Source organism: Sedimentibacter sp. B4 (genome assembly GCF_000309315.1).
Taxonomy (GTDB): domain Bacteria; phylum Bacillota; class Clostridia; order Tissierellales; family Sedimentibacteraceae; genus Sedimentibacter; species Sedimentibacter saalensis.
In genome coordinates this window covers 1-47447 of record NZ_CANG01000925.1, presented here as the reverse complement: position 1 = coordinate 47447, position 47447 = coordinate 1, and the positions used below count along the sequence as shown (strand labels likewise).

The following is a 47447-nucleotide window of genomic DNA, read 5'->3' as shown; positions in this document are numbered from 1 at the left end:
TAAGAATTACAGTTTTGTAGGGGAGAACCTTGTGTTCTCCCGCATTTAATAAATCAATGACCCCGGGCGGACACAAGATCCGCCCCTACATAATGTATTAGTCAATCAAAATAAAATTATGTTGAAAAATAACACAAAAGTGTTATAATCTAATGACATAGTAATGCATAAATCATATTAGTTTGTGCATTTTATGATATATGAGGTAAAATCAAATGAAAAAAATATACAATGTTGTATGCGGCGTTAAAAGAAACCCTTACATGGTTTTCTTTCTTGGGTTTACAACAATCATTTTAATAGGAGCGATTCTCCTTACATTGCCTGTAGCTTCACAAAACAACAGAAGTGTAGGCTTTGTTAATGCCCTTTTTACGGCTACATCAGCAGTTTGCGTAACAGGGCTTGTTGTAGTTAATACAGCTTCTCACTGGACTGTCTTTGGCAAAACAATTATTGTTGTGCTCATACAGGTAGGCGGACTTGGAGTAATGACAATGACAGCTTTAATTTCTTTTTTCATTGGAAAAAGAATGTCCTTAAAAACAAGGGTATTTATTATGGAAGAACGAAATGTGGATGAACTCCAGGGCGTTGTAAGGCTTACAAAGAATATACTGATTTTCACATTTGCAATTGAACTTATTGGAGCAATATTGTTTTCCTTTGTTTTTATAAGAGATTATGGAGTTTCAAAAGGTATTGGATATTCTGTATTTCATGCAGTTTCATCCTTTTGTAACGCTGGTTTTGACCTTATAGGTAACAGCATGATCAACTATGTAGACAATCCGATTATAACTCTTGCTGTCTGCGGGCTTATTATAATAGGCGGTATCGGATACTATGTATTCTGGGATGTATATGAAACAAAGAAATTCCACATGCTGCAACTGCATTCAAAACTTGTTATAGTTATTACAGCAATACTTTTAATAGGTGGAACAATAATGATGTTCGCACTTGAACACAACAATCCCGAAACAATGGGCAGCTTAAGCCTCTCAGGTAAAATTCAGGCAGCAATATTTCAGGCCGTAAATCCCAGGACTGCTGGTTTTAATTCTATTCCAACAGAAAAAATCAGAATGTCAACTGCAGTTTTCACGATATTTTTAATGTTTATCGGAGGTTCTCCGGCGTCTACAGCAGGAGGTATTAAAACAACAACTTTTGGAGTGCTGATTGTATCTTTTTATAATCTTGTAAAGGGTAAGAGAGATTTTGAGGTTTTCGAAAGAAGAATAACACCTGATACAACCATAAGGGCTGCTGCCATTTTAATGATTTCATTGCTGCTTGTAATAGTTGTATCATTTGTTCTTGCCATTACAGAAGAAGCCACAGGTTATGATTTTCTGGATATGTTGTTTGAAACTGTATCAGCCTTTGCAACGGTTGGTCTTTCTAAAGGATTAACTCCATATTTGAGCGATGCCGGGAAGCTTATACTTTCACTGGTAATGCTTATCGGAAGAGTTGGACCAATGACAGTTGCATATGCGTTTTTAAAACAAAATAAGAATATTGGTAATTATACTTATCCTGAAGGAAAAGTAATAATCGGTTAAGGAGAATAACATGAAACAGATAATAGTAGTAGGATGCGGAAGATTCGGTTCTTCCGTTGCAAAGACACTTTCTAAACTTGGACATGACGTAATGGTTGTCGATCAGAACCCTGACATAATAAAGGATATTTCTGAGTATGTGGCTCATGCTGTTCAAATGGACGCACTGGATGAACCTTCATTCAGGACCATGGGAATCAGAAATTTTGATGTTGCAGTAATAGCAATAGGTTCTGATTTGGAAGCTTCCATAATGGCTACACTCATAGCAAAAGAAGCAGGGGTTCCCACAGTTATAGCCAAAGCCATGAGCGAAATTCACGGAAAGCTTTTAATGAAAATAGGAGCAGACAAGGTTATTTATCCTGAAAGGGACATGGGCATGCGTGTTGCTTTTGGCCTCGTGACTCCAAACATACTGGATGTAATAGAGTTTTCTCAGGATTACAGCATTATTGAAACTGTAGCTCTTGAAGAATGGGAACAAAAGTCATTGAAGGAACTGAATCTATCAGACATGACAATTATTGCAATCAAGACTGGCGAACGCATAAACATTGTTCCTTCATCAGATGCGGTAATCAAAAAAGATGACATTGTAGTAATACTTGGAAATAACGACAACCTGAAAAAAATAAGTGAAAAAAGGTAGCCATGGATTTAATAACAAGCAAGGATAACTTAAAAATTAAGTATGTGCGTTCATTAAGCTCAAAAAAATCCCGTGACCAGGAAAATTCATATGTGGTGGAAGGAATTAAGTTTGTGAGGGAAGCAATAACTGAAAAAGCAAATATAAAATTTGTTTTATTCAGTGAAAGTGCTTTGGATAAAAATGAAGCAAAGGCTATGGAAAATGAGCTTAAAAAAGTTGATTCTGAAGTGATTGCATGCACAGACAATGTATTTGATTCTGTCTCAGATACCATTAATGCTCAGGGAGTTCTTGCAGTAATAAAAAAGAATGACACAGATGATATAAAATTGCTGAAAGACTTTAAATTTGCTGTTATGTGCGACCGCATTCAGGATCCGGGGAATCTGGGAACAATCATAAGGACAGCTGATGCATTCGGTCCTGCTGCCGTTATAATGAACAAGGGCTGTGTGGACCAGTACAATCCAAAGGTTGTGAGAGCTTCTGCAGGAGCCATATTCAGAGGAAATTTCATTCATGGTGATGATGAAGAAATAATAAGAGGATTATATGAGCAGGGGTTTAAAATTTACTCAACAGTAGTGGAGTCTGATTTTACATTTGATGACATTGAAAAATCTGATAAAATCTGTGTTGTCATTGGAAATGAAGGACAGGGAGTTTCCCGGGAAATAATAGATGCTTCCCATATGAATATTACAATTAAAATGTCAGGAAGAGCAGAATCCTTAAATGCTTCAATTGCAGCAGGAATCAGCATTTATGAAATAAGAAAAAAACTGTTGTAAAATAAATATTTATTTGATATAATCGGATTATTAAAGCTTTGAAGCTTTAAATAGAATTGAATATCAGGCAATGAAAAAGACGTAGGTATAAAATAAAGTTTTTACAGAGAATAATCATCTAGGCTGGAAATGATTTAAAACATTTATGCTGAACATTCGCTTTGGAGCTTGTGGGATGAAACAAAGTAGTCCTGCACGGTCATACCGTTATATAAATGAGGCTTTTATGAAGATTTTCTTCATAAGAGCAAATTAGAGTGGTATCGCGGACTCCGCCTCTTACAGAGGCGGAGTTTATTTTGTATAAATATGTGATTATGGAATATGAAAGGAGAATTCATGAAAGAGCAACTTTTAAAATTAAAGACAGAAGCATTGGAACAATTGAAACAATGCAATGATAATGCCGATATTGAAAAAGTAAGAGTTCAGTACTTGGGTAAAAAAGGAGAGTTGACGTTAATATTAAGGTCAATGGGTTCTTTATCCGAAGAAGAAAGACCCGAAATGGGAAAACTGGCAAATGAAGTAAGAGCAATAATAGAGGAAGAAATTAAACAAATCAAGGAAAAGGCATCACATCACGAATCAGCTGCAAAGCTTAAAACAGAAACACTTGATATAACTATGCCTGGAAGAATTCCTGAAATAGGCAGAAGACATCCTCTCATAAAAGTAAAGGAAGAACTTGAGAGCGTGTTTATGCGTATGGGATACGATGTTATAAGCGGACCTGAAATTGAAACAGTGGCCAACAACTTTGACGATCTTAATGCACCATATGACCATCCTTCAAGAGACTGGTCAGACACATTCTACATAGCAGATGACTTGATTTTAAGAACACACACTTCACCAATGGAAATAAGAGTAATGAAGGAAGGCAAACTTCCCATAAGAATGGTTTCCACGGGAAGAACATTCCGTTTTGACGATGTGGATGACACACATTCACCAATGTTCCACCAGATGGAATGCCTTGTTGTTGACAAGGGAGTTACAATGGCAAACCTTAAGGATTCCATTGACCAGTTTGTAAAGGAATTGTTCGGCAGCGACATGAAGACACGTTTCAGACCTCACAACTTCCCATTTACAGAACCAAGCGCCGAAGTTGACGTTTCATGCCCAATATGCATGGGCAAGGGCTGCCCTTCATGCCATGGAACGGGATGGAGCATGGAGCTTTTAGGATGCGGAATGACTCATCCAAATGTGCTTAGAAACTGTGGAATAGACCCTGAAGTATATTCCGGTTATGCATTTGGAATGGGAATAGACCGCGTTGCAATGGTTAAGTACGGAATTCCAAACATAAGACTTTTGTTTGAAAATGATGTAAGATTCTTAAAACAATTCTAGGAGGTTAAAATGTTAGTACCTATTAAATGGATGAGCCAGTATGTTGACATTAACACGGATGACAAGACATTGGCTGACAAATTGACACTTACAGGATCACACGTTGATGCTGTTATTGATTATAATAAAGAAGTAATAAATGTTAAAACCGGAAAAATTCTTGAAATAAAACAACATCCAAATGCTGATAAGCTTGTTGTAACTCAAATAGACATAAACGAAGCAGAACCTGTACAGATAATAACCGGAGCTAAAAATATTAGCGAAGGAGACATTGTTCCTGTATCACTTGAAGGAGCTGTGCTTCCTAACGGACTTAAAATAAAGAAAACAAACTTCAGAGGACTTCCTTCATACGGTATGATGGTTTCCTACGAAGAACTTGGATTCGAAGATAAAATAATACCAAAGGAATCAAGGGACGGAATAATAATTCTTCCAAAAGACACTCCTCTTGGAAAAGACATAAAGGAAGTTCTGGAACTAAACGGAAGTGCTCTGGAAGTTGAAGTTACATTCAACAGACCGGATTGCCTGAACATCGTTGGAATGGCGAGAGAAACAGCAGCAACTTTGGGAACAAAGTTTAAATTCCCTGAAATTTCTGTTAAAAATGAACAAGGTGACATAAAAGATTATTTAAATGCTGTTGAAATCGAAGATGAAGATCTGTGCAGCCGTTTCTATGCAAAAGTAATCAAAGACATAAAAATAGGACCTTCACCATTATGGATGCAAAGAACTCTGATGGATGCAGGAATGAGACCTATCAGCAACATAGTTGACGTTACAAATTACGTAATGCTTGAACTTGGTCAGCCTCTTCACGCATACAACCTTGAAGCACTGGAAGGAAAAAAACTTGTTGCAAGAAGAGCAAAAAAAGATGAAAAAATAGTTACCATAGACCAGACTGAAAGAACATTAAAAGAAAACATGCTTGTTATTGCTGATGGTGAAAAACCTGCCTGCATTGCAGGAGTTATGGGCGGATTTAATTCAGAAATTAGCGACGATACAAAAGTAATGGTACTTGAAAGTGCAAACTTCAACCCTAAATCCATAAGAGAAACCTCCAAGAAACTTGGAATGCGTTCTGAAGCTTCAGCAAGAAATGAAAAACCAATGGGACACATGATGGTTGAACTTGCCAGCCTCAGAGCTTGCCAGCTCATAGAGATGATCGGAGCAGGAACTGTTGTTGGAGGATATCTTGAAGCAGGTAAAAATGATTATGATGCTCCTATAGTGACATTGAGACCATACAGAAGCGAAATGCTTCTTGGAGTTGACATTCCTGTGGAAGATATGCTTAAATCTCTGAACACTCTTGAAATAGAAAGCACATTTGACGGCGAAAAAATAATTAGTAAAATTCCATATTTCAGAACTGACATTGAACAGGAAGCAGACCTCATCGAAGAAGTGGGAAGACTTTATGGTTTTGAAAACATTGAGTCAAAACCTCTTACAGGAAGCACAAGAGTAGGAAGAAAATCCGAAATCCGTCTTCTTGAAGATGACATGAAGACAATTGCATGCGGCATGGGACTTTATGAAATAACAACATATTCATTCATAAGCCCTAAAACTTATGACAACATATGTGCTCCTATGGACAGCCCTCTTAGGAATTACGTTAAAATACTTAATCCTCTGGGAGAAGATTTCAGTTCCATGAGAACAACGTTGATTCCAAACATGATGGAAGTAATTCAGAGAAACTCAAACAGAGGAGTTGATGATGCGAAACTGTTTGAAATCGGAAGCATATTCATTCCGAAGTCTCAGCCTGTTACAGAAGAGCCTTATGAAAAGCAAAAGCTTTGTATTGGAATGTATGGCAATTACGACTTCTATGACCTTAAGGGAATTGTTGAAGGAATACTTTCAAGATTTGGAATAAAACCATCATTAAAAGCTGTTAAAGATAATTCTACATTCCACCCCGGAAGAACAGCAGGCCTTTATATTAATGAAGAGCTTGTTGGAATTTACGGAGAAGCAAGCCATCAGACAATTGAAAATTATGGACTTGACCACAAAGTCTACATTGCTGAAATTGATGTTGAAAAAATCCTTGAAAACAAAAACACAGAATGGAAGTATGAAGCTCTTCCTAAATATCCATCAATGGTGAGAGACATTGCTGTAATAGTGAAGGACGAAGTTCTTGCAGGTGAAATGGAAGAAGAAATAAAAAATGTAAATCCTCATCTCATTGAATCAGTTAAACTGTTTGACGTATACAAGGGAGAACACATTGAGGAAGGCTACAAGAGCACTGCATTCTCTGTTACTTACAGAAACAAGGAACGCACTCTGAAAGATAAGGAAGTGGAAAACATCCACAACAAAATTCTTCAGGTTCTTAATAAGAAATTTGAAGCAACATTAAGATAAATAAGAGGCATTTATTTGAGATCCCTCATGGCGTTCATCGCGTGAAGGATCTCATCTTTTGTTGACTAATGATGAATATAATTATATAATGGTTAATGTTGAATTTGGAAATACTAAAGAAAGATAAGGAGGCAATATGAATCCGGTAGCGTTTACGATTTTTGGCGTTGATATAATGTGGTACGGGGTGCTCATATCTACAGGAGTACTTTTAGGAGTTGTTTTTGCTTTAAGAGAATGCAAAAGAATTGGATTTAAGGAAGATAACCTTCTGGACTTTTTATTGTATGCCATTCCTGCAGCTATAATTGGTGCCAGAGCATATTATGTAATATTTTCATGGGATTTTTACAGCAAAAATCCTGATCAGATAATCAACATAAGAAACGGCGGACTTGCCATTCATGGAGCGCTCATAGCTGGCGTGATTGTGGGGGTGTTGTTCTGCAAAAAAAGAAAAATAAAAGTACTGGAGCTCCTTGACATAGTTATGCCAAGCGTTGCTTTAGGTCAGGCCATAGGAAGATGGGGAAACTTCATAAACCAGGAGGCTCACGGAGGCCCTACAGATTTGCCTTGGGGTATTATTGTAAACGGCCAGAAGGTACACCCCACATTCTTGTATGAGTCAATCATAGATTTATGCATATTCCTGTTTTTAATGTGGTTCAGAAAAAACAAGAAAACAACAGACGGTCAGGTTCTGGGACTTTACCTGATATTATATTCTGCAGGAAGATTCTTTGTTGAAGGACTGAGAACAGACAGCCTCATGTTTTTAGGAATGCGTGTTGCACAGCTCATAAGCCTGGGCTCAATACTGTTAGGTGTGCTTCTGCTGGTTTATTTAAATAAAAGGAAAAACAATTCAATTAAGAATTAAGAGTGAAGAATTAAGAATTATTAGTTATAAAAAGACGGGTGATTGACTGAAAATGTTAATTGCTCGTCTTTTTTTATGTTTTGTAGAGGACAAGTTCAGAAATTTCTACACAGCCTTGTGGAGTAATAAAAATTTTTTTATGTTTTTTAAAATAATTGTGGTAAATAATACCCACAATGTGGTATAATGTGCCCAGTAGGTGGTAGAAAATGTTTACTGGTGAATACATACATTCATTTGATGAAAAGGGAAGAGTAATAATACCTTCCAAGTTTAGAAATGAGTTAGGCGAAACGTTTTATATTGGTAAAGGATTGGATAAATGTTTATTTGTTTATCCTATTGAAACATGGAACGAATTCGTCGGTAAACTTAGAAACCTGTCAACATTCAATAAACAGGAAAGATTTTTTTTAAGACAGTTTGTTTCTGGATTTTCTGAATGTTCTTTCGATAAACAGGGAAGAATACTGGTACCACCACAGCTGAGAGAATTCAGCGCATTAAACACCGAGGCTGCTATAATAGGGGTTATAGACAGAATCGAAATATGGAACAAAGAAAGTTGGAATGATTACTCCAACAATGACGAATTTGATTTTGACAGCATAGCAGAAAAGATGTCAGATTTGGGGATAGGATTATAAAGGAGGAGTCACATGGATTATATACACAAGTCAGTATTGTTGGACGAATCGATTGAAGGGCTTAACATTAAGACAAATGGAATTTATGTGGATGCTACCTTAGGAGGGGGAGGGCATACTCAGGAAATACTAAAAAGAGCTGCTGATGGAAAAGTAATCGGCATTGACCAGGATGATTATGCCATCGAAAGAGCAAAAGATAAATTAAAGGAATTTAAGAATTTCATACCTGTTAAAAATAACTTCAGCAACATTAAAGAAGTTTTAGAGGATTTAAATATAGAGAAAGTTGACGGAATTATTTTTGATTTGGGAGTTTCGTCATTTCAATTGGATATACCTGAAAGAGGGTTCAGCTACAATTACGATATGCCTCTTGACATGAGGATGGACAAAAACCAGACAACCACAGCAAGGCACATTGTAAATGGATACGAAGAACACGAGCTGTCACGGATTCTCTGGGAATACGGGGAAGAAAAGTGGGCAGCAAGAATAGCCAAGTTCATTGTACAGGAAAGAGAACATGAGTTCATTGAAACAACAGGACAGCTTGTTTCAATAGTAAAGAAGGCTATTCCAAAGCAAGTGAGGCAGGAAGGTTCGCATCCTGCTAAAAGAACATTTCAGGCCATAAGAATTGAAGTGAACAGAGAATTGGAGATACTTGAAAACACAATGAAGGATGCTGTTGACTGCCTGAACGTGGGCGGAAGGATTTGTGTCATAACATTTCATTCATTGGAAGACAGGATAATAAAAAATGCATTTAATGATCTTAACAAGGACTGCATATGTCCTCCTGAATTTCCAAAATGTATGTGCGATCACAGGCGCAAATTAAAAATCATAACAAGAAAACCAGTGCTGCCATCTGAAGAAGAATTGGTCGAAAATCGCAGAGCACACAGTGCAAAATTAAGAATAGGCGAGAGGGTGTAATTATGTCGGCTTTGAGGAAAGAAGCAATTGAATTTGATTATGGACAAGATACTGAGCAATATTCTCCAAATAAAAGAAGAATAAAAAGAAAAAAGAATAATAATGTTATAGAAAGCTTTAAAAACACAGTCATGCTTGCTGTAACATTCATACTCGGAATTTTAATAGTTTATAATTATGCTGTCATTACAGATAAGCAAATGGAGCTCAATACATTGAATAAAGAAATTGTTGACCTTAATGACGACATAGATCAATACAATATTGCTCTGGAGAGTATTAAAAACACTAACAGTATTGAAGAAATGGCAAAGGCTTATCTGGGAATGAATTACCCTACAAGAAAACAAACTGTATTTGTTGACTTTGCATATGGAAATGCAGAAACTACCGAAGATGAAACTGAAGTACTTGCAGAAGATGAAAATTTATTTGTTGGATTGCTTGACAAGGTAGTAAGTTTCATTAGATAGGGGGTTTCCATATGAAAAAACGTATAAAAAGCAATACTAACCTTCAAAATAAAAAAAGAATGTTGGTATTTTTGCTTTGCTTTTTTTTAGTTACAATTGCTTTGGTCATAAGGCTTGGATTCATTCAGATCATAAACGGTGAAGAATACAAGAAACAGGCTATGGAAAACTGGTCCAGAGATATTACCATAAGTGCAAAAAGAGGAACAATTTATGATGCCAAAGGTAAAAAACTGGCTGTCAGTGTTAATTCAAACACTGTAACTTGTTTTCCTGCTGATGTGAAAAAGGGAGTACAGACTCCTGAAGAAAAAGGCGAGGAATCCCAGGAAACAGAGGAAAACACAGATAGCTTTTTTACAGGGCTTCTCAAAAGACTAAACAAATCAATGTTTTCTGAAAAAGCGGCAGTAGAAAATATTCCGGTCAATACAAACACTCCTGAAGAAACTGCTGCAATTCTTTCGGAAATTCTTCAGATGGACTATGAGGAAGTTCTTAAAAAAATAACTTCCAACTATTCATACGTGGTGCTTAAGAAATGGATTACGGATGAGCAGGCTCAAGCCATAAGGGACAGAGGTTTAAGCGGAATAAACATAATTGAAGATAACAAAAGAATATATCCTTACGGAAATTTTGCACCTTATGTAATAGGATTTACAAATGTTGACCAGGACGGACTTTACGGTGTGGAAGCAACATACAACAATTACTTGACGGGTATTCCGGGACGTACTGTTGTAAATACCGATGCATACGGAAGAGAGCTTCCTTTTGGTTACAATGAATACTATGAATCTCAGGACGGTCTTGGAGTTGTTCTTACAATAGATGAGGTTATACAGCACTATGCTGAGTCAAGTGCTGAAAAAGTTCTTGCAGACTACAATGCGAAAAGAGCTACAATTGTAGTAATGGATCCAAACAATGGAGATATTTTGGCATTGGCTTCAAAGCCCGATTACGACCCCAACGAGCCAAAGGAACCTGTTGATGAGAAAACAAGCGCAGAATGGGCAGCTTTATCTGATGAAGAGCTTCAAAAAGCATGGTTCAATATGTGGAGAAATCCTGCAGTAAATGATATTTATGAGCCGGGATCTACTTTCAAGCTTATAACAACTGCGATTTCCCTTGAGGAAAATACAGCTTCACTTGAATCAACATATTTCTGCGATGGATTTGTAAGACAGATACCGGGGGAGAACATTAAATGTTGGAGATATTACAGGCCCCATGGACAGCAGACATTGTCCGAAGCAATTCAAAACTCCTGCAATGATGCATTGGCTCAAATGGGTCTTGACATTGGCAAGGATTTATTCTACAAGTATATAAAATCATTCGGTTTTGAGGAAAAATCAGGTATAATGCTTAACGGTGAGGCTCTTGGTCTCATTAAAGAGCCCATAAACATGAAGGATGTGGACGTTGTTACGCAGGCTTTCGGCCAGGGTGTTGCAGTAACACCCATACAGCTTGTGGGTGCTGTTTCAGCCATATCAAACGGCGGAAATCTCATGGAGCCAAGGATAGTGAAACAGCTCATAGATGAAGAAGGAAATGTTGTTAAAAATTTTGACACTGTTGTAAGAAGAAAAGTAATCTCTAATGAAACATCAAAAATGATGCTTCAGATAATGAAAGAAGTAGCTGAATCCGGTACAAAGCAAGCTTATAGGGCTGGTTACAGAATAGGTGGAAAGTCCGGAACAGCTCAGAAGGTTATAGATGGACGTTATGAAGACGGAAAATTCATATCTTCATTTGTAGGGGTTGCACCTGTTGATAATCCTAAAGCTGTTGCACTTGTAATGGTTGATGAGCCGGACAGAAACATAGGATACTATGGAAGTATTGTAGCCGGACCTGCTGCTGCAGATTTGCTTGAAAATATAATGAAATATTATGATGTAGAACCTGTTTACACTGAAGAAGAACTTGGCAAGGTTGAAGCTCAGACTGTAGAAGTTCCGGATCTTTTGGGACTTACAATCGCAGAAGCAACTGATAAAATAATCAAGGCGGGCTTGGAAAGCAATATCACCATTGAAGTCGAAGCTGAAAGAATTGTTAAATCTCAATTCCCTAAAGCCGGCGAAAAGGTTGTGAAGGGTTCTGTGGTCACATTGATATTGAACTAGACGGAACGCTTCGCGTTTTGTCAGGTTGATGACAAAGTAACATTTGACGTTGCCATTCTGAAGGCGACACGTAAGAATCTCATATTTTCAATAAGGATGAGATTCTTCACTATCGTTCAGGATGACAGCGTCTCGGTTTGTCAATGGTCTGACGGAACTTCTGCGTTCCGTCTTTTTGTTAAATCAATTTTACAAATTCATAAGTAATGATTTAGAAATTTGCTACATTTTTTTACCACATTTTTCAGCAAGGGTACTTTGAAAAATGGTAATGGGACATACAGTATTTATTGTATTTGAATTTTAAATATGATAAAATTGCATATAATAACATACACTTTAATAAGGGAGCAATATTATGAAAATTAAAAATTTGCTTGAAGAAATTGAATATGAAAGTTTTGTCGGAGATGAAAATATTAATATAGACGGCATTACAAATGACTCTCGAAAAGCAAAAATAGGCGATATTTTTGTTGCTATAAAAGGATACACCTCAGACGGACACAAGTTCATTGAAAGCGCTGTAAAAAACGGTGCTTCTGCCATAATGTGTGATCACATCCCAGAAGATGTTAAAGATAAAAGTAATTTTATTGTTGTCAAATCACCGAGAGAAACCATGGCGCCAGCTGCCCACGTAATTTACGGCCGCCCGTCAGAAAAAATAAATATAACCGGCGTAACCGGAACAAACGGAAAGACCAGCACTACATATCTATTAAAAGGAATTTACGACCATCTGGGAGATAAATCAGGAATAATAGGCACAATGGGCGTATTGATAGATGAAGATAAAATAAAAATTGACAATACAACTCCTGAAGCGGCCGATATACAAAATTACCTGTCCAGAATGGCTGAAAAAAATGTTACTCACTGTTTTATGGAAGTTTCTTCACATGCTCTTGAACTGAACAGAGTTGACAATGTGAACATTGATGTGGGAATTTTCACCAACCTTACAAGAGATCACCTTGATTTTCACAAAACAATGGAAAATTACTATCTAGCAAAGAAAAAATTGTTTTATATAACAAAGGTAAACAACATAATAAATGTTGATGACCCTTACGGTGCAAGGCTTTACAAAGAGTTAAAGACTGATGGAGTAAAAGCACTTTCAACAGGAATAGAAAATGATGCTGACATAAAGGCTTCAAATTTAGTTACTACTATGAAGGGTACATCATTTGATTTGAATATTTTGGGAGTTGAAAAGAAGGTTCATGTTAACACTCCTGGAAAGTTCAGTGTTCTTAATTCACTGGGAGCCCTTGGAGCAGCATATTGCCTGGGAGTTGATATTGATGACATAATTTTATCGCTGGCCGAAATAAAAGGTGTAAAGGGAAGGTTTGAAATACTTGAAAATCAGCTTGACTGCACAATAATACTTGATTTTGCCCACACTCCCGACGGACTTTTGAAGGTTATGGATACAATAGTTGAATTTGCAGAAGGCAGAAAAATTGTGATGTTTGGGGCAGGAGGAGAAAGGGATTTATCAAGAAGAGCACCAATGGGTGAAATTGCTGGAAAGTATTGCGACTTAAGCATACTTACTTCCGACAATCCACGTTTTGAAGATCCTTACGACATATGTGTTGAAATTTCTAAAGGTGTTGAAAAAGCAGGCGGAAAATACGAAATTATAGTTGAGAGAGACAAAGCAATTTATTATGCTATTGACAATTCCAAATCTAAGGATGTAATATTGTTGGCGGGAAAATCAACGGAGCCTTACCAGGATATGGGCACAGAAAAAGTTCCATATGATGAAGGATACATTGCGAAAATGGCAATAATAGATGTAGAGAAAAAACGAGGATTAAGGAATTAGTCACAAAGGAGTTTAACATGCAAGGCAGCGGACAAATAATAAGAGTAATAATTGTATCATTTTTAATAGCACTGTTTCTTGGACCGGTTGTAATACCGGTGTTGAAGCGCCTGAAAGTAGGACAAAGCATCAGAGAGGAAGGCCCTAAGTCTCACTACAGCAAGTCAGGCACTCCTACCATGGGAGGAATAATAATTTTATTAGCAACACTCATTGCAATAGCTACCAGCGGCTACTACACTCAGGAAATATGGGCAGTGATGTTTTTCATATTTGGATTTGGATTTATTGGATTTTTAGACGATTATATAAAAGTGGTACTAAAGAGAAATCTGGGACTAAGGGCCTATCAGAAAATTTTAGCCCAGGTGGTGTTTGCTGTACTTCTGGCACTGTATGGGTCAAAGTACAGCGCAGACGGCACGAAACTTGTAATACCATTTGCCAATGCTGTAATAGATCTTGGCGTATTGTATATTCCATTTGTTGTGTTTGTAATTTTGGGAACTGTAAATGCCGTAAATTTAACTGACGGCCTTGACGGACTTAACACGGGAGTAACTTTGATTGTTATGGCAACATTCAGCCTTATAACAAACAGCCTGAGAGATATAAATGCAATTTATGGCGGAATTGCCATAGTGAGCGCTGCAGTCACAGGAGCATGTCTTGGATTTTTAAGGCACAATGCAAATCCTGCAAAAGTGTTCATGGGAGACACGGGATCTTTGGCACTTGGAGGAGCAGTTTCTGCTGTTGCAGTTCTTTCAAACATGGTTTTACTAATACCAATCATAGGCGGCATTTATTTTGCAGAGGCTCTGTCTGTTATAATACAGGTGTTACATTACAAGAGAACAAAGAGAAGAATTTTCAAAATGGCTCCCCTGCACCATCACTTTGAAATGTGCGGCTGGAAGGAAACAAAAGTAGTGGGAGTATTTTGGATTGTAACTGTTATATTGGCATTTATAGGCATTTATTCTATATAGTCACATAAAATAATAGTGGACTAAAGAGAGGTTAAAATGAAAAATAAAAAAATACTTGTTATCGGGCTTGGAGTTTCGGGAATATCATGCATTAAAGCCCTTCATAAACTGGGAGCAGTTATATATGCATATGATGAATCACCAAAGGAAAAATTATATGAAAAGCTTCAGGAGCTCAGTTCAATTGATGCTGAGTATTTCTTTGGAAGCAGCGAAATAGATAATATCCCTATGAATGAGCTGGATTTTGCAATAAAAAGTCCCGGAATAAAGTATGAGGTGCCAATTGTTGTTAAGTTAATAGAAAAAAGCATTAAAATAATAAGCGACGTTGAAGCTGCCTACATGGTTACAGAAGCTTCATTCATATCAATTACGGGAACAAACGGCAAGACAACCACAACAACTCTCATAGGTGAAATTGTAAAGGAAAGTGGCAGAAACTGCAAGCTTACAGGAAACATAGGCTTTGGCATTTTTGACGATGCCATGAATTCTAAAAAAGGTGATGTGCTAATTGCAGAAGTAAGCAGTTTTCAGCTTGCGGGAACATATGACTACAAGCCTCAAATAAGCGTCATTACAAACATAACTCCTGACCACATGGATTATCACCACACAATGGAAAATTATGTTGAAGCTAAATTTAAGAACGTAATAAATCAAGATGAAAATGATTATGCAATATTAAATTATGAAGATGAAATTATAAGAGATTATTCCCACAACATAAGAGCAAAGAAAATATTTTTCAGTTCTGAAAGAGTACTTGATAAAGGAATTTTTGTCCTTGATGGAAAGATGGTATATAAAAATGAAAATGATACATTTGTTATCATAAACACAAGGGACATATTCATTCCTGGCAAACATAACCTGGAAAATGCAATGGCTGCAGCCGGAGCAGCCATAGCGCTTGGAACTGATGTTGAAACAATAGCTAAAGTATTAAAAGAATTCAAAGGCGTTGAACACAGGCTTGAATTTTGCGGTGAATATAACAATGTGAAGTTTTACAATGATTCAAAGGGAACAAATCCCGACGCTTCCATCAAGGCTGTTCAAGGAATAGAAAAACCAATTGTGCTCATTGCAGGAGGCTACGACAAAAAATCACAGTATGATGATTTTATACAATCATTTGACAACAAGGTAAAGGCCTTGGTGCTTCTTGGCCAGACTGCCAATGACATAGAAAAATGTGCACGCAGTTATGGATTCACAAACATTTATAAAGTTCAAAGTATGGATGAGGCAGTGAAGAAATGCTTCGAATTAAGCGAAGAAGGCGACAATGTTGTTCTTTCTCCCGCATGCGCAAGCTGGGGAATGTACCCTAACTACGAGGTGAGAGGAAGAGACTTTAAGGAAAGGGTTAAATATTATGGAGGAAGCAGTACACAAAGCAGGTAAAAAGACTGTAGACTGGGTTTTGGTTTTTATTATTGTAGTATTGGTTCTCTTTGGTTTTTTGATGGTTTATAGTTCCAGCTATCCTGACGGATACTATAAGTTTAACGGAGATCCGTTTTATTTTCTGAAAAAGCAGGTTATAGCAGCTGTAATAGGAATGACCGGAATGATATTTTTTGCAAATATTCCTTATAAAATATATTCCAGATTCAATAAGGTAATTCTTGTTGCATGCGTGGGATTTGCCCTTTTGACGGTGATTATGGGAATTGCTTCTAACGGAGCACAAAGGTGGATAAATATAGGCGGTATAACATTTCAGCCTTCAGAAATAATTAAAATAGGCGGAGTTTTATACATGGCTGACTACTTTGATCGAAACCGCAAAAATATGAGTTCCTTTACAAAAGGTTTTATTCCTTCAATGGTTTTCATAGGGGTTTTCTGCGGTCTGATTGCTATGCAGGATGACCTGAGCACAGCCATAATTCTAGGCGGAACTCTCATGGTTATGTTTTTCTGCGCAGGAGCAAGGCTCAGCCACCTGTTCCTTCTTGTGGGAGCTGCTGTAGCAGGTGTTGTTGTTATGATTGCAATGCAGCCATACAGAATTACAAGAATAATAGTCTTCTTTGACCCGTTTAAATATAAGCAGGACCAGGGATGGCAGATAATACAGTCACTATATGCCCTCGGAACAGGAGGACTGTTCGGAATGGGAATTGGGAAAAGCAGACAAAAGTTTTTTTATCTCCCTGAAGCATACAACGATTTTATATTTTCAATAATTGGTGAAGAGTTAGGATTCATTGGGTGTGTGTTTATAATGCTTGGTTTTGTAGTCTTTGCCTGGAGAGGGTTACGAATATCAATGAACACTGAAGATTTTTTCGGAAGCCAGACGGCATTAGGACTTACAACACTGGTACTTGTTCAGTTCATGATACATGTTGCCGTAGCAACCTCATCAATGCCTCCCACAGGTAGAGCCCTGCCTTTTATAAGTGCAGGGGGGTCATCTCTGATGTTTCTACTTTGTTCCATGGGAATATTATTAAATATTTCAAAATATTCAAATACATACAGAAGTTAAGAAGTAGCAGGCAATAATTCATTGCCTAGGAAATACAATGACAATAAATTGATCTAAAATAAAAAAGGAAAGTGATTAATAAATGAGAGTGCTTATAACCGGCGGAGGAACAGGGGGACACATAAACCCTGCTTTGGCCATTGCTCAAAAGGTGAGACTTGCGGATCCATCCAATGAAATATTATATGTAGGTACAAAAAAAGGAATGGAGAGCGAACTCGTTCCAAAAGAAGGCTTTGAATTCAAATATGTTACTGCAAAATATCTCAGAAGAAGTCTAAGCTTTGAAAACATAAAAACAATTTTGGCCTCAATCAAGGGAGTTATGGAGGCCTCAAAAATAATTAAGGATTTTAAACCTGACATAGTTGTTGGAACCGGAGGGTATGTGTGCGGACCGGTAGTTCTTGCAGCAAGCCTTAAAAAAATACCAACTATGATACATGAGCAGAATGTTTTTCCCGGAATCACAAACAAACTGCTTTCAAAGGTTGTTGATGTAATCATAATAAGTTTCAAGGATGCTGAAAATTATTTCCCCAAGGAGTCTGCAAACAAGCTGGTGCTTGTGGGAAATCCTGTGAGAAAAGATATACTTACAGCAGACAGGAGAAAATCCAGGGCTAACTTTAAATTAAATAGTGACGATATATTTATATATTCCTTTGGAGGCAGCGGGGGACAAATAAGTTTAAATGAAGCAATAATAGAAACAATAGAAAAATACAACGGTAATAATAGTATTAAAATTCTTCATATAACAGGCAAGAAGCACTATGAAAAGTTTATGGGAGAGCTTAACAAAAAAGTAAAACCACAGAGCAACATTGAAATCAGGGACTACATGTATGATGCGGCATCTGCACTTTCAGCTTCTGACATAGTCATAGGAAGTGCCGGGGCTATAACCATTGCTGAAATTACAGCCATAGGAGTGCCTTCCATACTTATACCCAAGACTTATACTGCAGAAAACCACCAGGAGTACAATGCCCGTGCCCTTGAAAAGGAAGGGGCAGCAAAGGTGATTCTTGAAAAGGACTTAAACGGAAGTGAACTTAGTAATGCCATTGATGATATAATAAAGAACAAAAATGTTCTTAAGGCAATGAGCTTGAATTCAAAGAGAATGGGAAGCACTGACGTTGAAGGGAAAATATATGATATTATGTTGAATTTGACCAACTTAAAAACCAAAAGTAACAAGTAATATGAAATTGCATAACATATTATATGATTATCTGAATCAGTACAAAAATCAAAGCAAGTTATATTTATATAACTTGCATTGCATTCTCAGGAACTGATAGTCATATTGAGGTTTCCGGAATGTTATTCCGGTTAATCGATTATGTTACTTGTTGCGGAGGGATAAAGATGGGAAGCTTTATAATTGAAGGAAGAAACAGCTTAGAAGGAATAGTTGACATAGGCGGGTCAAAAAATGCTGCTCTTCCTATTTTAGCTAGTACGGTTATCAGCGGAAGAGAATATCTTCTTGAAAATATACCAGACATCGAAGATGTAAAAGATATGCTGGAAATATTGCAAGACATGGGATGCACGGTTCAACACGATAACGGTGTTGCTCTCATTGACACAAGAGGACTTAATACTTCTCAGGTACCGGAAAAACTTGTAAGAAAAATAAGGTCATCAATAATATTGATGGGAGCTGTTCTTCAAAGGACAGGAAATGTTGAAATTGCATATCCCGGGGGATGTGAAATAGGACTTCGTCCAATAGATTTGCATCTGAAGGGTTTAAGAAAACTTGGAGTTGAGATCATTGAAAAAAGTGGACTTTTAGTCGGCAAGGTCACAGAGCCATCAGGTTGTGAAATTCAGCTTGACTACCCAAGTGTGGGCGCAACAGAAAATATTATGTTGTTTGCCGTTGGAATACCAGGAAAGACAGTGATATATAACCCTGCGAAAGAACCGGAAATAGTTGACTTGCAGAACTTTTTGAACACATGTGGATACAGTGTGAGCGGTGCAGGAACAGGATCAATAATAATAGAAGGAAAAAAACCGGAAAATACAGACACTGTAGAATATAAGATTATTTCCGACCGTATTGAGGCAGGAACTTATTTGAGTGCAGCATCATCGATGAAGAGCAAAATTTACATAAGAAATATAGAAAAATCTCATTTCAAGTCAATTACTTCAATATATGAAGATGCCGGATGTGAAATAAGGGAAACTCATGGAACAATTGTAATTTCAAACAAAGGAAGAATAAAAGCAGTAGAGAAAGTTACAACTCAGCCGTATCCGGGATTTCCAACAGATATGCAGGCGCAGTTTATGGCCAGCATGGCAACAGCCGACGGCATTTCAATTATAGAAGAAACGGTATTTGATTCACGTTACAAACACGTACCTGAGCTTCAGAAAATGGGAGCAAACATCACAACAATCGGAAGAGTGGCAGTTGTTGAGGGAGTCCACAAGCTTTATAGTGCCGAGGTTGAGGCAAAAGATCTTCGGGGAGGGGCTGCTCTTGTAATAGCAGCATTAGGAGCTGAAGGAACTTCAAAAATAAACAACATCTACCATATAAACAGAGGCTATGAAAAATTTGTGCAAAAACTGCAAAATATAGGAGCCGTAATAACAGAAACATAAAATTAAATTCACATAAAAAAACTCATACTAAAGATACCAGGTAAAAAAATAGGCTGAAAAAAGAAACAACAAACAAAAGAAAAAGAAAAAGAAGAAAAAATTCAGAAAGCTATTCGTAAGTACAGCAGCTTTTATTACGGCTGCTGTAGTTGTTGTTTTTTGCCTTTATTACGTATATTTTAAAACACCTTATTTTGAAATTACGCAGGTCGATGTTGCAGGAAACGTATTGTACAAAAAAGATTACATCATAGAACAATCACATGTTGATGAGGGAGAAAGATTATTTTCAGTAGATAGAGCAAAAGTAAAGGAAAATCTTGAAAAAGAAATTTACGTGGAAAGCGCCCGTGTAGTTTACGAGCTGCCCAACAAAATATATATTGAAATAAAAGAAAGGGTAGAGAATTATCAGATACATTATAACAATGAATATATTGTTACTGACAAGAGTGGCATAGCCCTTCGCACATCAGCAGAAAAAAACGACCTTTTGACTATTGAAAGTTTGACTGATGTATTATACAATATAGGAAACACAGCAGAATTTGCGGGCATTGACAATATTAACAACATTTTTGACACTATAGAATACCTGAAAGGTGAATTCGGCAGCGAAACAATAAAGGGCATAACAGCCTGCAAGGACAACAGCGTTATGATAAACACGGAATATGGCACTGTGATTAGAATAAAGCTGGGTGAGGACATAAAATATCAGATTGTGTTTGCCATGAAAATAATAAACGAAAGACTCAATAATAACTTGACAGTTGCTTCAGGGTTAATAGATTTTACAAAGGGGGACAGTCCTGTGTACATAGAGGACTATAAAATGGAGGATTACAATGAGTAAGTTGTGGCAAAAGGTAATGCTGTTTGCTATAAGTTTGGTTCTAGGGGTTGTTTGCATGACGCAAATAAGAACAACAAACAATGTTCTTGGGAATGAAGATCCTCAGAACATTGCAAGCCAGCTTGACAATGAGCTGGCAGAGCTGACTCTTCAGAAAAATGAATTGAGAGAAGAGCTTGATGCCTTAAAACAAACAGCAAAGGAAAATGAAGAGATTTATGATGCAAAAGAGGCGGAACTTGAGAGATTAAAGGAAGAACTTGCAAATCAGCAAATATTATCCGGTTATTATGAAGTTAAAGGACCTGGAACAATAATCACCATTGATTCCGAACCTAATTCTTATGTGAGCCTGGCTTCAAGCCACCAGTATATTCTGGCGCTCATCAGTTATTTAAACAATGCAGGTGTTGAGGCGATATCCATTAACGGACAGAGATACACAAACTATACTGAAATAGTGCCTGTATTGGATCACATCAATGTTAACGGTGTTGCATTGGTGCTTCCGCTGGAAATAAAGGCAATAGGCAATTCCAGAACAATAGATGCATCACTTAATTTTGTGGGAGGAATAGTGTCTCAGCTGAGCCAGATAGGATATACAATCGAAACAGAAAATTCTTCCGAAATATTCATCAACAAGTACGATGGAGAAAAAGAATTCAAGTATGCTGTTCCAATTACCATAGAGGAAGAATAAGATCGGGGGAGATTCACATAAAACTAAAGACAATGAACATAATCATTTTTATTTTGGTTTTTACTGTGTCTGCTGCAATTGTAAACGGAGCAGATGCAGGTGTTGATGAAAATACAATTTATGCACTTAAAAACTTAAATAATTATGAAAAAAATGTAAAAGATATGCGCGAAGTTGTTAAAAACCTCCAGGATGAAGTTTTATACGAAAAAAGTCAGGCAAAGGATTTAGATAACGACAATTTTCTTGAGGCTATGATAGAAATGAATCATCAGATTGAAGAATTGAAATTTTACAATGGTTTTACTGATGTAAGAGGTCCGGGAATAATGCTCAGGGTTTCAGACAGTTTGAGTGATGACGAGAACCTTGATATTATGGATAAAATAGTACATGACGTAGATATAACAGTGCTTCTCAATGATTTGAAAAGTGCAGGAGCAGAAGCAATAGATGTTAATGGTAAAAGAATAGTAAACATTTCAGAGGTGGTATGTGCTGGACCGGTACTTAAAATAAACGGAGAAGCAGTGCCTGCTCCTTTCGTAATAAGAGCCGTGGGGGACCAGGAAAAATTGTACAACGTTGTAACTGAAGAAGGAACATATGCATATGACCTTAAAAACAAATACGGAATGGAAGTTGCGGCCATTATGAGCTACAACCTAAAAATACCAAAGTTTTACGGAATAAATTCCGAGAATAAATTTGCGCAGAGCGCAGAATAAGGGGTTGAAATAATGATTTACGTAGTTGCAGGCCTGGTGCTTGGAGTAGTTGCAGGATTAAATTTAAATTTAATATACAGTCCTGAATACTCAGTATATATAGCTATTGCTGTGTTGGCAATATTAAACACAATTATGAATATGTTGTCAGAAAATTTAAATGGAGAATTAACTCCTGTAAAAAGCGGTGCGTTTTTAGCAAGTGACGTGGTATTTGGATTGTTATTAGCATATGTGGGTGAGCAGTTAGGGCTTCCTGTGTACCTTGCAGCAGTATTTGCATTTGGAAATAATATTTATAAAAAGTTAAGAATTATGATAGATTTTTGGCTTGAAAAATATAATAAAAACAAGTAAACTAATTAAAAATGTGTATGAAAATTTATAATTATGTGATATAATATTTTTTATAATGAATAAGAAAAATTTTCTCTCGTTTAGGAGGTCAATATATGTTTCAATTTGAAGAACCATCAGAAAGACTGGCAAATATTAAAGTAATCGGCGTCGGAGGCGGCGGCAATAATGCAGTAAATAGAATGATTGAAGCTGGCGTAAGAGGTGTTACATTTATAAGTGTTAATACGGACAAGCAGGCATTATATTCATCTAAAGCTGAAATCAAATTTCAGATAGGCGAAAAATTAACAAACGGTCTTGGTGCGGGTTCAAAACCTGAAATAGGTGAAAAGGCAGCTGAAGAAAATAAAGCTGACATAGCGGAACTTGTTGAAGGAGCAGATATGGTGTTCATTACTGCCGGAATGGGCGGCGGCACCGGAACAGGAGCGGCTCCGTACATTGCAGGTGTTGCAAAAGAACAAGGAATACTTACAGTTGCCGTTGTTACAAAACCTTTCATGTTCGAAGGCAAGAACAGAATGAAAAATGCCGAAACAGGTCTTAGAAAATTAAAAGAAAATATTGATACCCTTGTGGTTATACCAAACGATAAACTTCTGGAAATATCAGACAAGAAAACTACAATGCTTGAAGCATTTACATTGGCAGACGATGTTTTAAGACAAGGTATACAAGGCATTTCTGATCTTATTGCAATTCCTGCAATCATGAACCTTGACTTTGCCGATGTTGAAACAATAATGTCAGGTCAGGGCCTTGCACACATGGGAATCGGTCAGGCAACGGGAGAAAACAGAGCTCTCAATGCTGTTAAGCAGGCTATCCAAAGCCCTCTGCTTGAAACAAGCATAAACGGAGCAAGAGGTGTTCTCTTAAATATTACAGGCGGCACAAGCATGGGAATTCATGAAGTGAATGAAGCAGCCAAACTCATAGAAGAAGCTGCGGACCCGGAAGCAAATATCATATTTGGAGCAAATATTGACGAATCAGTTGGAGATACTATTAAAATCACTGTTATTGCCACAGGTTTCGGTGAAAACAACGCTGCAGACACTAAGACAGCAAAATCTGAAGGCGCTAAAGCCATCAAAGAAGAAAAACCTGGCAAGGAAAGCAATCCATTTGATTTCACAATTCCAAATTTCCTAAACAAGAAAAACTAAAATAATGGGAGCCGTGAAGAATAATAATTCTAAGGCTCCTTTTTAGCTTGCATTATTAGATTGAATATGATATTCTTTTTAGGTTAAAAAAGAAAATTTAAAATATTATATATAAGGATGATTAAATGATAACAGTAACAAACTTAAGCCTTCAATTTGGGGGAAGCAAACTTTTCAACGACGTAAATTTAAAATTTGTGCCGGGAAACTGCTATGGCGTAATAGGAGCCAATGGAGCAGGAAAATCAACTTTCCTGAAAATATTGTCAGGAGAAATTGACTACACATCAGGAGAACTGTCAATTCCAAACAATGTAAGAATGTCCGTGCTGAAACAGGACCACTTCATGTATGATGAATTTTCTGTAATGGAAACAGTTATGATGGGAAACAAGAGATTATATGATGTTATGAAGGAAAAAGATGCATTATATGCAAAAGAAGACTTCACAGATGAAGACGGAGTTAGAGCTTCGGAACTTGAAGGTGAATTTGCAGAAATGAACGGCTGGGATGCAGAAACAGAAATTGCTCAGATTCTTCAAGGCCTTGGAGTAGGTTCAGATCTTCATTATTCGTATATGAGAGATTTAAACGGTGGTGACAAGGTCAAAGTAATGCTTGCACAGGCATTATTCGGAAGACCTGGAATCATTTTGCTTGATGAGCCTACAAACAACTTAGACATTGAATCTATCAACTGGCTGGAAGATTTTCTTCTGGACTTTGAAGGTCTTGTAATTGTTGTATCCCACGACAGACACTTTTTAAATACAGTGTGCACTCACATTGTGGATATTGATTACAAGAAAATCAGCATGTATGTAGGAAACTACGATTTCTGGTATGAATCAAGCCAGCTTATGCAGCAGCTCATGAGAGACCAGAACAGAAAAAGAGAAGATAAAATAAAAGACTTACAGAACTTTATCCAGAGGTTCTCTGCAAACAAGTCAAAATCAAAACAAGCAACATCAAGAAGAAAGCTTCTTGATAAATTAGAAATAGAAGAAATGCCTTCTTCTTCAAGGAGATATCCATTTGTTAAGTTTACTCCGGACAGAGAAGTTGGAAATGAAATACTTACTGTTGAAGGATTGTCAAAATCATTTGACGGTGTTGATGTACTGAAGAACATTTCATTCAGAGTGAACAGAGACGATAAAATAGCTTTTGTGGGCGAAAATGAACTTGCACAAAGCACATTGTTCAAAATACTTGTAGGAGAAATGGAGCCGGATACTGGAACAATCAAGTGGGGACAGACAATCACAAAATCATACTTCCCTAAGGACAACTCCGAATTTTTCGATGGAGTAAATTTAAACCTTGTTGACTGGATGAGACAATATTCTGAAGATCAGTCTGAAAGCTTTTTGAGAGGATTCCTGGGCAGAATGCTGTTTTCAGGTGATGATGCTTTAAAACCTGCCAATGTATTGTCAGGAGGAGAAAGAGTGCGATGCATGCTTTCAAGAATGATGCTGTCAGGTTCAAACGTACTTGTCCTTGACCAGCCTACAAACCACTTGGATCTTGAGTCAATCACAGCCCTTAACAACGGCTTGATGGATTTTAAAGAAATTGTGTTGTTTTCTTCACACGACCACCAGTTTATTCAGACTGTTGCAAACCGCATAATTGAACTTAATGAACAGGGAATGGTTGATATGGCCATGACCTACGATGAGTATTTGGAAAGAAAAGAAAACAGACAGAGGGTGAGTTAATGAATAAAAAGTGTGCTCAGGAAATGAGTTTTGAGGATTTCAAAAATTCCATAAGTCCTGAAATGCTTAACGAATTGACAAAAATGAATATATCATACAACCGAGCATACAGTATATTTAAAGACATTCTCATGGAATCGCATCTTGAGGATGATGAAGAAATGGGTACAATGGAAAGCATTGTAAAGCACATAATTCTTGATTATACAGATGAAATGATGGCTGATGAATTCTGCAAATATGAAACGGACTGGGAAGAACATTAACAATAAAAATAAGGCGCCTATGGCGCCTTTTAATTTTTAAAGTTCTTTGATTAATGAACATATTTTGCAGTCTGTCAACAAATGTTATTATTATTCAATTATGCAAATTTATAGACACTTGCGGAAATGTTTGCAGAAAAGGGTCTCATGTCGGAATATAGTGTTTTATGGCGTGAAAAATTTGTGCCTGTTGCTTAAAATAATGTTGACAAATCTCAATTTCTATGGTATTCTTTAAGAGTATTACAGATGTATTTATAGATTTCACATGTTTTTAGATATTATATGTGTCACTGTATATAATATGTAAAAATGTGTGAATTTTTTTATACAATGGAATATAAATAATATTATTTAGGGAGGTACTCATGGCTAAGGGTACAGTTAAATGGTTTAACTCAGAAAAAGGATTTGGATTTATCACAAAGGAAGATGGAAATGACGTATTCGTACATTTCTCAGCTATCCAGGGAGACGGATTCAAGACTCTTGAAGAAGGTCAAAAAGTAAGCTTTGACGTTACTCAAGGAAACAGAGGCGACCAAGCAGCTAACGTTACTAGAATATAACGAGCACAAATAAAACCGGGAAGCAATTCCCGGTTTTAATTTTTATCGACCGTAGGGTGAATAAAATTGATGGTAGGTCAACCGCAGCGAGTTCCAAATATATGCGACCGTAGGGAGCTAATATATTTGTGAACGAGACTGCGAATACCATAACAGCGTTACATTACTAATAAAAATATCCAAGCAGAAACACAACACATGCTATTATTGCAACAAATGCTGCAAAGTAAGGAAGTATCAGTGATAACACGGCCAGTATCATAGCTGGAATATCATTTTTTTCCAGCATTAATTCTTCCTGTTCATTTGATTTTTCATTTAGATTTTCATGAGGCAAGTTAGCAAGTCTTATTTTTTCCAAATCTTCTTCAACTCTTGATTTTAAGAATAACATTTAAAACACTCCATTCACTTTATGGCACATTGAAAAATGTCCATGGTTTATTTCCATGTATTCAGGTGCCTTTTCCTTACATATTTCATGAGCATAAGGACAACGGGTGTGAAAACGGCAGCCTGACGGCGGATTAGCCGGAGAAGGAATGTCTCCTTCCAATATAATGCGCTTCTTATTTTGTCTTACAGACGGATCGAATGATGGCGCCGCTGACAGCAATGCTTCTGTATAAGGATGAAGAGGATTTGTAAATATCTCTTTTTTGCTTCCTTTTTCCACTATCTGACCAAGGTACATGACCGCAACTTCGTCACTGATAAACTTTACCACTGACAAGTCATGTGAAATGAACAAGTATGTCAGTCCGAAATCTTCCTGGGCATCTTTTAATAAATTTATTATTTGAGACTGAATGGACACATCAAGAGCTGAAACAGCTTCATCACATACTATAAATTCAGGATTAACTGCCAAGGCTCTTGCTATGCAAATACGCTGACGCTGACCACCTGAAAACTGGTGAGGATAACGGTCTGCCTGTTCTGGAAACAATCCGCACCTCATGATTACTTCAATTGCTTTTTCTTTCATTTTCTTTTTTTGATTTAACAATGTTGTGCTGCAGCATGGCTTCACCTACAATTTCATAAATGGGAAGCCTTGGATTCAATGAACTGTATGGATCCTGAAAAATAATCTGCATTTTTGTGCGCATATGATTGATTTCGCTTTTATGCATTTTATATATGTTCTTTCCGTCATATTCAACAGTACCATCTGTGGGGTCAAGAAGTCTCAGCATAGTCCTACCAAGTGTAGATTTGCCGCAGCCTGATTCACCTACGATACCCAGAACTTTTCCCTTTTTTATTTGAAATGAAACATTGTCCACTGCCTTGACGCTGCCTGTTGAACGCTTAATGATTCCAGTCTTTATGGGGAAATACTTTCTTAGATTTTTTACGGTTACTAAACTATCGACCGCATTTTCACTGTAAGAGCTCATAGCACTTCCTCCTTATCTTCATTTGTGTACAGCCAGCACGCAATTCTGTGTTCTCCTTCAAGAACAATTTCTTTTGGAAAAGATTTTTTGCAAATATCCATTGCTTTTTCGCACCTTGGATGAAAAGGACATCCTTCAGGCAAGTTGCTGAGATCTGGTACATTTCCCGGAATGACATGAAGTCTTGTGCTTGATGTTGCCATATCCGGCTTGGAACATATAAGACCGATGGTGTAAGGATGTTTGGGATCCTTGAATATGTCAATTACCGTTGCTACTTCCACAACCTTTCCGGCATACATAACCATTACGCGGTCACTCATTTCTGCTATTACTCCAAGGTCGTGAGTGATAAAAATTATAGAGGCATTTATTTTTTGTTTAAGTTCGTTCATAAGGTCAAGCACCTGGGCTTGGATAGTTACATCCAGTGCTGTAGTAGGTTCATCTGCTATAAGCAGTCTTGGTTCACATGCAAGCGCCATTGCAATCATTGCCCTCTGACGCATGCCTCCTGACAGGGCAAATGGATAGTCATCGACTACACGCTCAGGGTTTGGAATTTTTACCAGCTCAAGCATTTTAATGCTTTCTTTGTAAGCTTCATCCATGGTCATGCCTCTGTGAAGCATCATGGTTTCGCTTATTTGTCTTCCTATTTTAAAAATCGGGTTTAAGGAAGTCATGGGTTCCTGGAATATGAAAGATATATCATTTCCTCTTATTTCTCTGATTCTTTCATCAGAGACTTTCAACATGTCTTCTCCGTTGAATAATATTTCTCCTCCTTCATACTTTCCGGGGGGAGTTTCAACTAATCTGACCAATGACATACAAGATATGCTCTTGCCACAGCCTGATTCTCCTACTATGCCTAAAGTTTCCCCTTCATTTACATAAAAGCTGACATCATCAGCAGCCTTAACAACACCTCTGTCTGAATAGAAATAAGTTTTAAGGTTTTTTACATCCAATAATATTCTGCTCATGATAACCTCATCTCTTCATTTTAGGGTCGATTGCATCACGCATGCCGTCGCCCAGTATATTAAAGCACATAACAGAAATAAAAATACATATTCCGGGAGGTATCCAATACCACCATTTTTGCTGAATAATAAGAGTGTTTCTTGCTTCCTGTATCATATTTCCCCATGTGGGTGTAGGAGGTGAAACCCCAAGTCCTAAGAAACTCAATGATGTTTCAGTCAATATAACACTTGCCATCCCAAGAGTTGCATAGACTATTACATAAGCCAGGACGTTTGGCAGGAGGTGACGAAATATTCTTCTGAAGTCACTTATGCCTAATGCTTCGCATGCTTCCATGTATTCCATTTCTCTGAGAGTCAGTATTTGTCCCCTCACAATTCTTGCAATGCTGGGCCAGCTAAGCAGCGCGAGAACAATTATAAGATTTGTTACACTGTTTCCAAATACGGCCACAATGGTGATGCAAAACATCATAAATGGAAAGGACATAAATATGTCTGCAAAGCGCATTATGACTATATCGATAAAACCGCCGTAAAAGCCGGATAAACTGCCTAAAACAACTCCTGTAACGCATTCAAGGGTTACTACTGCCAAAGCAAGACCTAAAGATATCCTTCCTGCATAAAAAAGTCTGACAAACAAATCCCTGCCGATTTTATCTGTTCCAAGCCAGTGATCAGAGCTGGGGGCCTGATCTCGGTTTTGCATATCTGTAGTTTCTATGGAATACTGGGATAATTCAGGAACAATTATACACAGACCTATGATAATAACAAGCAAGTACAAGCTTATCATTGCCATTTTGTTCTTGCGTAGCCTGTAAAAAACTTCTCCCCAATATGATAGATTTTTGTGTGAACTTTTTGTGTTTTTAAGAACTTCACTTTTTACCATATGAGCACCCCTTAATCGTATCTGATTCTTGGGTCTGCAATTGCATACAGTATGTCTGCCACCAATGTACCCATTAGTGTCAAAACTGCTAGCATTGCGTTAATACCAAGAATCAACGGATAATTTCTTGTCATGGTTGCTTCAACAGAAATTTTACCAAGTCCCGGAAGAGCAAAAATTGATTCGGTTACAACAGCTCCTGACAACAGTGAAGGTATCCAGAAGCCAAGAAGAGTTATTATGGGAATGACAGCATTTCTGAAGGCGTGTCTGTATATTACAGTTTTTTCCTTAAGCCCCTTTGCACGAGCCGTCCTGATGTAATCCTGCTTTATTACTTCGAGCATGCTTGAACGGGTGTAGCGCATGAAGCTTGCTGTAGAGCCAAGGCCAAGAACAATGCTTGGCAAAACAAGATGCCATGCTACGTCCAATGCCTTATCAACGGGATTAGTTGACATTAAAAGAGGGTCCTTAAGCCCGAATAAAGGGAAAATCTGAATATCAACAGCAAAATTTTTCAAGAGGAGCAACCCAAAGAAAAAGGACGGGATGCTTATACCTATGAACGATACAACGGTAAGAACGTTGTCAGTGATGCTGTATTGTTTAGTGGCACTTATTACACCGGCAGGTATGCCGATTATAACCGAAATGGCCAAGGAAACAAGAGATAATAGCAGTGTAGGTCCCACGTAATCTTTCATAACATCCACAACGGGTTTTTTGTGGTTGATTGAATAGCCGAGATTCCCGTGAAGGGCTTCTCCTATCCAGTTAACAAATCTTTCGTACCATGGAACGTCAAGTCCCAACTTTTGAGCCAATTCAGCTTTTTGTTCAGGTGTCATTTTAGGAATCATCATGTTTGAAACCGGAGTACCTGGGGCTTGCTCAAGTATGAAAAACAATATGAATAAAATTCCAATAAAAACAGGAATCATCTGAATAATGCGCCTAATAATGTAGTTTTTCATAAAACCACCTCTTTCGTTTTATTTTAGAGAGGGGAGGAGACCCTCCCCTGAATGTATTATTCGATGGTTATATTTTTCAAACATTGATCCCAGGTTCTGTATGTTCCAAGATCCATTCCTTTTACTCTGTTGTTTATTCCCCATATTTCACTCCTGTAAGCTATGATTACATGAGGAATTTCATAGTTCATTATCTTTGCCCATTCATTATAAATTTCTTTTCTTTTTGCAGTATCAAATTCGGCTTTTCCGGCCTTAACCAATTTCATGGCTTCAGCATTTTTGTAACCGGATGCGTTAAAACCTCCTGCTACAAATGCATCATCATCAAACAGTGCTCCTGTTGGGTCAGGGTCAATATCCAGAGAAAATCCCATTGTGTAAATGTCAAAGTCTTTTTCACCTGGAGCTGCATCCATTGTTCGTGATGCAACAGTGTCAAAGTCCATAAGTTCTATTTCAAGTTCAACGCCTAATTGTTTCCATGTGTCAGATGCCATGCCTGACAATGTTCCAGGCCATGATGAGTCAGTATAAACAAGCCAGTTTACATGGAACTTTTCTCCATCCTTGTATCTATAACCATCGCTATTCATTGTCCAGCCTGCTTCATCCATGAGTTTTGCAGCCTTATCCATGTCAAACTTGTAAGCATTAAGTTCTGATGGATCTGGGAATGCCCAGGATGAAGGAGAAATAGGAGCCATACCTACAGAAGCCAAACCCTTGCCATATTGTGCTTCTATGAATGATTCCCTGTCAAGAGCATACATGAGTGCCTGCCTTACTTTAACATCTGCAAGCTTTGCCCTTGTTGTGTTGAAGCACATGAATGTGTATCCGTTTCCAAGGAAGTTTGCAATGCTTATATTTGATAGAGCTTCAGCAGCTTCAAGATTTTCAGCGCTTGAAGGTATTTGTGCAAAATCTATTTGATTTGTCTGCAAAGCAGATAGTATACTTTCATCCGGTACTTCACTTAATAAAACGCCGTCAATTTTTGCTGCGCTACTAGGATCCCAGTAATTTGTGTTTTTCATAAGCTTTATAAATTGCTTCGGTTCCCAGCTGTCAAAAACCATGGTACCTGAACCTATAGGTTTTTCATTTAAAGCAAGGAAATCTTCCCATGAATCAAAAGCATAATAATCTGAAGGCATTATGCCGTACATGAAGTTTTGAATATTAGCCAGTGCAGCTGAACCTTCAGCATATGTAAATGATATTGTTTTGTCATCTATTATTTTTATTCCTTCAAAAGTATCTTTAGCCCCGCTGTGGAATTCTTCATAGCCCTTAAGACTGCTTACAGCGTAAGCTCTAGGACCGTTGTAGTCAGGGTGAGCAATTGTTTCATATGTAAAGGCAACATCTTCGGTGGTCAAATCTGAGCCGTCGGAAAACTTGATTCCGTCTTTCAATGTAAATGTATAGGTGAGTTTATCCTCTGAAATTGTCCATTCTGCAAGGACAGGAATCATTTCGCCTTCTGCGTTGTTTGTAACAAGTTTTTCAAAAATAGAGTCTGCTACATAGGTGTCGTAAGTGTTGTCTGACATAATTGGATTAAATAATCCTCCGAATCCAGTGCCGCCAAATTTTAAAACCTTGTCGGCTTTAGGCGTTTCAGCAGGCTGTTCAGCAGGTTTTTGCGGTTCTGATGGTGTCTGAGCCGTCTGGCTTGTACAACCTGCAAATAACATTACTGTCATCATTACTGCTAAAATAAGTGATACTAACTTTCTTGATTTCATTTTACATTCCCTCCACATAAATTATTTTTATAAATACAAATCATAGCAATTTGCTAGAACTGTATATATTCAAAGATAAATTTTAGAATTAGTTGCATTAAATTCAATTAATGGATAATGATGTAAAAAAACGTTTGCATGGTTACATTATAACTTAAACAAAATTGTTAGTCAATTTTATTTATTACAATATTTATACTAATTTTTACTTAAGTATCTATTTATATGATAAAAACAGTCACAATATGCAGCTGTATGAGAACTGAAGAGTTTTTAAAGAATATTTATAAAAAAATGTAGTAAATAATTATTTTTCGATTTGGTTTACAGTTTCAAATGCTTATGTTATAATAGTCAAAATCAAAAAGGAGCAAAGACAATGCATATTACTGACATTTTTAATAAAAAGAAATTTGTTTTTTCTTTTGAAATTTTTCCGCCTAAAGCCACTTCATCCATAGAAACAATTTATAAGACACTGGAGTCATTAAGCGACTTAAGGCCTGATTATATAAGCGTTACATATGGAGCAGGGGGAGGAAGCAATCAAAACAAGACAAGAGAAATTTCCTCCATTATTAAAAATAAGTATGGTATAGAAGCTATGGCTCACCTCACTTGCATCCGTTCAACAGGGAAAGAAATTATCGAAACTCTAAAAGATCTGAAGGAAGATGGAATTGAAAATATTCTTGCCTTAAGAGGAGACATCCCCCTTGAGGAAGAAGTAAAGGGAGACTTTCAGCATGCTTCCGATTTGGCAGAGTTCATCATGTCAAGGGACAACTTCGATTTGGGAGGGACCTGCTATCCGGAAGGTCACGTAGACTGCAAAAATCTGGAGGATGATGTTAAAAATCTTAAATTCAAAATTGAAGCAGGAGTAACACACCTTACGACACAGCTTTTTTTTGACAACAATGACTTTTACAATTTCCTGAATCTTGCAGAGAAACACAATATTAATGTTCCTATACAGGCTGGAATCATGCCTCTTACAAACAAAAGCCAGATAGAAAGAATTGTAACACTCAGCGGTTCAAAAATACCTGAAAAGTACATACAGATTATGAATAAGTTTGAATATGACAAGGATGCAATGGTGGATGCAGGAATAGCATATGCTTCCGAGCAAATAATTGACCTTATGGCTAACGGAGTTGACGGTGTGCACCTTTACACCATGAACAACCCTTATGTTGCAAGAAAAACACATAACAATATCATATCTCTGGTTCATTCTTTAAACAGAGAAATATAAGAGGTAAAATATGAATTTTAAAGAGTTTATTGATAATAATCTTGTTTTGTTTGACGGAGCCATGGGCACAGAGCTTCAAAAGAAGGGGCTTAAACTTGGGGATGTTCCTGAAACGCTCAATATTGAACAAAGAGACATGATTGTAGAAATTCACAAAGAATATATTGAAGCCGGCTCCAACGTTGTAACAACAAACACATTCGGTGCAAATGAAAAAAAACTCCAGGCAACAAATTACTCGGTAGAAGAAATTATAGATGCTGCAGTGAAGGCTGCAAGAGAAGCAATCGGAAACAAAGATGTCTTTGCAGCCCTTGACATAGGTCCCATTGGTGAACTAGTTGAACCCATGGGAATTCTTACGTTTGATGAAGCCTATGAAATATTTAAGAGACAGGTTGTTCAGGGTGAAAAATCAGGAGCAGATCTCATTCTCATTGAAACAATGACTGATTTGTATGAAATGAAGGCAGCATTGTTGGCCGCAAAGGAAAACACAACTCTTCCTGTTCTTGCAACCATGTCTTTTGAAAAGGATCACAGAACATTCACCGGATGTCTTCCGTCAAGTATGGCAGTAACACTTGAAGGGCTTGGAGCTGATGGAATAGGTATAAACTGTTCACTGGAACCAAAGGAAATCAGACCAATTGTGGAAGAACTCATGAACTGGACAAATCTTCCGGTGCTTGTACAGGCCAATGCAGGACTTCCATCTGTTATAGATGGGAAAACGCACTATGAAATAGGTCCTGAGGAATATTCTGATGATGTTCTTGCGTTCATAGGAATAGGGGTATCAATGCTTGGAGGATGCTGCGGAACATCTCCTGAATACATACGTGAAATAAAAAAGAAAATAAGCAGGCTGACAAAGGTTGAAAGAGCAGAACAAAAATTTCATGCTCTTTGTACTCCATCAAACACAGTACTGGTTGAAGGAGTAAAAGTAATAGGCGAAAGAATAAATCCAACAGGAAAAAAGATGCTTAAAGAAGCATTGAAAAACAGTGACATGGATTACATCCTGAAGCAGGGAGTTTCTCAGGTAGAAGCTGGAGCAGAGATACTGGATGTGAATGTTGGACTCAGGGAAATAGACCAAAACGAAATGATGATGAAGGTAGTAAAGGGGCTGCAATCAGTGACAAATGCACCCCTTCAAATAGATTCATCAGACATGGATGTAATTGAAGCAGGTTTAAGGTATGCAAACGGAAAAGCAATAGTAAATTCCGTAAACGGAGAAGACCAGGTGCTGGAAAGAATTTTGCCTCTGGTTAAAAAATACGGCGCTGCTGTTGTGGGGCTTACCCTTGATGAGAGAGGAATTCCGGACAATGCTTTGGAACGCTTCAAAATTGCAGAAAAAATACTGAACAAGGCATTGGAGTACGGCATAAAGAAAGAAGATGTTTACATAGACACCCTGACTCTCACATGTTCTGCTCAGCAAAAGGAAGTAGAAGAGACCATAAAGACATTGACAATGGTAAAGGAAAAGCTTGGATTAAAGACAGTTCTTGGAGTTTCCAACATTTCATTCGGAATGCCAAACAGACCGCTTATAAATGAAACTTTCCTTGCAATTGCCATGGCAGCAGGACTTGATCTTCCAATAATAAATCCAAACGATGAAAACATGATGGATAAGGTGTATGCGTTCAATGTTCTTTACAACCATGACAAAGGCTCAATAAAGTATATCGAAAGATACGGCGATAAATCATCTGCAGAAACATCTCCTAAAAAGGAAAAAAAGGAAGAAACGCTTTATGACATGGTAGTAAAGGGTTTAAAGGAAAATGCTGCAGCCAAGACTAAATTACTACTTAGTACAAAGACAGAGCTTGAAATTGTAAATGAATTCCTTATTCCTGCCCTTGATGTTGTAGGAAGTGATTTTGAAAAGGGAGTAATTTTCCTTCCACAGCTCATTCAGTCAGCGGAAACTGTGAAGTCGTCCTTTGATGTTCTTAAGGAAAGTCTCAAAAAAAATGAATCTGCCGGTATAAGCAACGGGAAAATAATACTGGCAACTGTAAAGGGAGATATTCATGATATTGGGAAAAACATTGTAAAAGTTATACTAGAGAACTATAATTATGATATAATTGATTTGGGCAAGGATGTTTCTGCTGAAAAAATCGTTGAAGAAGCAAAAAAATATGCAGATGAACCAATAATCGTGGGACTGAGCGCCTTGATGACAACCACCATGAAAAGTATGGAGGATATAATCGAAGAACTTAGAGACAATGGCATTGACTGCCCTGTAATGGTTGGCGGAGCAGTATTGACTGCAGAATATGCAAGAAACATGGGAGCAGATTACTACGCAAAAGATGCAAAGGAAGCAGTGGAAATAGCAAGAAAAGTGTTCAACAATTAACAGCGGGGAGCAGGTTAGTTAATGCTCTTTCGTTAATTTTATAGTTCAGGGGTTTGAAATGGAATTTAAAAATTGGATGGATGAAAAAGTTTTAAAAATAGAAGAATGTCTTCGTACTATAATAAAAGAAGAAAAAAATCCTCAAAAAATAATTTACGAGGCAATGAATTACAGTCTTTTGTGCGGTGGAAAAAGGCTTAGGCCTGTCTTGATGCTTGGAACATATGAATTGTTTAGAGACAATGCAGAGGAAATTATTCCTTTTGCCTGCGCCATGGAAATGATACACACATATTCATTGATTCATGATGATTTGCCTGCCATGGACAATGATGATTACAGGCGCGGACGATTGTCAAATCACAAGAAATTCGGTGAAGCAACGGGAATTCTTGCAGGAGACGGACTTTTAAACAGAGCATTTGAAACGGGGCTTGAAGCTGCTTTGAAGAGTAACGTTGAAATAACAAGTGCAGTTAAGGCACTTTATGAAATTGCAAAATCTTCCGGAGCTGATGGAATGATTGGCGGTCAGATTGTGGACATATACGGACACGACAAAATATCATCTGTTGAGGAGCTTAAATACATGTATTCCCTCAAAACAGGTGCTATTATAAAAAGCAGCGTCAAGGCCGGCGCAATTTTAGGAGGAGCTGATGATAATCAGCTTAGGGCTCTTGAAACATTTGCAGATAATATAGGTATTGCATTTCAGATAGAAGACGACATACTGGATGTAACAAGCACCCAGGAAAAATTGGGGAAAAAAATAGGAAGCGACATTGCAAATGATAAAGTTACATACCTGTCATTTTCAACAATAGAAAAATCAAGAAAAGATGTTGAACAGTTCACGAATGAAGCAATAAAAGGCCTTGAAATGTTTGGTGACAGAGCAAATCATCTCAAGGAACTGGCGCTGTACCTTACAAACAGGGACCACTGATTAAATCAATTAAGAATTAAGAGTGAAAAGTTAAGAATTAATGGAAAGAATAGGCGCAAAGCATGCCTATTCTTGTTTTATTATACAAAAAATAAGGACAGCTTTGCTGTCCTATCCGAAATTCTTAATTCTTAACTCCTAATTCTTCATTTTAATTGCCCTTAACTAATAATTAAATATACCTTAATTATTAACTAGAAGCTCAGCCACTGTGTCTACGCTTCCTGCACCCATGGTTATTACGGTGTCGCCTTCTTTTGCCATGGATCGGATCAATTCTGCAGCTTCCTCAAAACTTTCAGCATAATGTGCATCTTTTGAAAGAACATTCATCTTTGCAATAATATCCTTTGAATGAATTTCTCCATTGTCTATTTCTCTTGCGGCATAAATGTCCAATAAAATTGTTTCATCTGAATGCGTAAGTGCTTCAGCAAATTCATTCAGGAGTTTTTTCGTCCTTGTGTAAGTGTGGGGCTGGAATACTGTGATGATTTTTCCGGATGTATAAGATCTTGCAGTCTTCAATGTTGCTTTCATTTCAGAAGGATGATGTGCGTAATCATCTATTACGCTGGCTCCGTTTAAAGTTCCCTTGTATTCATACCTTCTGTGAGTTCCTTTAAAGTCTGCAAGGCCCTTTGCAATTGTATCAAGATCAATGCCAAGAGAAATGCATGCGGCTGCTGCTGCAACACTGTTTAAAATATTGTGCTCTCCGAACACGCTTAATTTTATATCTGCTATTTTTTTGCTTTCCTTCATGAGTGAATAAGAAGGAGATGGAACGAGCTTTATGTCAGCAGCGTAATAATCAGCGCTGTTATCTGTTCCAAATGTTACAACATTGCACTTAATATCCTTGAACAGGTTTTTGTTCAGCACATTTGCCACAAGATGTCCTGTTGAAGGAAGTTTTTTAGCATATTCAAGAAATGCATCTTCAATATCACTTAAGTCCTTGTAATAATCCAGATGGTCTTCTTCAATATTTAATATGAGTTCCACTGTTGGATTAAATTTGAGGAAATTACGCTTGTATTCACATGCTTCCGTAAGCAGCATGTCGTAGGAGCCATGCATTAGGTTTCCGCCCATGGAATCCATTTCTCCGCCTAAAAATATGGTTGGATTCATTTCAGTTTCCATGAGTATTGAGGAAAGCATTCCTGTTGTTGTAGTCTTGCCGTGTGTTCCTGACACGCAGATGGCATTATTATACTTTTTCATTATGAGGCCGAGAAATTCTGCCCTGTCCATAATATTAAGGTTCAGTTCCTGTGCTCTTACAAGTTCAGGATTATCTTTCGAAATTGCAGATGTATATACTACAAGGTCTATGTCAGTGTTAATGTTTTTGCCTTCATGGCCAATGTTTATATTAGCACCTAGTTTTTCAAGCTTTTTTACTATGTGGGATGAACTTCTGTCAGAGCCTGATACCCTCACTCCTTCATCAATCATTATTTCAGCTAATGCACTCATGCTTATGCCGCCAATCCCGATAAAATATATATGATTAAAATTATTATTCATTGCAATCTCCTCAAATATTTGATATTTCATTATATGACTGTTAAGAGCAAATAATTATCATTTGCACGTATTTAAAATTTATTCAAAGTATTATAACATGTCCGCAGTCTTTGTTCAATTAAATTTTAAGACTTGGACAAGGTGATATATTCCTTGATTTTTTATATGTGCAAATGTATAATGAACGATAGATGTGCGGCAAAATGGAGTCTTCCTGATGCCGTAAAAAAGAGGTAAGAAATGAAAATTAAAGTCAATAATTTGCAGGATACAGAAAAAATAGGAAAAATAATAAGCCGGTGCCTTGAAAAAGGGACTGTTTTATGCCTTGATGGGGATTTAGGAGCAGGCAAGACTGCAATAACCCAGTTTATTGCAAAGGAATTCGGAGTAAAAGAATACATCACCAGCCCCACGTTCAATATCATAAAGGAATATGAAGGACGGCTTCCATTTTATCACATGGATGTGTACAGAATTGAATCAGAAGATGACATGTATGATTTAGGCTATGATGAATATATATATTCTGAGGGTGTAACAGTAATAGAGTGGTCCGAAAATATAAGAACTATACTTCCTGATGAAAGAATAGACATAAAAATAGACAGAATAGACGACAACAAAAGAATCATGACAATTGAAGGCAAGGGAGTTGTTTATGAAAAAATTACGGAGGAGCTGAAAAATTATGAAAATACTTGCAATTGAATCAGCCTCTGTGACAGCATCCTGTGCGGTTTCTGAAGACTTCAACGTACTCGGTGAATTCACATTGAGCCACAAAAAAACACATTCAGAAAAGCTGATGCCGTTAATTGAGGAACTATTAAAAGAGCTTGAAATTAAAATTCAGGACATAGATGTAATAGCAGTTTCAGAAGGCCCCGGTTCATACACTGGACTTCGTATTGGAGCAGCCATAGCAAAGAGCCTGGCTTTTGCAGGAAAATTGCCTATTGTAAACATACCTACAATGAAATCTTTGGCAGGTAACGTATATGATAAAGAGAAGCTCATTGTTCCAGTTATGGATGCGAAGGCAGGAAGGGTGTATGCAGGCATTTATAAATGGGAAGGGGAAGAACTGAAAAGTGTAAAAGAGCAGTTTCCGTGCAACATAGAAGAGCTTGTGGATATTTTAAACCAATACCAGGAACCGGTTATATTAACAGGTGACGGTTCTGTAAGCTACAGAAATATAATTGAAGAAAAATTAAATAACAAAGCTTATTTCACCCCAAACAAGTTCAACAACCTTAATGCTGCAACGCTTTGCTTCATAGGGTGCAGCATGGCAAAAAAAGGGGAGACAATAACTGCATCAAGCTTTAAGCCGCAGTACCTGAGATTGTCACAGGCAGAAAGAAATAAAAAATAGGGGGGCAACATGAATCAAGTCATCATAAGGGGTATGAAAAAAGAAGATATTGATCAGATTATTGAAATTGAAAAAAAATGTTTCTCTTTGCCCTGGTCAAGGGATGCATTCGTAAATGAACTGAAAAATGATCTTGCTTATTACCAGATCGCTGAACTTGGAGGAAAAATAGTTGGCTACATGGGCATGTGGAAGGTCATTGACGAATGCCACATAACAAATGTTGCTGTTATACCTGAATACAGGAAACAAAACATTGCTTCAATGCTCATTGAAAAAATGGTTGACATATGTGTGTGCAGCGAAATAGTGGCTATGACACTTGAAGTGAGGGAGTCGAATATCCCAGCTATCAATCTGTACAAGAAGTTCGGGTTCGTTTCAGCAGGCAAAAGACCAAGATATTATCAGATGCCTCTGGAAGATGCAATAATTATGTGGAAGAAAATCAACTAGCCTGCAAAGGAGAAAACATGAAGAACACAAAAAAATATAAGAAGAGAAGATTATTCATTACTATGGCAGCTATGGTTTTAATACTGGTTGCCGTTGTAATTTATGTAGAAGGAAGATTAAAAGATGAAACAGAACTTCCTCCAACAGCAGAAGAGCCTGTTAATGAGGAACCAGTTGAGGAGGTACCGGATATAGAAAATCCGGTTGATGAAGTTCCTGGCGGTGAAAACAAAGATAATGAAAATGAAAATCCGGCAGAAAAGCCGCAGGAGCCATCAACACCGGTCGATATTAACATGGTTGAAGACCCTGCAGCAATAGATGCCTTGGTGAACAAGAAAAACAATTTATCCAGCACATATGTGCCTGAAGACCTAGTAAAACTTGAGGGTATTCCCACAGTACTTGAAAACCCTGAAATAAACCAGCTTAGAGAGACGGCATACATTGCGCTTAAGGACATGTTCCAGGCTGCTGCAGATGAAGAAGGCTATGAGCTGCATGCACGTTCAGGCTACAGATCATACGGCACCCAGAGAGATCTTTACAATTCATATGTAAAAAATCACGGGCAGGCTGCCGCAGACAAATACAGTGCAAAGCCAGGACAAAGCGAGCACCAGACTGGTCTTTCAATGGATATAACTTGTGCAGCCATGAACTTTCAGCTGGACGATACATTTGGAAATACTGATGAAGGTAAATGGGTTTCAGAAAATGCCCACAGATTTGGTTTCATTGTGAGATATCCGAAGGGCAAGGAAGATATTACAGGATATTTTTATGAGCCATGGCACATAAGATACCTGGGAGTTGAACTGGCAACAAAGGTATATGAGTCAGGTTTAACATTAGAAGAATTCATGGAAAGCAATTAAGAATTAAGAGTGAAGAATTAAGAATTAATAGAAAAAATAGGCCGTGAGGCCTATTTTTTAGTTGTTGATCAATTCATAAACATCATTTGCATATTGTACAGGATCTTCTATCTGTAGTCCTTCAATGAGAAGAGCCTGATTGTATAATACGCTTGAAAGTTTCTTAAGTTTGTCCTTGTCATTTTCAAATGAATTCTTTATTTTTTCAAACATTTCATGGTTTGTGTTAATTTCAAGTATTTTTTCTGCATGAATATTTCCCGGATTGTCAGGCATTGACTGAAGAACTTTTTCCATTTCAATTGAAAGTTCTCCTTCAGAAGCCAGACACACAGGATGAGTTTTAAGTCTCTTGGAAGGTCTTACTTCTTTAACTTTTCCGTCAAGTGCTTCTTTCATGAATTCAAAAATGTCCTTGTTTTCTTCTTTGTTTTCATCATTTTCGTTTTCGTCAGTTTTTAAATCCATATCTGCACTTGAAACGTTTTTGAATTCTTTTTCCTTGTAATTCATGAGAACTTTGATTGCAAATTCATCAATCTCATCTGTGAAATAAAGAATTTCATAACCGTTGTCTGCAACAATTTCAGTTTGTGGAAGCTTTGCAATTTTCGCAGTGCTTTCTCCTGTTGCATAGTAAATGTATTTTTGATCTTCTTTCATTCTGGACACATATTCATCAAGTGTTGCAAGTTTCTTTTCCGTTGAAGAATAAAACATCAAAAGGTCCTGCAGAATTTCCTTGTTTGCGCCCCATTCACTGTACATGCCGTATTTCAATGTTCTTCCGAAGCTTTCAAAGAATGTTACATATTTTTCTCTGTCATCCTTAAGCATTAACAAAAGCTCGCTTTTGATTTTTTCCTTTATTTTTTTCGCAATGAACTGAAGCTGCCTGTCATGCTGCAGAGTTTCTCTGGAAATATTGAGGGATAAATCAGCTGAATCCACAAGTCCCTGCACAAATCCGAAATAATCAGGGAGCAAATCACCGCATTTGTTCATTATAAGAACTCCGTTTGAATATAGCTCAAGTCCTTTTTCAAATTCCTTTGTGTAAAAATCAAATGGAACCTTAGCAGGAATATAAAGGATTGAATTATAGCTTGTAAGGCCTTCCACACTTACATGAGTGTAACGAAGAGGCTTTTCATAGCCAAAGTGTTTTTCCATGTAGAAGTTTTCATAATCTTCTTGTGTGAGTTCACTTTTGTTTTTTCTCCATATAGGAACCATGCTGTTCAATGTTTCATCTTCCATGTACTCTTCGTATTCGTTTTCGGTTCCTTCTTTGTGCTTTCTTTTTTTAACCATCATCTTAATAGGGTACTTGATGAAATTTGAATACTTCTTTACAAGAGATTTTATGTTGTAAACATCAAGGTATTCATCATAATCTTCTCCCTCGGTGTTTTCTTTTATTTTCATTATTATTTCAGTTCCTGTTTTTTCTTTTGTGCAGCTTGTAATGGTATATCCATCAGCGCCTTCAGATTCCCATTTGTATGCTTCTTCTGACCCAATTGCTTTGCTTATTACGGTTACTTTTTCAGCAACCATAAATGCTGAATAAAAACCTACTCCGAACTGGCCAATTATATCTACTCCATCTTTAGCCTCGTTATTTTCCTTGAAATCAAATGAACCGCTTTTTGCAATAGTTCCAAGGTTTGAATCAAGTTCTTCCTTTGTCATTCCCACACCTGTATCAGAAACAGTGAGAGTTCTTTCATCTTCATTTACGGCAATTCTTATGTAAAAATCGTCCTTGTTGAATACAATGCTGTTGTCTGTAAGAGATTTGTAGTAGCTTTTGTCAATTGCATCGCTTGCGTTTGATATAAGCTCTCTTAAGAAAATTTCCTTGTGTGTGTAAATGGAGTTGATCATTAAGTCCAAAAGTCTCTTGGATTCTGATTTAAACTGTTTTTTTGCCATAGTTATTCCTTCCTTACAAATAAATTAATTGCAAATGCAATTTATCAAACGTGTTGTTAGCACTCTTCGCTGTTGAGTGCTAACTCTATTTTAGCAAATGCTCATCAATTGTCAATAGTCTGGAAGAAAATTTTACAAAAAATTAAAAATGCTGATACTGGATCAGCAATTATTTATAATCGTATAATTTGCACGTGCTGTAAATTGAAACTATGGTGTTCCAGGTTTCCTTGTCGACAATGCCGGTTACGGGCAGCATGCTTATTTTTTGAAATTCCTTTACAGCTTCTTCTGTCTCATGGTCATATTTGTCGTTTATTTCGATTTTCTTGTAATTCTTGTATCTTCTGCAGAAGTTGTTGAGCATAATTTTAAGCACATACACAATGTCTCCCGAGTACCCGTTTTTTATGTTTCCGAAATCAAATGATCTGCATGGAATTTTATAAGGCATTTCTTTAGATTTCAAATGAAGGCTGTTTTCTTTTACTATGGCGTTCCATGTGTTGTAATCAACCCTGCCTGTAACGGGAAGACCTGAAAACCTCTGAAAATCTTCCACTGCCTTTTTTGTTTGAGCATCATATGTTCCTGACAAAGAAATACGTGGTATTTCAGGGTGTGAATACGAAATGTTTCTCAAGTACTGCTGAATTTCAGTTATGGCTGAAGTTTCACCTTCGTGATTAAAGTTGTTATATATCATAATAGTCTCCTTTCACTGTTGTGCAGCAGGAGGATTGTATCTTAAATTTACATATACCTCCGCTAGTTTGTTCCATGTGTCAGCATTTACTATTCCTGTTGGTTCAAGTCCGTAAAGACTCTGGAAGGCAGATACTGCCTCTTCTGTTGCCGGGCCGAAAACTCCGTCCCTTTCTATGGAAGGTATTTCTGGAATAAATAATGCTATATATGCAAGCATAGTCTGCAATATGATGATGCCCGGGTGTTCGGTTCCCATACTGATGCTGTATGGTATTCCCATAAAACTTATACCCGGAAGGTATATATTTGCTACAGGAGTATTGGCAAGTATGGGAAATACATTTCTGTACAACACATTCCATGTTTCCTGCGTTACAATTCCTGAAGGAGGAAGGTTCATTGCATTTTGTAAGGCTGTTACAGAATCGGTTGTTTCCGGACCAAAGTAGCCTGTTACAGGAACTAGAGGAATGCTGGGATTTTGCTGAGAAATAAGGTTAAGAAAGTATTGCAGCACTGTTATAACAGGGCGTGTATCACCTTCTAAAAGAACATTTGAATATAAGTTTATCAGTTCGTTTATGAGAATTCCTTCTGTTGTCAATTCAGCTAGTCTTGTGACTGCCACATAGATGCGTCGTATCCAGTACCATGTATCGCTATCTACAACTCCTGTAACCGGAAGATTAAAGGCTTGCTGAAATGCTCTCACTGCAGACTCTGTTTCTTCACCGTAGTACCCGTTTATTGGAACTACGGGTATTGCCGGATAGTTTCGTGATATTCTATTAAGGGAATGCTGCATCCTAAAGACTGGAATACCTGATTCACCCAAAGCCAGAGGAGTGCCTGGATAGGTGCCCACAATTTCCTCTGCAATTGAATAAGGTGCTATGTTCACATCATTTCCGTAGTAATACCTGAGTATGTCTATGGCTGAGTAGCCCTGGTTGGCCAGGTCAACACTGCCCCACTGATACATGCCATTGCACTGTGAAATTCTTCCGTCGCAAAATTCTGTGAACAAAGGTTCAATATGGCCTTGGCGCACAACATATTCATCAAAAATATCATCTGCAATGTTTGCAACACTATCAAATATTCCTCTTTCATGGACATAAGCCTGGTCGAATTGAGTTGAATTTGTAATATCAAAGTCATAACCTCTGCCTCTGTACCATTCTGTGAAAATTCTGTTCATTGCTATTGAGGTGATTGCATGAATGTTTGCTCTTAATGCTTCTTCCGGCCATGTTGGATACAATTCACTGGATGCCACATTTTTTATATAGTCCAGGTATGGAACTGTGACGTTCAATGCTTCTTCGTCAGGTGGTCCCAGGTGGACTGTTATATGGGCGGGGAAAGATACTATGGTGTGAGGTATTGCTGCTCCTGGAATGTGTATGTCAGTTTCCGGAATACTCATATTATCACCTCATTAACTGATTTCATTTCCTGGAAATTGCCCTTGATTCCTTTGCACCCCAAATCTAAGTTCTCTGTAAACCTGGACAATTCTGTTCCATGTTGCTTGTTGCACTATACCATCCGGGTTAAGCCCGTACTGCCTTTGAAATGCAGTGACAGCCGCCCTTGTTTCAGGACCGAATACACCGTCCGGAGTTACAGTAGGAATTGCCGGTACCACAGATGATATGAATGAAAGATATTCCTGCATAATGAATACACTTGGGCCTTCGGATCCTTCTCTTAAAATAACGTTAGGGAATATAAGAGCCGGCAGAGCAATTGCTGAAGGGGGGAGTGCCCTTAATATTCCAAGTATGTTGTTGTACATTGAATTCCATGTAGCATCATCTATTATGCCTGTGGGCTCAAGCCCCATAGTTTTTTGAAATTCTATTATTGATGTCCTTGTCTTTGGACCTAGTATTCCGTCAATGTCAACTGCAGGTATGGAGCTATAATAAGCTGAAAGAACATTGAGAAAATACTGAACAAGTTGCACTCTTGGAACAACTTTTCCTTCCTCGATTTCAGTAACTATATCTGGAGGAATATCGCTTACAAGTATTCCCTGTGAAGTAAGCTGAGCAAGGTTTCTTACTGCCACATATATTTTTCTTATTTCATACCATGTTGCCTTGTCTATGACACCTGTTACAGGTAAATTGAATGCTTCCTGAAATGCTCTTACTGCATCGGCCATTCCTTCAGTAAATTCCCCGTTTATAGGATATACTTTCGGAATTGCCGGAAAGTTAACAGAAATGGCATTGAGAGCCATTTTTATCAGCAGCACATACTGATTGTTGTCTCCTACACTTAAGGGGACACCTGGGTATGTTTCTTCTAAATTCACAATCGGAGCATCTCTGACAATATTGATGTTGTCTCCGTAGTAGTACTGAAGTATTTCGTAAGGAACATATCCCTGGGCTGCCAAATCAACAGTTCCCCATTGGAACATTCCTTCGCAAATTGAAACACGTCCGTCGCAAAACTGGGCGTACAAGGGTTCTACTTGGTTTTGTCTTGCGATGTAATCGTTGAAAATGTCGTCAACAATTCTGTCTATGGTGTCAAATACTCCTCTGTTTGGAACAAATGCCTGATCAAATTGAGTGGTGTTTGTAATGTCAAAATTATATCCTCTTGACCTGTACCACTCCGTGAATATTCTGTTCAACGCAATTGATACTATTGCGTATATGTTTGCCCTTAGGGCGCTTTCAGGCCATGTTGGGTATAATTCACTTGAAGCTACATTTTTTACATAATCAATAAATGGTACAGTTACATTTTCTGCCGGTTGATCCGGAGCTCCAAGATGTACTGTAATATTATCCGGAACTACAACAGTTGATAATCCTGGTACTTGTGTGCTCATGTAATCTCCTCCTTATTCATTTGAAATATCTGCAGGGGTTGGAGGAATGACAACAGTCTGACTGCCTTCTTCCTCAGTGGCACCTTCCATTACGGGAATCAAACTCACTCTGTAATTTGTGGCAACATTAGGAAAAACACGAAGGTCAATAATATTGACAGTGTAATATCCTATTGCCTGAACTCTCATGTTGTAAGTTGAAAAATAAAATGTAGGACTTTCTAAAGGATCTTCCGGACTGTATTCTACAGGAACTTCCATTGTCGGAACTCTTCCGTTTATGTTAGACACAACGTGGTAAAGTGCATTTTCTTCTCCGTCTTCATCAATTGTGTAAACAGTCACAACGGCGTCTTTGACTGGCAGTGCTCCCAGGGCTGTGTAAACACCCACATTTATGTAACCGGTGCTGGCTAAGGGCTGTGGTATTTCTTCGGCTGGCTGCGGTTGAGGTTGTGGCTCAGGAGGAGCTATAGTTTCTAATGTTTTCACAATCATATTTTGAGCCTTGTATGGCCGTATCCTGTTATATTGGTCAAAGTTATTATATTTCATGGAATCACACCTTTCATAATTTTCAGCTACTATTCAATATATGCAAAATGTTCACAATTGATTTCATTAATGAGTATTATTTTGCGGTGGGCTGGTTACAAATATATTGACAAAATTTTGTTTATATAATATACTTTGAACGTCAAAATAAAAGCAACATTATTTTGCCTACGGTATCGATTGACTTTGAAAAAGAAATTTATTATTGTATATACTTGGTTATATATACAAATCTTAGGAGGTATAAAATTGCCAAACGACAAATTGATGGAGCTCAGGGAATTA

General features: G+C 37.5%; 42 protein-coding genes, 1 pseudogene and 1 other annotated feature. Of the genes and pseudogenes, 31 read left to right on the top strand and 12 right to left on the bottom strand.

Translation table 11 applies throughout. The features are described from left to right. Nucleotides 1–215: 215 nt before the first annotated feature. The 24 genes from BN358_RS15780 to BN358_RS15665 all read left to right on the top strand — a co-directional run bounded on the left by BN358_RS15780 (nucleotide 216) and on the right by BN358_RS15665 (nucleotide 26230). On the top strand, nucleotides 216–1571 hold the full coding sequence (locus BN358_RS15780) for a TrkH family potassium uptake protein (RefSeq protein WP_019229511.1): 1356 nt from the start codon (nucleotides 216–218) through the stop codon (nucleotides 1569–1571). A 10-nt stretch (nucleotides 1572–1581) separates the two neighbouring features. Then, nucleotides 1582–2223 carry a TrkA family potassium uptake protein gene (locus BN358_RS15775; RefSeq protein WP_019229510.1) on the top strand — a complete coding sequence of 214 codons (642 nt, stop codon included), beginning with the start codon at nucleotides 1582–1584 and terminating at the stop codon, nucleotides 2221–2223. A gap of 2 nt (nucleotides 2224–2225) precedes the next feature. After that, on the top strand, nucleotides 2226–3017 hold the full coding sequence (locus BN358_RS15770; RefSeq protein ID WP_019229509.1) for an RNA methyltransferase: 792 nt from the start codon (nucleotides 2226–2228) through the stop codon (nucleotides 3015–3017). Nucleotides 3018–3078: 61 nt separating this feature from the next. Further along, nucleotides 3079–3300, top strand: a binding site (T-box leader). 56 nt (nucleotides 3301–3356) lie between these two features. After that, the gene (gene pheS, locus BN358_RS15765) at nucleotides 3357–4379 is read left to right on the top strand and encodes a phenylalanine--tRNA ligase subunit alpha (RefSeq protein ID WP_019229508.1); all 1023 of its coding nucleotides are present in this window, start codon (nucleotides 3357–3359) and stop codon (nucleotides 4377–4379) included. A gap of 9 nt (nucleotides 4380–4388) precedes the next feature. Next, nucleotides 4389–6782, top strand: coding sequence for a phenylalanine--tRNA ligase subunit beta (gene pheT, locus BN358_RS15760; RefSeq protein WP_019229507.1), 2394 nt, complete (start codon nucleotides 4389–4391; stop codon nucleotides 6780–6782). A 136-nt stretch (nucleotides 6783–6918) separates the two neighbouring features. Next, entirely contained in the window at nucleotides 6919–7665 is a 747-nt protein-coding gene (gene lgt / locus BN358_RS15755) for a prolipoprotein diacylglyceryl transferase (RefSeq protein ID WP_019229506.1), read from the top strand. Between the two features lie 209 nt (nucleotides 7666–7874). After that, on the top strand, nucleotides 7875–8312 hold the full coding sequence (gene mraZ, locus BN358_RS15750) for a division/cell wall cluster transcriptional repressor MraZ (protein ID WP_019229505.1): 438 nt from the start codon (nucleotides 7875–7877) through the stop codon (nucleotides 8310–8312). A 12-nt stretch (nucleotides 8313–8324) separates the two neighbouring features. Continuing rightward, nucleotides 8325–9254: a 16S rRNA (cytosine(1402)-N(4))-methyltransferase RsmH gene (gene rsmH, locus BN358_RS15745; RefSeq protein WP_019229504.1), complete on the top strand. Its 930-nt coding sequence runs from the start codon at nucleotides 8325–8327 to the stop codon at nucleotides 9252–9254. A gap of 2 nt (nucleotides 9255–9256) precedes the next feature. Next, on the top strand, nucleotides 9257–9727 hold the full coding sequence (locus tag BN358_RS15740; protein ID WP_019229503.1) for a cell division protein FtsL: 471 nt from the start codon (nucleotides 9257–9259) through the stop codon (nucleotides 9725–9727). A gap of 11 nt (nucleotides 9728–9738) precedes the next feature. Then, nucleotides 9739–11874, top strand: coding sequence for a penicillin-binding transpeptidase domain-containing protein (locus tag BN358_RS15735; protein ID WP_019229502.1), 2136 nt, complete (start codon nucleotides 9739–9741; stop codon nucleotides 11872–11874). Between the two features lie 358 nt (nucleotides 11875–12232). After that, entirely contained in the window at nucleotides 12233–13717 is a 1485-nt protein-coding gene (locus BN358_RS15730) for a UDP-N-acetylmuramoyl-L-alanyl-D-glutamate--2,6-diaminopimelate ligase (protein ID WP_019229501.1), read from the top strand. Nucleotides 13718–13734: 17 nt separating this feature from the next. Then, the gene (mraY, locus tag BN358_RS15725; RefSeq protein WP_019229500.1) at nucleotides 13735–14709 is read left to right on the top strand and encodes a phospho-N-acetylmuramoyl-pentapeptide-transferase; all 975 of its coding nucleotides are present in this window, start codon (nucleotides 13735–13737) and stop codon (nucleotides 14707–14709) included. Nucleotides 14710–14745: 36 nt separating this feature from the next. Beyond that, on the top strand, nucleotides 14746–16122 hold the full coding sequence (gene murD, locus BN358_RS15720) for a UDP-N-acetylmuramoyl-L-alanine--D-glutamate ligase (RefSeq protein ID WP_019229499.1): 1377 nt from the start codon (nucleotides 14746–14748) through the stop codon (nucleotides 16120–16122). Further along, nucleotides 16094–17215: a putative lipid II flippase FtsW gene (gene ftsW, locus BN358_RS15715; RefSeq protein ID WP_019229498.1), complete on the top strand. Its 1122-nt coding sequence runs from the start codon at nucleotides 16094–16096 to the stop codon at nucleotides 17213–17215. Before murD ends, ftsW begins: the two co-directional genes overlap by 29 nt. Before the next feature lie 82 nt (nucleotides 17216–17297). Beyond that, on the top strand, nucleotides 17298–18425 hold the full coding sequence (murG, locus tag BN358_RS15710) for an undecaprenyldiphospho-muramoylpentapeptide beta-N-acetylglucosaminyltransferase (protein ID WP_019229497.1): 1128 nt from the start codon (nucleotides 17298–17300) through the stop codon (nucleotides 18423–18425). A 167-nt stretch (nucleotides 18426–18592) separates the two neighbouring features. Beyond that, nucleotides 18593–19849 (top strand): UDP-N-acetylglucosamine 1-carboxyvinyltransferase, encoded by a 1257-nt coding sequence (gene murA, locus BN358_RS15705; protein WP_019229496.1) that lies wholly within the window; start codon nucleotides 18593–18595, stop codon nucleotides 19847–19849. 133 nt (nucleotides 19850–19982) lie between these two features. Beyond that, nucleotides 19983–20705 carry an FtsQ-type POTRA domain-containing protein gene (locus tag BN358_RS15700; protein ID WP_083851623.1) on the top strand — a complete coding sequence of 241 codons (723 nt, stop codon included), beginning with the start codon at nucleotides 19983–19985 and terminating at the stop codon, nucleotides 20703–20705. Further along, on the top strand, nucleotides 20698–21408 hold the full coding sequence (locus BN358_RS22505) for a DUF881 domain-containing protein (protein WP_019229494.1): 711 nt from the start codon (nucleotides 20698–20700) through the stop codon (nucleotides 21406–21408). Before BN358_RS15700 ends, BN358_RS22505 begins: the two co-directional genes overlap by 8 nt. Before the next feature lie 32 nt (nucleotides 21409–21440). Next, entirely contained in the window at nucleotides 21441–22136 is a 696-nt protein-coding gene (locus tag BN358_RS15690; protein ID WP_019229493.1) for a DUF881 domain-containing protein, read from the top strand. A gap of 12 nt (nucleotides 22137–22148) precedes the next feature. Further along, nucleotides 22149–22493, top strand: coding sequence for a DUF1290 domain-containing protein (locus BN358_RS15685; RefSeq protein WP_019229492.1), 345 nt, complete (start codon nucleotides 22149–22151; stop codon nucleotides 22491–22493). A 95-nt stretch (nucleotides 22494–22588) separates the two neighbouring features. Beyond that, complete coding sequence (gene ftsZ, locus BN358_RS15680) at nucleotides 22589–23665, top strand: cell division protein FtsZ (RefSeq protein WP_019229491.1); 1077 nt, start codon at nucleotides 22589–22591, stop codon at nucleotides 23663–23665. 125 nt (nucleotides 23666–23790) lie between these two features. Beyond that, complete coding sequence (locus tag BN358_RS15675; RefSeq protein ID WP_019229490.1) at nucleotides 23791–25395, top strand: ABC-F family ATP-binding cassette domain-containing protein; 1605 nt, start codon at nucleotides 23791–23793, stop codon at nucleotides 25393–25395. Continuing rightward, complete coding sequence (locus BN358_RS15670; RefSeq protein WP_019229489.1) at nucleotides 25395–25661, top strand: hypothetical protein; 267 nt, start codon at nucleotides 25395–25397, stop codon at nucleotides 25659–25661. Before BN358_RS15675 ends, BN358_RS15670 begins: the two co-directional genes overlap by 1 nt. 368 nt (nucleotides 25662–26029) lie before the next feature. Next, entirely contained in the window at nucleotides 26030–26230 is a 201-nt protein-coding gene (locus tag BN358_RS15665; protein ID WP_019229488.1) for a cold-shock protein, read from the top strand. 166 nt (nucleotides 26231–26396) lie between these two features. Here the strand turns inward: BN358_RS15665 and BN358_RS15660 are convergent, their stop codons facing one another. From BN358_RS15660 to BN358_RS15635, 6 genes and pseudogenes are all read right to left on the bottom strand, one after another. Next, nucleotides 26397–26624: a hypothetical protein gene (locus tag BN358_RS15660; protein WP_019229487.1), complete on the bottom strand. Its 228-nt coding sequence runs from the start codon at nucleotides 26622–26624 to the stop codon at nucleotides 26397–26399. Continuing rightward, nucleotides 26625–27633, bottom strand: a pseudogene (locus BN358_RS15655) (ABC transporter ATP-binding protein). Further along, entirely contained in the window at nucleotides 27630–28622 is a 993-nt protein-coding gene (locus BN358_RS15650) for an ABC transporter ATP-binding protein (protein ID WP_019229484.1), read from the bottom strand. The pseudogene BN358_RS15655 and the gene BN358_RS15650 overlap by 4 nt, the downstream one beginning before the upstream one ends. A gap of 7 nt (nucleotides 28623–28629) precedes the next feature. Then, the gene (gene opp4C, locus BN358_RS15645; RefSeq protein ID WP_019229483.1) at nucleotides 28630–29523 is read right to left on the bottom strand and encodes an oligopeptide ABC transporter permease; all 894 of its coding nucleotides are present in this window, start codon (nucleotides 29521–29523) and stop codon (nucleotides 28630–28632) included. 11 nt (nucleotides 29524–29534) lie between these two features. Then, complete coding sequence (locus tag BN358_RS15640; RefSeq protein ID WP_019229482.1) at nucleotides 29535–30500, bottom strand: ABC transporter permease; 966 nt, start codon at nucleotides 30498–30500, stop codon at nucleotides 29535–29537. A 56-nt stretch (nucleotides 30501–30556) separates the two neighbouring features. Then, a complete protein-coding gene (locus tag BN358_RS15635; RefSeq protein WP_019229481.1) occupies nucleotides 30557–32254 on the bottom strand; it encodes an ABC transporter substrate-binding protein in 1698 nt (565 codons plus the stop codon). A gap of 379 nt (nucleotides 32255–32633) precedes the next feature. Here BN358_RS15635 and metF point away from each other — a divergent pair, with 379 nt between their 5' ends. The 3 genes from metF to BN358_RS15620 are packed head-to-tail and all read left to right on the top strand — an operon-like array spanning nucleotide 32634 to nucleotide 36856. Next, on the top strand, nucleotides 32634–33515 hold the full coding sequence (gene metF, locus BN358_RS15630; protein WP_019229480.1) for a methylenetetrahydrofolate reductase [NAD(P)H]: 882 nt from the start codon (nucleotides 32634–32636) through the stop codon (nucleotides 33513–33515). Between the two features lie 10 nt (nucleotides 33516–33525). Then, nucleotides 33526–35907: a homocysteine S-methyltransferase family protein gene (locus BN358_RS15625; RefSeq protein ID WP_019229479.1), complete on the top strand. Its 2382-nt coding sequence runs from the start codon at nucleotides 33526–33528 to the stop codon at nucleotides 35905–35907. A gap of 58 nt (nucleotides 35908–35965) precedes the next feature. Beyond that, nucleotides 35966–36856, top strand: coding sequence for a polyprenyl synthetase family protein (locus BN358_RS15620; RefSeq protein ID WP_019229478.1), 891 nt, complete (start codon nucleotides 35966–35968; stop codon nucleotides 36854–36856). Between the two features lie 183 nt (nucleotides 36857–37039). Here BN358_RS15620 and murC read toward each other — a convergent pair whose 3' ends face one another. Further along, entirely contained in the window at nucleotides 37040–38392 is a 1353-nt protein-coding gene (gene murC, locus BN358_RS15615; protein WP_019229477.1) for a UDP-N-acetylmuramate--L-alanine ligase, read from the bottom strand. Between the two features lie 240 nt (nucleotides 38393–38632). Between murC and tsaE the strand changes: the two genes are divergently transcribed. The 4 genes from tsaE to BN358_RS15595 are packed head-to-tail and all read left to right on the top strand — an operon-like array spanning nucleotide 38633 to nucleotide 41107. Beyond that, a complete protein-coding gene (gene tsaE, locus BN358_RS15610) occupies nucleotides 38633–39103 on the top strand; it encodes a tRNA (adenosine(37)-N6)-threonylcarbamoyltransferase complex ATPase subunit type 1 TsaE (RefSeq protein ID WP_019229476.1) in 471 nt (156 codons plus the stop codon). Beyond that, the gene (gene tsaB, locus BN358_RS15605; protein WP_019229475.1) at nucleotides 39084–39773 is read left to right on the top strand and encodes a tRNA (adenosine(37)-N6)-threonylcarbamoyltransferase complex dimerization subunit type 1 TsaB; all 690 of its coding nucleotides are present in this window, start codon (nucleotides 39084–39086) and stop codon (nucleotides 39771–39773) included. Before tsaE ends, tsaB begins: the two co-directional genes overlap by 20 nt. A 9-nt stretch (nucleotides 39774–39782) precedes the next feature. After that, on the top strand, nucleotides 39783–40229 hold the full coding sequence (gene rimI / locus BN358_RS15600) for a ribosomal protein S18-alanine N-acetyltransferase (protein ID WP_019229474.1): 447 nt from the start codon (nucleotides 39783–39785) through the stop codon (nucleotides 40227–40229). 17 nt (nucleotides 40230–40246) lie between these two features. Then, entirely contained in the window at nucleotides 40247–41107 is an 861-nt protein-coding gene (locus BN358_RS15595) for a D-alanyl-D-alanine carboxypeptidase family protein (protein ID WP_019229473.1), read from the top strand. Between the two features lie 57 nt (nucleotides 41108–41164). Here BN358_RS15595 and htpG read toward each other — a convergent pair whose 3' ends face one another. The 5 genes from htpG to BN358_RS15570 form a co-directional block, all read right to left on the bottom strand. Beyond that, entirely contained in the window at nucleotides 41165–43045 is a 1881-nt protein-coding gene (gene htpG, locus BN358_RS15590; protein ID WP_019229472.1) for a molecular chaperone HtpG, read from the bottom strand. Nucleotides 43046–43214: 169 nt separating this feature from the next. Further along, nucleotides 43215–43751 carry a peptidoglycan-binding protein gene (locus BN358_RS15585; RefSeq protein ID WP_019229471.1) on the bottom strand — a complete coding sequence of 179 codons (537 nt, stop codon included), beginning with the start codon at nucleotides 43749–43751 and terminating at the stop codon, nucleotides 43215–43217. A 12-nt stretch (nucleotides 43752–43763) separates the two neighbouring features. Further along, nucleotides 43764–45182 carry a peptidoglycan-binding protein gene (locus BN358_RS15580; protein ID WP_019229470.1) on the bottom strand — a complete coding sequence of 473 codons (1419 nt, stop codon included), beginning with the start codon at nucleotides 45180–45182 and terminating at the stop codon, nucleotides 43764–43766. 12 nt (nucleotides 45183–45194) lie between these two features. Continuing rightward, the gene (locus BN358_RS15575) at nucleotides 45195–46607 is read right to left on the bottom strand and encodes a peptidoglycan-binding protein (RefSeq protein ID WP_019229469.1); all 1413 of its coding nucleotides are present in this window, start codon (nucleotides 46605–46607) and stop codon (nucleotides 45195–45197) included. Nucleotides 46608–46619: 12 nt separating this feature from the next. Beyond that, on the bottom strand, nucleotides 46620–47162 hold the full coding sequence (locus BN358_RS15570; protein ID WP_019229468.1) for a hypothetical protein: 543 nt from the start codon (nucleotides 47160–47162) through the stop codon (nucleotides 46620–46622). Nucleotides 47163–47447: the final 285 nt, after the last annotated feature.

Bases quoted from the DNA above. Each gene is read 5' to 3' on its own strand.
- BN358_RS15780 (WP_019229511.1), top strand. From the start codon at position 216: ATGAAAAAAATATACAATGTTGTATGCGGCGTTAAAAGAAACCCTTAC.
- BN358_RS15775 (WP_019229510.1), top strand. From the start codon at position 1,582: ATGAAACAGATAATAGTAGTAGGATGCGGAAGATTCGGTTCTTCCGTT.
- BN358_RS15770 (WP_019229509.1), top strand. From the start codon at position 2,226: ATGGATTTAATAACAAGCAAGGATAACTTAAAAATTAAGTATGTGCGT.
- pheS (WP_019229508.1), top strand. From the start codon at position 3,357: ATGAAAGAGCAACTTTTAAAATTAAAGACAGAAGCATTGGAACAATTG.
- pheT (WP_019229507.1), top strand. From the start codon at position 4,389: ATGTTAGTACCTATTAAATGGATGAGCCAGTATGTTGACATTAACACG.
- lgt (WP_019229506.1), top strand. From the start codon at position 6,919: ATGAATCCGGTAGCGTTTACGATTTTTGGCGTTGATATAATGTGGTAC.
- mraZ (WP_019229505.1), top strand. From the start codon at position 7,875: ATGTTTACTGGTGAATACATACATTCATTTGATGAAAAGGGAAGAGTA.
- rsmH (WP_019229504.1), top strand. From the start codon at position 8,325: ATGGATTATATACACAAGTCAGTATTGTTGGACGAATCGATTGAAGGG.
- BN358_RS15740 (WP_019229503.1), top strand. From the start codon at position 9,257: ATGTCGGCTTTGAGGAAAGAAGCAATTGAATTTGATTATGGACAAGAT.
- BN358_RS15735 (WP_019229502.1), top strand. From the start codon at position 9,739: ATGAAAAAACGTATAAAAAGCAATACTAACCTTCAAAATAAAAAAAGA.
- BN358_RS15730 (WP_019229501.1), top strand. From the start codon at position 12,233: ATGAAAATTAAAAATTTGCTTGAAGAAATTGAATATGAAAGTTTTGTC.
- mraY (WP_019229500.1), top strand. From the start codon at position 13,735: ATGCAAGGCAGCGGACAAATAATAAGAGTAATAATTGTATCATTTTTA.
- murD (WP_019229499.1), top strand. From the start codon at position 14,746: ATGAAAAATAAAAAAATACTTGTTATCGGGCTTGGAGTTTCGGGAATA.
- ftsW (WP_019229498.1), top strand. From the start codon at position 16,094: ATGGAGGAAGCAGTACACAAAGCAGGTAAAAAGACTGTAGACTGGGTT.
- murG (WP_019229497.1), top strand. From the start codon at position 17,298: ATGAGAGTGCTTATAACCGGCGGAGGAACAGGGGGACACATAAACCCT.
- murA (WP_019229496.1), top strand. From the start codon at position 18,593: ATGGGAAGCTTTATAATTGAAGGAAGAAACAGCTTAGAAGGAATAGTT.
- BN358_RS22505 (WP_019229494.1), top strand. From the start codon at position 20,698: ATGAGTAAGTTGTGGCAAAAGGTAATGCTGTTTGCTATAAGTTTGGTT.
- BN358_RS15690 (WP_019229493.1), top strand. From the start codon at position 21,441: ATGAACATAATCATTTTTATTTTGGTTTTTACTGTGTCTGCTGCAATT.
- BN358_RS15685 (WP_019229492.1), top strand. From the start codon at position 22,149: ATGATTTACGTAGTTGCAGGCCTGGTGCTTGGAGTAGTTGCAGGATTA.
- ftsZ (WP_019229491.1), top strand. From the start codon at position 22,589: ATGTTTCAATTTGAAGAACCATCAGAAAGACTGGCAAATATTAAAGTA.
- BN358_RS15675 (WP_019229490.1), top strand. From the start codon at position 23,791: ATGATAACAGTAACAAACTTAAGCCTTCAATTTGGGGGAAGCAAACTT.
- BN358_RS15670 (WP_019229489.1), top strand. From the start codon at position 25,395: ATGAATAAAAAGTGTGCTCAGGAAATGAGTTTTGAGGATTTCAAAAAT.
- BN358_RS15665 (WP_019229488.1), top strand. From the start codon at position 26,030: ATGGCTAAGGGTACAGTTAAATGGTTTAACTCAGAAAAAGGATTTGGA.
- BN358_RS15660 (WP_019229487.1), bottom strand. From the start codon at position 26,624: ATGTTATTCTTAAAATCAAGAGTTGAAGAAGATTTGGAAAAAATAAGA.
- BN358_RS15650 (WP_019229484.1), bottom strand. From the start codon at position 28,622: ATGAGCAGAATATTATTGGATGTAAAAAACCTTAAAACTTATTTCTAT.
- opp4C (WP_019229483.1), bottom strand. From the start codon at position 29,523: ATGGTAAAAAGTGAAGTTCTTAAAAACACAAAAAGTTCACACAAAAAT.
- BN358_RS15640 (WP_019229482.1), bottom strand. From the start codon at position 30,500: ATGAAAAACTACATTATTAGGCGCATTATTCAGATGATTCCTGTTTTT.
- BN358_RS15635 (WP_019229481.1), bottom strand. From the start codon at position 32,254: ATGAAATCAAGAAAGTTAGTATCACTTATTTTAGCAGTAATGATGACA.
- metF (WP_019229480.1), top strand. From the start codon at position 32,634: ATGCATATTACTGACATTTTTAATAAAAAGAAATTTGTTTTTTCTTTT.
- BN358_RS15625 (WP_019229479.1), top strand. From the start codon at position 33,526: ATGAATTTTAAAGAGTTTATTGATAATAATCTTGTTTTGTTTGACGGA.
- BN358_RS15620 (WP_019229478.1), top strand. From the start codon at position 35,966: ATGGAATTTAAAAATTGGATGGATGAAAAAGTTTTAAAAATAGAAGAA.
- murC (WP_019229477.1), bottom strand. From the start codon at position 38,392: ATGAATAATAATTTTAATCATATATATTTTATCGGGATTGGCGGCATA.
- tsaE (WP_019229476.1), top strand. From the start codon at position 38,633: ATGAAAATTAAAGTCAATAATTTGCAGGATACAGAAAAAATAGGAAAA.
- tsaB (WP_019229475.1), top strand. From the start codon at position 39,084: ATGAAAATACTTGCAATTGAATCAGCCTCTGTGACAGCATCCTGTGCG.
- rimI (WP_019229474.1), top strand. From the start codon at position 39,783: ATGAATCAAGTCATCATAAGGGGTATGAAAAAAGAAGATATTGATCAG.
- BN358_RS15595 (WP_019229473.1), top strand. From the start codon at position 40,247: ATGAAGAACACAAAAAAATATAAGAAGAGAAGATTATTCATTACTATG.
- htpG (WP_019229472.1), bottom strand. From the start codon at position 43,045: ATGGCAAAAAAACAGTTTAAATCAGAATCCAAGAGACTTTTGGACTTA.
- BN358_RS15585 (WP_019229471.1), bottom strand. From the start codon at position 43,751: ATGATATATAACAACTTTAATCACGAAGGTGAAACTTCAGCCATAACT.
- BN358_RS15580 (WP_019229470.1), bottom strand. From the start codon at position 45,182: ATGAGTATTCCGGAAACTGACATACACATTCCAGGAGCAGCAATACCT.
- BN358_RS15575 (WP_019229469.1), bottom strand. From the start codon at position 46,607: ATGAGCACACAAGTACCAGGATTATCAACTGTTGTAGTTCCGGATAAT.
- BN358_RS15570 (WP_019229468.1), bottom strand. From the start codon at position 47,162: ATGAAATATAATAACTTTGACCAATATAACAGGATACGGCCATACAAG.